The organism is Leisingera sp. UBA4491 (assembly GCF_002388965.1).
GTDB classification, from domain to species: Bacteria; Pseudomonadota; Alphaproteobacteria; order Rhodobacterales; family Rhodobacteraceae; genus Leisingera; species Leisingera aquaemixtae.
Genome location: NZ_DGNN01000031.1, coordinates 1 through 55,501, shown reverse-complemented (window position 1 = coordinate 55,501; position 55,501 = coordinate 1). Strand labels below are relative to the sequence as shown.

The 55,501-nt window shown below is 63.7% G+C and carries 52 protein-coding genes and 1 tRNA gene (1 of these 53 cut by a window edge); 28 read left to right on the top strand and 25 right to left on the bottom strand.

The genetic code is table 11. From position 1 onward, the window contains the following. Together pnp and B2P87_RS19325 are read left to right on the top strand one after the other, a co-directional pair. Positions 1 to 1,141, top strand: partial view of a polyribonucleotide nucleotidyltransferase gene (gene pnp / locus B2P87_RS19330; protein ID WP_141891549.1) — the 3' portion only. 995 nt of this gene lie to the left of the window's left edge; the window shows 1,141 of its 2,136 coding nt (coding positions 996-2,136); the start codon falls outside the window, past its left edge; its stop codon occupies positions 1,139 to 1,141. A 198-nt stretch (positions 1,142 to 1,339) separates the two neighbouring features. Continuing rightward, positions 1,340 to 2,635, top strand: a complete 1,296-nt coding sequence (locus tag B2P87_RS19325; RefSeq protein ID WP_141891548.1) for a glycosyltransferase family 4 protein — start codon at positions 1,340 to 1,342, stop codon at positions 2,633 to 2,635. Here B2P87_RS19325 and B2P87_RS19320 read toward each other — a convergent pair. Continuing rightward, positions 2,611 to 4,038 carry a mannose-1-phosphate guanylyltransferase/mannose-6-phosphate isomerase gene (locus tag B2P87_RS19320; RefSeq protein WP_141891547.1) on the bottom strand — a complete coding sequence of 476 codons (1,428 nt, stop codon included), beginning with the start codon at positions 4,036 to 4,038 and terminating at the stop codon, positions 2,611 to 2,613. The genes B2P87_RS19325 and B2P87_RS19320 overlap by 25 nt on opposite strands. Positions 4,039 to 4,155: 117 nt before the next feature. Further along, positions 4,156 to 4,806 carry a peroxiredoxin gene (locus B2P87_RS19315; RefSeq protein WP_008556383.1) on the bottom strand — a complete coding sequence of 217 codons (651 nt, stop codon included), beginning with the start codon at positions 4,804 to 4,806 and terminating at the stop codon, positions 4,156 to 4,158. A 316-nt stretch (positions 4,807 to 5,122) separates the two neighbouring features. On the opposite strand from B2P87_RS19315, the gene B2P87_RS19310 reads away from it, so the two are divergent. After that, entirely contained in the window at positions 5,123 to 6,562 is a 1,440-nt protein-coding gene (locus B2P87_RS19310) for an aldehyde dehydrogenase family protein (protein WP_141891546.1), read from the top strand. A gap of 120 nt (positions 6,563 to 6,682) precedes the next feature. On the opposite strand, the gene B2P87_RS19305 is transcribed toward B2P87_RS19310, so the two are convergent. Both B2P87_RS19305 and B2P87_RS19300 read right to left on the bottom strand, forming a co-directional pair. Beyond that, complete coding sequence (locus tag B2P87_RS19305; RefSeq protein WP_141891545.1) at positions 6,683 to 6,976, bottom strand: AzlD family protein; 294 nt, start codon at positions 6,974 to 6,976, stop codon at positions 6,683 to 6,685. Then, on the bottom strand, positions 6,969 to 7,682 hold the full coding sequence (locus B2P87_RS19300; protein ID WP_141891544.1) for an AzlC family ABC transporter permease: 714 nt from the start codon (positions 7,680 to 7,682) through the stop codon (positions 6,969 to 6,971). Before B2P87_RS19300 ends, B2P87_RS19305 begins: the two co-directional genes overlap by 8 nt. A gap of 111 nt (positions 7,683 to 7,793) precedes the next feature. On the opposite strand from B2P87_RS19300, the gene B2P87_RS19295 reads away from it, so the two are divergent. Further along, positions 7,794 to 8,342 carry a helix-turn-helix domain-containing protein gene (locus B2P87_RS19295; protein WP_141891543.1) on the top strand — a complete coding sequence of 183 codons (549 nt, stop codon included), beginning with the start codon at positions 7,794 to 7,796 and terminating at the stop codon, positions 8,340 to 8,342. Between the two features lie 12 nt (positions 8,343 to 8,354). Here B2P87_RS19295 and B2P87_RS19290 read toward each other — a convergent pair whose 3' ends face one another. After that, the gene (locus B2P87_RS19290) at positions 8,355 to 9,008 is read right to left on the bottom strand and encodes an RluA family pseudouridine synthase (RefSeq protein WP_141891542.1); all 654 of its coding nucleotides are present in this window, start codon (positions 9,006 to 9,008) and stop codon (positions 8,355 to 8,357) included. Between the two features lie 150 nt (positions 9,009 to 9,158). On the opposite strand from B2P87_RS19290, the gene truB reads away from it, so the two are divergent. The 4 genes from truB to rpsO all read left to right on the top strand — a co-directional run bounded on the left by truB (position 9,159) and on the right by rpsO (position 12,449). Beyond that, positions 9,159 to 10,070 carry a tRNA pseudouridine(55) synthase TruB gene (gene truB, locus B2P87_RS19285; RefSeq protein WP_141891541.1) on the top strand — a complete coding sequence of 304 codons (912 nt, stop codon included), beginning with the start codon at positions 9,159 to 9,161 and terminating at the stop codon, positions 10,068 to 10,070. 356 nt (positions 10,071 to 10,426) lie between these two features. Continuing rightward, on the top strand, positions 10,427 to 10,939 hold the full coding sequence (locus B2P87_RS19280) for a DUF1643 domain-containing protein (protein WP_141891540.1): 513 nt from the start codon (positions 10,427 to 10,429) through the stop codon (positions 10,937 to 10,939). Between the two features lie 125 nt (positions 10,940 to 11,064). Beyond that, on the top strand, positions 11,065 to 12,021 hold the full coding sequence (locus B2P87_RS19275; RefSeq protein WP_244940744.1) for a calcium-binding protein: 957 nt from the start codon (positions 11,065 to 11,067) through the stop codon (positions 12,019 to 12,021). Between the two features lie 158 nt (positions 12,022 to 12,179). Beyond that, positions 12,180 to 12,449, top strand: a complete 270-nt coding sequence (gene rpsO, locus B2P87_RS19270; RefSeq protein WP_008555454.1) for a 30S ribosomal protein S15 — start codon at positions 12,180 to 12,182, stop codon at positions 12,447 to 12,449. Between the two features lie 266 nt (positions 12,450 to 12,715). On the opposite strand, the gene B2P87_RS19265 is transcribed toward rpsO, so the two are convergent. Both B2P87_RS19265 and deoC read right to left on the bottom strand, forming a co-directional pair. Beyond that, entirely contained in the window at positions 12,716 to 15,052 is a 2,337-nt protein-coding gene (locus B2P87_RS19265) for an aldehyde dehydrogenase family protein (protein WP_141891538.1), read from the bottom strand. Between the two features lie 74 nt (positions 15,053 to 15,126). Further along, entirely contained in the window at positions 15,127 to 16,116 is a 990-nt protein-coding gene (gene deoC / locus B2P87_RS19260) for a deoxyribose-phosphate aldolase (RefSeq protein WP_141891537.1), read from the bottom strand. 246 nt (positions 16,117 to 16,362) lie between these two features. Here deoC and mutL point away from each other — a divergent pair, with 246 nt between their 5' ends. The 4 genes from mutL (at position 16,363) to B2P87_RS19240 (ending at position 21,436) form a co-directional block, all read left to right on the top strand. Continuing rightward, positions 16,363 to 18,306, top strand: coding sequence for a DNA mismatch repair endonuclease MutL (gene mutL / locus B2P87_RS19255; protein ID WP_141891536.1), 1,944 nt, complete (start codon positions 16,363 to 16,365; stop codon positions 18,304 to 18,306). 31 nt (positions 18,307 to 18,337) lie between these two features. After that, on the top strand, positions 18,338 to 19,720 hold the full coding sequence (rmuC, locus tag B2P87_RS19250) for a DNA recombination protein RmuC (protein WP_141891535.1): 1,383 nt from the start codon (positions 18,338 to 18,340) through the stop codon (positions 19,718 to 19,720). Then, a complete protein-coding gene (locus B2P87_RS19245; protein WP_141891534.1) occupies positions 19,721 to 21,025 on the top strand; it encodes an adenylate/guanylate cyclase domain-containing protein in 1,305 nt (434 codons plus the stop codon). An 87-nt stretch (positions 21,026 to 21,112) separates the two neighbouring features. After that, positions 21,113 to 21,436, top strand: coding sequence for a DUF3775 domain-containing protein (locus tag B2P87_RS19240; RefSeq protein WP_058287569.1), 324 nt, complete (start codon positions 21,113 to 21,115; stop codon positions 21,434 to 21,436). A 185-nt stretch (positions 21,437 to 21,621) separates the two neighbouring features. On the opposite strand, the gene B2P87_RS19235 is transcribed toward B2P87_RS19240, so the two are convergent. Genes B2P87_RS19235 through B2P87_RS19215 form a run of 5 tightly spaced genes read right to left on the bottom strand, consistent with a single transcriptional unit; the run spans position 21,622 to position 25,375 of the window. Then, positions 21,622 to 22,764 (bottom strand): saccharopine dehydrogenase family protein, encoded by a 1,143-nt coding sequence (locus B2P87_RS19235; protein WP_141891533.1) that lies wholly within the window; start codon positions 22,762 to 22,764, stop codon positions 21,622 to 21,624. 12 nt (positions 22,765 to 22,776) lie between these two features. Beyond that, positions 22,777 to 23,028: a SemiSWEET family sugar transporter gene (locus tag B2P87_RS19230; RefSeq protein WP_141891532.1), complete on the bottom strand. Its 252-nt coding sequence runs from the start codon at positions 23,026 to 23,028 to the stop codon at positions 22,777 to 22,779. Then, entirely contained in the window at positions 23,025 to 24,077 is a 1,053-nt protein-coding gene (locus tag B2P87_RS19225) for a saccharopine dehydrogenase (RefSeq protein ID WP_141891531.1), read from the bottom strand. Before B2P87_RS19225 ends, B2P87_RS19230 begins: the two co-directional genes overlap by 4 nt. Before the next feature lie 11 nt (positions 24,078 to 24,088). Beyond that, on the bottom strand, positions 24,089 to 24,703 hold the full coding sequence (locus tag B2P87_RS19220; protein ID WP_141891530.1) for a glutathione S-transferase family protein: 615 nt from the start codon (positions 24,701 to 24,703) through the stop codon (positions 24,089 to 24,091). 21 nt (positions 24,704 to 24,724) lie between these two features. Then, entirely contained in the window at positions 24,725 to 25,375 is a 651-nt protein-coding gene (locus B2P87_RS19215) for a histidine phosphatase family protein (protein WP_141891529.1), read from the bottom strand. Positions 25,376 to 25,520: 145 nt separating this feature from the next. On the opposite strand from B2P87_RS19215, the gene B2P87_RS19210 reads away from it, so the two are divergent. Continuing rightward, positions 25,521 to 26,726, top strand: coding sequence for a hydantoinase/carbamoylase family amidase (locus B2P87_RS19210; RefSeq protein WP_141891528.1), 1,206 nt, complete (start codon positions 25,521 to 25,523; stop codon positions 26,724 to 26,726). 95 nt (positions 26,727 to 26,821) lie between these two features. Here the strand turns inward: B2P87_RS19210 and B2P87_RS19205 are convergent, their stop codons facing one another. From B2P87_RS19205 to B2P87_RS19195, 3 genes are all read right to left on the bottom strand, one after another. After that, positions 26,822 to 27,049: a WGR domain-containing protein gene (locus tag B2P87_RS19205; protein WP_058287574.1), complete on the bottom strand. Its 228-nt coding sequence runs from the start codon at positions 27,047 to 27,049 to the stop codon at positions 26,822 to 26,824. A gap of 122 nt (positions 27,050 to 27,171) precedes the next feature. Then, positions 27,172 to 27,876, bottom strand: coding sequence for a response regulator transcription factor (locus tag B2P87_RS19200; RefSeq protein ID WP_141891527.1), 705 nt, complete (start codon positions 27,874 to 27,876; stop codon positions 27,172 to 27,174). Continuing rightward, positions 27,873 to 29,774 carry a hybrid sensor histidine kinase/response regulator gene (locus B2P87_RS19195; protein ID WP_058287576.1) on the bottom strand — a complete coding sequence of 634 codons (1,902 nt, stop codon included), beginning with the start codon at positions 29,772 to 29,774 and terminating at the stop codon, positions 27,873 to 27,875. Before B2P87_RS19195 ends, B2P87_RS19200 begins: the two co-directional genes overlap by 4 nt. Before the next feature lie 446 nt (positions 29,775 to 30,220). On the opposite strand from B2P87_RS19195, the gene B2P87_RS19190 reads away from it, so the two are divergent. Then, positions 30,221 to 32,185, top strand: coding sequence for an AMP-binding protein (locus B2P87_RS19190; protein WP_141892121.1), 1,965 nt, complete (start codon positions 30,221 to 30,223; stop codon positions 32,183 to 32,185). Positions 32,186 to 32,238: 53 nt separating this feature from the next. On the opposite strand, the gene B2P87_RS19185 is transcribed toward B2P87_RS19190, so the two are convergent. After that, positions 32,239 to 32,466, bottom strand: coding sequence for a hypothetical protein (locus B2P87_RS19185; protein ID WP_245595097.1), 228 nt, complete (start codon positions 32,464 to 32,466; stop codon positions 32,239 to 32,241). Between the two features lie 46 nt (positions 32,467 to 32,512). Between B2P87_RS19185 and B2P87_RS19180 the strand changes: the two genes are divergently transcribed. Together B2P87_RS19180 and B2P87_RS19175 are read left to right on the top strand one after the other, a co-directional pair. Beyond that, entirely contained in the window at positions 32,513 to 33,331 is an 819-nt protein-coding gene (locus B2P87_RS19180) for an ABC transporter ATP-binding protein (RefSeq protein WP_058287612.1), read from the top strand. Positions 33,332 to 33,433: 102 nt separating this feature from the next. Beyond that, positions 33,434 to 34,420, top strand: a complete 987-nt coding sequence (locus B2P87_RS19175) for a branched-chain amino acid ABC transporter permease (RefSeq protein ID WP_141891526.1) — start codon at positions 33,434 to 33,436, stop codon at positions 34,418 to 34,420. 27 nt (positions 34,421 to 34,447) lie between these two features. On the opposite strand, the gene B2P87_RS19170 is transcribed toward B2P87_RS19175, so the two are convergent. Next, a complete protein-coding gene (locus B2P87_RS19170) occupies positions 34,448 to 34,780 on the bottom strand; it encodes a hypothetical protein (protein WP_058287579.1) in 333 nt (110 codons plus the stop codon). A gap of 102 nt (positions 34,781 to 34,882) precedes the next feature. Between B2P87_RS19170 and B2P87_RS19165 the strand changes: the two genes are divergently transcribed. The 6 genes from B2P87_RS19165 (at position 34,883) to B2P87_RS19140 (ending at position 41,702) form a co-directional block, all read left to right on the top strand. Then, complete coding sequence (locus tag B2P87_RS19165) at positions 34,883 to 35,146, top strand: hypothetical protein (RefSeq protein WP_141891525.1); 264 nt, start codon at positions 34,883 to 34,885, stop codon at positions 35,144 to 35,146. Between the two features lie 74 nt (positions 35,147 to 35,220). Then, positions 35,221 to 36,297: a branched-chain amino acid ABC transporter permease gene (locus B2P87_RS19160; protein WP_141891524.1), complete on the top strand. Its 1,077-nt coding sequence runs from the start codon at positions 35,221 to 35,223 to the stop codon at positions 36,295 to 36,297. A 92-nt stretch (positions 36,298 to 36,389) separates the two neighbouring features. After that, a complete protein-coding gene (locus B2P87_RS19155; protein ID WP_058287582.1) occupies positions 36,390 to 37,673 on the top strand; it encodes an ABC transporter substrate-binding protein in 1,284 nt (427 codons plus the stop codon). 118 nt (positions 37,674 to 37,791) lie between these two features. Beyond that, a complete protein-coding gene (locus tag B2P87_RS19150) occupies positions 37,792 to 38,628 on the top strand; it encodes an ABC transporter ATP-binding protein (protein ID WP_058287583.1) in 837 nt (278 codons plus the stop codon). Positions 38,629 to 38,645: 17 nt separating this feature from the next. Beyond that, the gene (locus B2P87_RS19145) at positions 38,646 to 39,863 is read left to right on the top strand and encodes a phenylacetate--CoA ligase family protein (RefSeq protein WP_141891523.1); all 1,218 of its coding nucleotides are present in this window, start codon (positions 38,646 to 38,648) and stop codon (positions 39,861 to 39,863) included. Between the two features lie 159 nt (positions 39,864 to 40,022). Then, entirely contained in the window at positions 40,023 to 41,702 is a 1,680-nt protein-coding gene (locus tag B2P87_RS19140; protein ID WP_058287584.1) for an ABC transporter permease, read from the top strand. Positions 41,703 to 41,754: 52 nt separating this feature from the next. Here B2P87_RS19140 and B2P87_RS19135 read toward each other — a convergent pair whose 3' ends face one another. The 4 genes from B2P87_RS19135 to B2P87_RS19120 all read right to left on the bottom strand — a co-directional run bounded on the left by B2P87_RS19135 (position 41,755) and on the right by B2P87_RS19120 (position 44,555). Beyond that, positions 41,755 to 42,615, bottom strand: a complete 861-nt coding sequence (locus B2P87_RS19135; protein ID WP_141891522.1) for a CobW family GTP-binding protein — start codon at positions 42,613 to 42,615, stop codon at positions 41,755 to 41,757. A gap of 222 nt (positions 42,616 to 42,837) precedes the next feature. After that, the gene (locus B2P87_RS19130) at positions 42,838 to 43,854 is read right to left on the bottom strand and encodes a Fe(3+) ABC transporter substrate-binding protein (protein WP_141891521.1); all 1,017 of its coding nucleotides are present in this window, start codon (positions 43,852 to 43,854) and stop codon (positions 42,838 to 42,840) included. Positions 43,855 to 44,275: 421 nt separating this feature from the next. Next, on the bottom strand, positions 44,276 to 44,401 hold the full coding sequence (gene ykgO / locus B2P87_RS19125; protein ID WP_005648635.1) for a type B 50S ribosomal protein L36: 126 nt from the start codon (positions 44,399 to 44,401) through the stop codon (positions 44,276 to 44,278). 79 nt (positions 44,402 to 44,480) lie between these two features. Next, positions 44,481 to 44,555: transfer RNA gene (locus B2P87_RS19120), tRNA-Val, on the bottom strand. Positions 44,556 to 44,718: 163 nt separating this feature from the next. Here B2P87_RS19120 and B2P87_RS19115 point away from each other — a divergent pair. Next, positions 44,719 to 45,579, top strand: coding sequence for an N-formylglutamate amidohydrolase (locus tag B2P87_RS19115; RefSeq protein WP_141891520.1), 861 nt, complete (start codon positions 44,719 to 44,721; stop codon positions 45,577 to 45,579). A gap of 18 nt (positions 45,580 to 45,597) precedes the next feature. Here the strand turns inward: B2P87_RS19115 and B2P87_RS19110 are convergent, their stop codons facing one another. Continuing rightward, a complete protein-coding gene (locus B2P87_RS19110; RefSeq protein WP_141891519.1) occupies positions 45,598 to 46,851 on the bottom strand; it encodes a DNA polymerase IV in 1,254 nt (417 codons plus the stop codon). Between the two features lie 90 nt (positions 46,852 to 46,941). Between B2P87_RS19110 and B2P87_RS19105 the strand changes: the two genes are divergently transcribed. Beyond that, complete coding sequence (locus B2P87_RS19105) at positions 46,942 to 47,364, top strand: NUDIX hydrolase (RefSeq protein ID WP_058287589.1); 423 nt, start codon at positions 46,942 to 46,944, stop codon at positions 47,362 to 47,364. A gap of 392 nt (positions 47,365 to 47,756) precedes the next feature. On the opposite strand, the gene pyrF is transcribed toward B2P87_RS19105, so the two are convergent. Continuing rightward, positions 47,757 to 48,473: an orotidine-5'-phosphate decarboxylase gene (pyrF, locus tag B2P87_RS19100; RefSeq protein ID WP_141891518.1), complete on the bottom strand. Its 717-nt coding sequence runs from the start codon at positions 48,471 to 48,473 to the stop codon at positions 47,757 to 47,759. Between the two features lie 351 nt (positions 48,474 to 48,824). On the opposite strand from pyrF, the gene clpB reads away from it, so the two are divergent. Together clpB and B2P87_RS19090 are read left to right on the top strand one after the other, a co-directional pair. Then, positions 48,825 to 51,443, top strand: a complete 2,619-nt coding sequence (clpB, locus tag B2P87_RS19095) for an ATP-dependent chaperone ClpB (RefSeq protein WP_141891517.1) — start codon at positions 48,825 to 48,827, stop codon at positions 51,441 to 51,443. Between the two features lie 128 nt (positions 51,444 to 51,571). Further along, on the top strand, positions 51,572 to 52,213 hold the full coding sequence (locus tag B2P87_RS19090; RefSeq protein ID WP_141891516.1) for a TVP38/TMEM64 family protein: 642 nt from the start codon (positions 51,572 to 51,574) through the stop codon (positions 52,211 to 52,213). 31 nt (positions 52,214 to 52,244) lie between these two features. Here the strand turns inward: B2P87_RS19090 and B2P87_RS19085 are convergent, their stop codons facing one another. Further along, complete coding sequence (locus B2P87_RS19085) at positions 52,245 to 52,814, bottom strand: hypothetical protein (protein ID WP_141891515.1); 570 nt, start codon at positions 52,812 to 52,814, stop codon at positions 52,245 to 52,247. A 90-nt stretch (positions 52,815 to 52,904) separates the two neighbouring features. Next, the gene (locus tag B2P87_RS19080) at positions 52,905 to 53,342 is read right to left on the bottom strand and encodes a DUF302 domain-containing protein (RefSeq protein WP_141891514.1); all 438 of its coding nucleotides are present in this window, start codon (positions 53,340 to 53,342) and stop codon (positions 52,905 to 52,907) included. Between the two features lie 259 nt (positions 53,343 to 53,601). On the opposite strand from B2P87_RS19080, the gene msrP reads away from it, so the two are divergent. Beyond that, positions 53,602 to 54,537: a protein-methionine-sulfoxide reductase catalytic subunit MsrP gene (msrP, locus tag B2P87_RS19075; RefSeq protein WP_141891513.1), complete on the top strand. Its 936-nt coding sequence runs from the start codon at positions 53,602 to 53,604 to the stop codon at positions 54,535 to 54,537. 11 nt (positions 54,538 to 54,548) lie between these two features. After that, the gene (msrQ, locus tag B2P87_RS19070; protein WP_141891512.1) at positions 54,549 to 55,160 is read left to right on the top strand and encodes a protein-methionine-sulfoxide reductase heme-binding subunit MsrQ; all 612 of its coding nucleotides are present in this window, start codon (positions 54,549 to 54,551) and stop codon (positions 55,158 to 55,160) included. Positions 55,161 to 55,501: the final 341 nt, after the last annotated feature.

Sequence of the window (55,501 nt, the reverse complement as noted above, 5' to 3'; positions counted from 1 at the left end):
TGAAACCGGCCTTCTGCCGCGCACCCATGGCTCCGCCCTGTTCACCCGCGGCGAGACCCAGGGCCTGGTCGTGACCACGCTGGGCACCGGCGACGATGAGCAGTTCATCGACGCGCTGCACGGCAACTTCAAATCCAACTTCCTGCTGCACTACAACTTCCCGCCGTACTCGGTTGGCGAAGTGGGCCGTGTCGGCTCCCCGGGCCGCCGCGAAATCGGCCACGGCAAGCTGGCCTGGCGCGCGCTGCAGGCGGTTCTGCCGGCGCCGACCGACTTCCCCTATACCATTCGCGTGGTGTCGGAGATCACCGAATCGAACGGCTCCTCCTCGATGGCTTCCGTCTGCGGCGGCTCGCTGTCGATGATGGACGCAGGCGTGCCGCTGAAGGCACCGGTTGCCGGTGTTGCGATGGGCCTGATCCTGGAAGACGACGGCTCCTATGCGGTGCTGACCGACATCCTGGGTGACGAAGACCACCTGGGCGACATGGACTTCAAGGTGGCGGGTACCGAAAACGGCATCACCTCGCTGCAGATGGACATCAAGGTTGCCGGCATCACCCCGGAAATCATGGAGAAAGCCCTGGCCCAGGCCAAGGATGGCCGTCTGCACATCCTGAACGAGATGGGCAAGGCGCTGTCCGAGACCAACGAGTTCTCGGTCCACGCCCCGCGCATTGAGACCATGCAGATCCCGACCGACAAGATCCGCGAAGTGATCGGTTCCGGCGGCAAGGTGATCCGCGAGATCGTCGAAGTGTCCGGCGCAAAGGTCGACATCAACGACGACGGCGTGATCAAGATCGCCAGCCCGAACGGCGACGCCATCCAGAAGGCCTATGACATGATCTATTCGATCGTGGCAGAGCCGGAAGAAGGCCAGGTGTATACCGGCAAGGTCGTGAAGATCGTGGACTTCGGCGCCTTCGTGAACTTCTTCGGCAAGCGCGACGGTCTGGTGCATGTCTCCCAGATCGAAAACCGCCGCCTGAACCATCCTTCGGACGTTCTGAAGGAAGGCCAGGAAGTGAAGGTCAAGCTGCTGGGCTTTGACGACCGCGGCAAGGTTCGCCTGTCGATGAAAGTTGTCGACCAGGAAACCGGCGAAGAAATCAAGAAAGAGGAAGCTGCTGAAGGCTAAGGCCTGAAAGAGCTTCCGGACGGGTCCCGGCTGCGAGGCCGGAACCCGTTTCCTCTGTCCGCTGCCGCTGCTCCCTCCGGGCAGGTGCCCGGACCCGGCGCACAAGGCACTGCGCTTTCCGGTTCTTACGCTGCTCCGCTTGCGCTGAAGCCACACAGGAGCGATGGCCGGTCTACTCAAAACTCAGCTGGAGATCCCATGCGTCCGCTCTTTTACGATTTGACCGAGCTGCTGTATCTGTCTCACGGGTTTAAAACGTACTACGGTATCGCCAAGGTCGTCGCAGAAGGCGCCAAGGAGGCCTTCCGGGCTGATAACGGCACCCGGTTTGTTGCTTATTCTCAAGGGCATGACGCGTTTTTTGAGGTTTTCCCGAAATATGACGATACCGCTGAGGGCGGGATTGACCTGAATGTGCCGAATTCCGGCAAGCCGTACTTCATGCGCCGGATTCACAACCGCAAGAAAAAGAAGGCTCTGCACTACATTGCCCCCTTCGTGTTCGGTGTTGTCGACCTGATTGAGCGCTCCCGCTGGGCGCTCAGCGGCGCCGACAACCCCATTGTGTCCCTGGATGGCGGTGCCTGGGTCAGCTGCGGGCGGCCCAAGCTGATCATTCACCCGATCAAGCATCTGCAAAAGCTGGACGTGGAAATCCACGTGCTGATTCACGATATGATCCCGTTGCATGACTTCAAACGCGGTGGTGCGCCGGACTTTTCCAGCTCTTTCCTGGGCGACAACCAGTGGCTGCTGGAAAACGCGGACCATGTCATCGGTAATTCGCAATTCACTATCGACGATGCCAAGGACTTTGCCAGCCAAGGCATTCTTCCGGAGCTTAAGCGCACCTCAGTTGCGCCGCTGGTGCATGAACTGCGCGCCGGGGATGAAGAGCAGTCGGTGGAACTCCCCGAACGCCCCTATTTCCTGATGGTCGGCACGATGCTGGGCCGCAAGAACCTGGATGTGGTTCTGAATGCGATGAACCTGATCGCCAAGCGGGGCGAGACGCCGCCGCTGCTTGTGCTGGCCGGCAAGCGGCGCCACCGCACGATGGACTACCTCGACAAGGAGGAAATGGCGCTGGTCAAACCGCATGTCCTGCAGCTCGACACACCGAATCAAAGCGATCTGGTACGGCTGTACGAAGCCTCGCAGGGGGTGATCCTGCCGTCCCGCATCGAAGGCTGGGGGCTTCCTGCCGGCGAAGCGCTGTGGGCCGGTGTTCCGGCAGTTTGCGCGGACATTCCGGTGATGCACGAGGTTTGCGGCGATCTGGGTCTGTATTTCGGTGTGGATGATCCGGAAACCCTTGCGGGCCATATGCAGCGTCTGACGCAGGATCCGGCATTTGCTGCAGAGTGGCGGGCGAAGATCGCGGCGAACCGCGACCGGCTGCGCACCTGGCGGGACTTCGGCCAGGACCTGCTGGCCAATGTCGCCGCCAATTCCGAGCCCGCCCGCCCTCAGTCGGTTTCGTTGCGGGCGTAAACATCCTCATACCGGACGATGTCATCTTCGCCGAGGTAGGATCCGGTCTGGACCTCGATCAGCACCATGTCCAGCTTGCCGGGGTTCTCCATCCGGTGAACGGCCCCTAGCGGGATATAGACAGACTGGTTTTCGGCGACCAGCTTCTGGGTGCCGTCTACGGTCACGCGCGCGGTGCCCTGCACCACAATCCAGTGCTCCGACCGGTGGAAATGGCTCTGCAGTGACAGCGCGGCGCCCGGTTTCACAACGATCCGTTTGACCTGGAACCGGCGTCCTGTCGCCAGGCTGTCGAAGTAGCCCCATGGGCGGTGATCGCGCGGGAACTGCACTGCCTGCGGCGCCTGCTGAGATTTCAGAAGCTCAACGGCCTTCTTAACGTCCTGGGTGCGTGACTTGTCAGCAACAAGCACAGCATCAGGCATGGCAATGGCCACAATCCCGTCCAGCCCCAAGCCGACAATCTGCTGGCCCGCGGATTCGGACCGCAGAAGCACATCCTTGCAGTCAATCGCCGCAGCGTTGCCATTTGTGGCGACACCGTCCGCATCCGGGTTGCTCTCTGCCCAGACTGCGTTCCAATCTCCAAGGTCAGACCATTTGCCCTCGAAAGGCACCGAGCAGATATTCTTGGCCTTCTCCATGATCGCATAGTCGATCGAGATGTCCTCTGCCGCAGACCAGGAGGCCGGGTCCAGGCGCAGAAAGCCCAGATCCGCCTTGGCGTTTTCAACGGACTTGCGGACGGGATCGACCAATTGTGCAGCGTGCTGTTCAAAGGCGGTAATGACCGCGCGGGCGGTGAACAGGAAGATACCTGCGTTCCAAAGGTAGTTGCCGGCGGCCAGCATTTTTGCCGCAGAGGCGGCGTCAGGCTTTTCGACAAACCGGCTCAGCGGCGCCGGCTTTCCAGGCTCGGCTTCCCCGTCCAGCTGGAGATAGCCATAGCCGGTTTCCGGGTGCGTCGGAACGATACCGAAGGTCACGAGATCGCCTGCCAGTGCCCGCTCTGTTCCCGCCTGAATTGCGGCGCGGAAGGCGTCCGCATCGGGGATCACATGGTCCGAAGGGGCCACGATCAGCAGTGCATCGGGATCCTCGGCAAAAGCGTGCAAGGCGGCGGCCAGAACCGCGGGCGCGGTATTGCGCCGGTCCGGTTCGATCAGAATGGCGCCCGGGTCGATGCCTGCTCCCAGCAATTGTTCGGTCACGATGAAGCGGAAATCCGAATTGGTCACCACGATGGGCGGCGCGAACCCTTCGCCTGACAACCGCCCGACGCTCTCCTGAAACAGGGTCTTGCCGCCTTTCAGGGACGTGAACTGCTTGGGATAAGATTCCCGCGACAACGGCCAAAGCCGTGTTCCCGAGCCGCCGCACATCAGGACTGGAGTGATCTGCATTCGGACCTCCTTTAGTTTGCATGCGCTATAGGCGAATGCACTTCAGAAGACAAACGGTCAGCCCGGCCCGGCGGGCAGGGAACGGCACAGCCGGATGCAATGCCGCTCCCGCTGACTTTACTCCGGCGCTTTGGTCTTGCGCAGGTAGGGGAAGATGGTCTCGTACTCACCGAATTTTGCGGTGGCTTCCTCGTCCGAGACGCTCGGCGGGATGATCACATCCTCGCCCGGCACCCAGTTGGCCGGCGTGGCGACGCCTTTTCCGGACATCTGCAGGCCATCCAGGGCGCGCAGGATTTCTGCAAAATTGCGGCCAACGGTCATCGGGTAGGTCATCGACAGCTTCAGCTGCTTGTCCGGGCCGATAATGAACACGGAGCGCACGGTAGCACTGTCCGCCGGGGTGCGGCCGTCGGGCAGATAAGCTTCGGCGGGCAGCATGTCGAACGCCTTGGACACCGCCAGACCGTCATCGGCGATAATCGGGAAGCCGGGATTGGCTTTGCCGTATTCCTCGATGTCTTTCTTCCACTTGCGGTGATCCTCGGCGCTGTCGACGGAAACGCCGATCACCTTGGTGTTCCGCTTGGCCCATTCGTCATTCAGCTGCGCGACAGCGGAAAACTCCGTTGTGCAGACCGGGGTGAAGTCCTTGGGGTGGGAAAACAGGATCGCCCAGCTGTCGCCGATCCAGTCATGGAAGTTGATCGTGCCCTGGTCGGTTTCAGCGGTAAAATCCGGGACCACGTCGTTAATGCGCAAACCCATTGCATTGTCCTCCTTGTCAGGGTGTCGTGTCTGATTGTTGCGTCCGGCTGCGGCCGGGCAGCCCGAGTCGCCTCAGGTGCAACCTGCGGGCTCTGCCGCTACGTTACAGTTCCTGGCGCGGGATGCCACAGGAATTCTCCAACAGCCTTATCCGGCAAAGACTTGCGGGCACCGCGTCAGGGGCGTTGACAGCGCCACCCATAATTTGATCAAATTGCGCAGCCAAAGCCCCTTGCCCCCCTGCTGGCCGAGTGACACAGTGGCCGCCAAACCGGCCAGACGGTTGGGAGAAAACGTCTGAATTGGGAGATCCCGCATGATCGAGAAACGCGACTTTTACATCAATGGCCAGTGGGTATCTCCCGCTGAGCCGAACGACTTCGAGGTGATCAACCCCTCGACGGAGGAACCCTGCGCTGTGATTTCGCTGGGCTCCGAGGCTGACACCAACGCTGCGGTTGCGGCGGCCAAGGCGGCCTTCCCGGGCTGGATGGCCACCCCGGTGGAACAGCGCATTGCGCTGGTGGAAAAGCTGATCGAAATCTATGAAGCCCGGGCTGAAGATCTGGCTCAGGCGATGTCGCTGGAAATGGGCGCGCCGCTTGACTTGTCGCGCACGTCGCAAGTCGGTGCCGGCAGCTGGCACCTGCGCAACTTCATCGCTGCGGCCAAAGAGTTCAAGTTCGACGCGCCGCTGAACGAGAACAGCCCGAACGACCGTATCATCCATGAGCCGGTTGGCGTGTGCGCGTTGATCACACCATGGAACTGGCCGATGAACCAGGTCACGCTCAAGGTGGGTGCGGCGGCAATCGCTGGCTGCACGATGGTCCTGAAGCCCTCCGAGCAAAGCCCGCTGAACGCGATGGTTTTTGCCGAGATGATGGACGAGGCCGGCTTCCCCGCAGGTGTTTTCAACCTGGTGAACGGCGATGGGACCGGTGTTGGCGCGCAGCTGACCGGGCACCCGGATGTGGACATGGTGTCCTTCACCGGCTCTACCCGTGCAGGCATCGCGATTTCGCAGAATGCGGCTCAGACATTGAAGAAAGTGCATCTGGAGCTGGGCGGCAAAGGCGCCAACGTGATCTTTGAAGACGCCGACGAAAAGGCAGTGAAGCGCGGCGTGCTGCACATGATGCAGAACACCGGCCAGAGCTGCAACGCGCCCAGCCGGATGCTGGTGCAGAACAGCATCTATGACCGCGTGGTGTCCGAGGCTGCAGAAGTGGCTGCCAAGGTCGAAGTCGGTCCTGCTGATCGGGAAGGCCGCCACATCGGCCCGGTGGTGAATGAGCTGCAGTGGAACAAGATCCAGGATCTGATCCAGAAAGGCATCGACGAAGGCGCCCGGCTGGTCGCAGGGGGCACCGGGCGTCCGGACGGGCTCAACAAGGGCTATTATGTGAAGCCGACGGTTTTTGCCGATGTGAACAACCAGATGACCATCGCGCGCGAAGAAATCTTCGGGCCGGTTCTGTCGATCATTCCCTTTGAGACTGAAGAAGAGGCGATCGAGATTGCCAACGACACGCCTTATGGCTTGACCAACTATGTGCAGACGCAGGACGGCGCCCGCGCTAACCGCATGGCCCGCGCCCTGCGCTCCGGCATGGTGGAGATGAACGGCAAGTCGCGCTCGGCAGGTTCGCCCTTTGGCGGTATGAAACAGTCTGGCAAGGGCCGCGAAGGCGGCAAGTGGGGGATTGAGGATTTCCTAGAGGTCAAAGCTGTCGGAGGCTGGGCTGCTGAGTAAGCCTGCCGGATGAGAACGGATGGAGAGCCGCCCTTATGGGCGGCTTTCTTTTTTGCGCCCCAGGGTGCCGGGGGTGGCCCGTGCTGCGCACGGGCGGGCAGGCCCAAGCTGCTATGCACCTCAGAAATAGGCTCTGTTCAGGCAGATCGCGGCGATTCCTGCGGCCATCGTCAGCGGCAGGCTGCGGGTAAGCAGTGCCACCGTCAGTGCGGCTGCCCCGGCCGCCCATTCCTGCGGCCCGCCTTGCATTAGCAGATAGGTGACCAAGGATAGTATCAGGCAGCCCGGCAACGCCTTCAGGCCGCGCGCCCAGGGCCCGTGGTCCGGAAGCCGCCTTCCCAGCAAGCAGCCGGACAGCCGCACGGCAAAAGTGGCGGCAGCCAGGCCAAGGATCAGGGTCCAGGTCTCAGTCATTGCCCATCACTCCGGCTATCGCCGCACCGCCGAGGCCGCCCAGGATGAGGGTCCAGGTCGGATCCAGAGGGGTGAACCGGTCTGCCAGCAGTACGATCAAAATGGATCCGGCCCAGGGCAGAAGCATTGCGTTGCCGCTCCACAAAGACCGCAGGATCGCGATGAAGGCGGCGGTGAAGGCAAAGTCCATACCAAGAGATTTGGGCTCCGGTACCACCGCGGCAAAGGTCGCCCCTGCCACCGTCGACAGCACCCAGACGGCCACCAGCCCCAGGCCGCCGCCCACCAGGTACCAGTATCCGGCGCAGCCGCCGCGGGCGCGCATCGCGTGCATCAGCGCCCAGTTTTCATCCGTTGCCAGATGCACGCCAAGCAGCACCTGCCACCAAGGGCGCCCGGCGAACTCATCCCGCAGCGATGCCGTGATCAGCAGCAGCCGAAGGTTCAGCGCCAGCCCGGCCAGCAGCGCGGCCCCTGCGCCTGCGCCAGCCACCAGCCGCTCCACCGCGATAATTTGCGAAGATCCGGCGAACACGATGGTGCCCATGACCCCGGTCTGTAGCCCGCTCATCCGCGCCTGCGCGGCCAGCAGGCCAAATGCCAGCCCGTAGACGCCAACACCAACCGCCAGGGGCAGAATGTCTCGCAATCCCGCCGCCAGACGGCTGCGGACCGTGCTGCTTTGGGGAAGGTCTTGCAGGGTCATCAGTCGGTTCCTGTAGAAGCAGCGCAGTCATTGATCTATAATGAACGTATGTCTTTTATAATGAACGCCGTGGGCGTTCGTCAAGCCGAACAAAAGGTCGAAATACTGAACATGTCAGCGCCCCATCAGATGATCGCCGCGGCCATCCAGCGCGAGCGAAGCCGAGCAGGCAAATCGCTGTCGGCGCTTGCCGCGCAGGCGGGAATCGCAAAATCGACCCTGTCGCAGCTTGAGGCAGGCAATGGAAACCCCAGTGTAGAGACGCTTTGGGCGCTGGCAGCGGCGCTGGATGTCCCGCTGAGCCTGCTGTTTGAGACCGAAGCGCCCGCCACCACCTTGATCCGGGCGGGGCAGGGGGAGCCCCTGGAATCGGAGCAGTCGGATTTCACCGCGGTGCTGTTGTCGCGCTGTCCGCCGAATGTGCGCCGGGATATTTACCGGGTGGTGATGCAGCCGGAAGAAGTCCGCTGCGCCCAGCCGCATCCGCGCGGCACGGTGGAGCATATGCTGGTCTGCTTCGGGCAGATGCGGGCGGGACCGGACGGGCAGGAAGAGGTTCTGCAGCCCGGTGATTACTATACCTATCCCGGCGACCGCCCCCACAGCTATGAGGCGCTGCAGGCGGATACGCTTTTTCTGATGGTGATGGAGGCGCCGTGAGCTGCGGCGGGGTCAGAAGTCCGGTTTTACTCTGAACTTCAGCGACTCGCCGCTGTCGGGATGTTTGATCCGCAGCTCCTCGGAGTGCAGCATCAGCCGCGGGTGGTCCAGAGCCGTACCGCTGGCATAAAGCGGGTCGCCCAGGATCGGGTGGCCCAGCGACAGCATATGCACGCGCAGCTGGTGCGAGCGTCCGGTCTTAGGCGTCAGCCGCACCCGGGTGGCGCCGTCTTCGTATTTCATCACCCGCCAGTCGGTGACGGCGGGCTTGCCGGTCTCATGACAGACCATTTGTTTGGGCCGGTTCGGCCAGTCGACGATCAGCGGCAGGTCCACGGTGCCGCTGCGCGGCTCCAGCTGTCCTTCAACCCGTGCCACATAAGCCTTTCTCGCGGTGCGCTTTTCGAACTGCATCGACAAGTGCCGCTGCGCGTGGGGGGTGAGGCCGAACAACATCACGCCGGAGGTGTCGCGGTCCAGGCGGTGCACCAGCAGCGCCTCGGGAAACACCGCCTGAACGCGGGCGATCAGGCAGTCGGCCAGATGCTCGCCGCGGCCCGGCACCGACAAAAGGCCCGCAGGCTTGTTCACCGCCAAGAGCTGGGCGTCGTGGTGCAGGATGTCCAGCGGGTCCTGCGGCGGGGTGTATTCGCTTGAAACGGCCATGGCGCCTGCCTAGCGCCACCGGCGCGCGGGAGCAAGCACGGCCGGCACCCGCGCCCGTGAGGCTTTCCCTTGTGCCCCGCCATTTGCTAAATTGACACTGTCCCGGCGATCCGGTAACCGGCGCGCCTCACTGATAGACGGGGACGATGCATGGCACGCAAACGCAAAGGGCGCGATATTTCCGGCTGGCTGGTGGTGGATAAGCCTGCGGGGCTGACCTCGACAGCGGTTGTGAACAAGGTGCGCTGGGCGCTGGATGCCAAGAAGGCCGGCCATGCGGGCACCCTGGACCCCGAAGCAACCGGTGTTCTGGCCGTGGCGCTGGGCGAGGCGACCAAGACCGTCCCCTATATCACCGACGCGCTGAAGGCCTATACCTTCACGGTGCGGCTGGGCCAGGCGACCAACACCGATGACGCCGAGGGCGAAGTGATCGCGCAAAGCGATGCCCGCCCCACCGACGAGCAGATCAAGGAGGCGCTGCTGCCGTTCCTGGGCGAGATCATGCAGGTGCCGCCCAAGTTCTCCGCCGTGAAAATTGACGGCCAGCGCGCCTATAAGCTCGCCCGCGATGGCGAAGATGTGCAAATCGAGGCCCGGCCGCTGTGGGTGGAAGAACTGATCATGCTGGACCGCCCCGACGCGGACCACGTGGTGCTGGAAATGACCTGTGGCAAGGGCGGCTATGTGCGCTCGATCGCCCGCGACTTGGGGGCGGCTCTGGGCTGTTATGGCCACGTCAAGGAACTGCGTCGGATTTGGTCCGGCCCGTTTGATGCCGAAGACGGCATCTCGCTGGAGCGGATCGACGAACTGGCGAAATCGCCGGAACTCGACCAGTACCTGCGGCCCCTGGAGGAAGGCCTGGCCGATCTGCCGGAGCTGAAATGCACCCCGCAGGGAGCCGTGCGGCTGCGCAATGGCAACCCGGGCATGGTTATGGCCGCGGATGTGGAGTACGGCGACGAAGCCTGGGCCTCGCTGGACGGCAAGGCGGTGGCCGTGGGTATCTATAAATCGGGTGAGCTGCACCCCAGCCGGGTGTTTGTGGAGCCGGAGTGATCCGGGTTAGCCATAACTGGGGCCGTGCGGAAAACTGTCCTCGAAAGAAATCCCTCCACTGCTTAGGTCGCTGGAGAAACTGGCGCAGTTCCAGGTGGGTCGTGGCCGTGAAATAGAAGCTGGTCCGGTAATTGATCCGGGGGACCGCTTTGCCGCATCATGTTCGCCTTCCGGTCCGGGTGCCACTTTCAATACGGCCCAATGGCGCCAGTGGAGCCACCGAACCCGAAGAAAAGTTCGGTGTCACTTGCTATGGGGTTGCTCCCAACCATCTGTGGACCCGCAATGGCGTTATCCCCTGAAAGCTGCGCCGGACCTGCTTGGATCACAAACTGCGTCCGGATATTAAGGCCCGCATGATCACCCGCAGACACATCAAGGGCGATGCCCTCTCGACTGCCGTCTATTCGGACTGCGAAACCTACCGCTACAGCCTGACACGGGTTTGGGATCCGGCACGGCGGCGTGTGATGTTCGTGATGCTGAACCCCTCGACCGCAACCGAGGTGCAGAACGATCCCACCATCGAGCGCTGCGAGCGGCGCGCCCGTGCGCTGGGGTTCAGCGGTTTCAGAGCAACCAATATATTTGCCTGCCGGGTAACCGACCCGCGTGAGATGCGGCGGCTGGAGGCTCCGGAAGGCCCAGACAATTTGGCAGCGATTCTGGAAGGGATGGACTGGGCCGATACGGTGGTTTGCGCTTGGGGCACCCACGGCGCGCATCGCGGACAGGGCGCGCGGGTCGCAGCGCTGCTGAGATCCAGCGGCAAACAGTTGTATCACTTGGGGCTCAGCAAGGCAGGCCACCCCAAGCATCCGCTTTACATCGCCTACAGCCAGAAGCCGCAGCTGTGGCAGCAGGACTAAGATAACTTCAGCCTCTGTTAACCTGTGTTCTCGTTTTGTTTTGAACGCTTGTCTGCAATGTGGGATTGTGTTGACTGGTATATGTTTGTCCAGGGGTTGATCTGGCAATGTTGTGGTTGGCAAGTGTGCTGGGACTTGTAGCGGTTGGCAGTGCGGTTTTTGCAGAAACCGGGGCGGACGAAGATGACTCGGAAGCGCGGCGCGAGCCGGAGCCGGAGGGAGACGGTCTCGACGGCGGCTTTGTCGAGCCGGGTGGCGGATCCGTCACCGGTACGGAAAACGGTGATATTCTGTCGGGCAGCGAGGCGGCGGACAGCTTGTCCGGCGGTGCCGGGGATGACCAGATCGGCGGATACGGCGGCGGCGATTGGATTGACGGCGGCACCGGCAGTGACTCTCTTTACGGCCAAAATGGTGACGACAGCCTGTTTGGCGGAGACGGCCAGGACTTGCTGCATGGCGAGGACGGCGCCGACTGGCTGGAGGGCGGCGCCGGCGGTGACAGTCTTTACGGGCATTTCGGAAACGACAGCCTGCTGGGGGGCAGCGGGGCGGATCTCCTGCACGGCGGCCAGGGCCAGGATTGGATGGAAGGCGGTGCGGACGAGGATACGCTGCACGGCAACGACGGCGACGACAGCCTGACCGGCGGCGCCGGGGAGGACGCGTTGTTTGGCGGCTACGGCAATGATGTGGTGTCTGGTGCAGAGGACGGAGCGGAACAGGATTACGTAAACGGCGGAGACGGGGATGACACGCTGATTGCCGGTGCGGGCGATGTGCTGACCGGCGGCGCTGGTGCGGATCAGTTCATGGCTGGCAGCTGGACCGGCAGCACGGAGGCAGTTCAGCTGATGGACTACGACGCGGACGAGGATCAGCTGGTGGTCGTCTGGGAATTCGAAGACGGGGAGGAGCCCACGCTGGAGGTGCGGCAGAACCCGGATGATGCGGCGGAGCAGCTGATCCTGGTGAATGGCCAGACTGCCTTGCGGGTTTCCGGGGCCGAGGGGCTCACCGCCGGAGATTTGGTGCTGATCGACCCGGAATCGGTGGCGGGCACCGGGCTGCTGCCGCAATAGCCTTGGCATACGGCGCCTGCCAGTTAGCCTTTGCCTTTACAGCGTAAACATCATATATGCGCGCATCTGCCGTGATTCCGCGGCAGGTTTCTCCATGGGCCTGTGCTGGACGACATCCCGGCCTGAGCCATCCACTCTAACCTATGAAGGAGACCCCGATGTCGATCACTGCGGAAGAAAAAGCGCGCCTGATGAAAGAATTCGCAACCAAGGACGGCGACACCGGCTCGCCGGAAGTCCAGGTTGCCATCCTGACCTCGCGCATCAACACCCTGACTGAGCACTTCAAAACCCACAAGAAGGACAACCACGGCCGCCGTGGCCTCCTGAAAATGGTTGCTCAGCGCCGCAAGCTGCTGGACTACACCAAAGGCAAGGATGAGGCCCGTTACCAGGACCTGATCAAGCGCCTGGGCATCCGCCGCTAATCCGCGCTTATCCGGATTTTTTGACGCCCGTTCCGAAAGGAGCGGGCGTTTTCCGTCGCACCGGCATCCTTCGGCAACGGGCGGCTCCCGCGCCCGCAGGCTCCCCGGCTGCGCCTGTCAGCTTTTGAACTTGGGCATAGCCCGTGCTGCGCACGGGCGGTTGCCGCTTGAAGACGGTCGAGCCTTCGAAGGGCGAAGGCGGATCCGAAAGAGAAACGCCGCCCCAAATGGAGCGGCGTTTGGTCCGTTTCAGGGGCCGGCCGGTTTTACTCGCCGTAGGGCACCCAGATGTTCTTGACCTCCGTGGCCTCTTGCAGGAAGCACTTGGTCTGGTTCTGCATCCAGTCAGTTGCAGTTCCGTTGTTGACCCAGGTGCGCTTCAGATTGCCCGCGGATGCCGCTTCGATTGCCGCCGACAGATCGGAGGAGGAGAAGCTCCAAACTGCATCCACATTTAAATGCGAGGAAAGCGCTTTTGCCAGCTCTGCATGGCTGCCGGTCAGGATGTTGACCACGCCCGCAGGCACATCCGACGTGTCCAGAACCTGGTAGAAGTCGGTCGCGGCCAGCGGAAAGGCTTCGGAGGCTGCCAGCACCACCCGGTTCCCCATGGCAATGGCGGGCGCCATGGCAGAGACAAGGCCGAGAAGCGGTGCTTCATCGGCACAAAGGGCACCGATCACGCCAACCGGTTCCTTCATCGCCAGTGCGACGCCGCGGATCGGGACGCCATGCACTTGGCCGTCATACTTGTCGGCCCAGGCGGCAGCGGTGAACAGGCGCTGGATCGCGGCTTCGACCTCCTCCGTACCGGATTTCTTGCCGGTCATCGCGTCGATGCGGGCCGCAAATTCCGCGGCGCGGGCCGACAGGTTTTCACCGATGTAATAGAGGATCTGCGCGCGCAGATGCCCGCTGGTCTTGGACCAGCTTTGGGCACCTGCAGCGGCCTCTACTGCGTTACGCACATCCTTGCGGTTGGCAAGGCCCGCGTGGCCCAGCAGCGCGCCGGACTTGCCGTAAACGGCTTGGCTGTAGCCGCCGTCCGGGCGGGCCTGCTTGCCGCCAATATAGAGCTTTGCGGTCCGGTCCAGCGGATCCGCCGGGGCGCCGTTGCCCTCAAAAGGCTCCACCTTGGCCAGCGGTTTGGCCTTGGCCTTCGGGCGGGTGTAGGCCGCCAGGCCTTCCCAGCCGCCCTCGCGCCCGAAACCGCTTTCGCGCACGCCGCCAAAGCCTGCGGCAGCGTCGAACATATTGGTGCCGTTGACCCAGACCACACCGGCGGCCAGTTTCGGCGCCATGTCGAGCGCCAGGTTCACATTCTCGGTCCAGACGGTTGCCGCGAGGCCGTAGCGGGTGTTGTTGGCCAGCTCCACCGCCTCCGCCGGGGTGCGGAAGGTGCAGGAGACCAGGACCGGGCCGAAGATCTCCTCTTGCATCAGAGGATCGGCTGGCGACAGGCCCTCAATCAGCGTCGGCGGGTAGAAGCAGCCGCCTTCGGGCATCTCCACCTGTGCCTGGTGCATGGTGCCGGCAGTGTTGGCGGCGACCAAGCTGCTGATGGTCTCGAGCTGCACCGGGTCGACAACCGCGCCGACGTCGACGCATTTGTCGAGCGGGCTGCCGACGCGCAGCCCGTCCATGCGGGCCTTGAGTTTGCTGTAGAAGCGTTCTGCGATGCCTTCCTGCACCAAAAGGCGTGAACCGGCGCAGCAGACCTGGCCTTGGTTGAACCAGATCGCATCGACCAACCCTTCGATGGCGGAATCGAGATCGGCGTCGTCATAAACGATGTAGGGGGACTTGCCGCCCAGTTCCAGCGTCAGCGCCTTGCCGCTGCCTGCGGTGGCCTCGCGGATCTTGCGGCCCACCGATGTGGAACCGGTGAAGGCGATCTTGTCCACGGCTGCCGCGGTGATCATCTCCCCCACGGCACCATCGCCGGTGACGATATTGACAACACCCTTGGGCAGACCCGCCTGGCGGCAGATATCGGCAAACAGCAGCGCGGTCAGCGAGGTGTATTCCGCCGGTTTCAGCACCACCGTGTTGCCCATCGCAATGGCTGGGGCGATCTTCCAGGCCAGCATCAGCAGCGGGAAATTCCAGGGAATGATCTGCCCGCAAACGCCCAGGGCCTCGGCACCCGGCAGTTCGCTTTCCATCAGCTGGGCCATGCCAGCATGATAGTAGAAGTGGCGCTGGGCCAGGGGAATGTCGATGTCGCGGCTCTCGCGGATCGGTTTGCCGTTGTCCAGTGTCTCCAGCACAGCAAACAGGCGGGAATGCTTTTGCAGCAGCCGCGCGATGGCATAGAGGTACTTGGCCCGGCCCGCGCCGCCAAGCGCTTCCCATTTGCCCTGCGCCTTGCGGGCGGCCTCAACCGCAGCGTCCACGTCGGCCTGGGTGGCCTGGGTCAAGCTGGCCAATACTTCCCCGGTGGCCGGGTTCCTGCTGTCAAAGCCGTCACCGGCGGCGGTGTACTCACCGTTGATGAAATGGCCAAAGCGGCTGCCCTGATCAACCAGCCAGGCCTGCGCCTCCTCGGCGCTTTCGGGGGCGGGGCCATATTCCATGCTGTCGAAGATCTCTTTGATGGTCATGATACTGATCCTTTTCGCGGAACCGGTTTCCGGCACGGAAACCGGCCCGGAATTCGTGCCGAATTCCGGCGCCCTCACCCCATGGAGTGGCGGTAGCCGGCGGAGTATGCCCCGGTGACATGATGCTCCAGCTGGCGTTCGATATCGCCCAAGAGCGACGAGGCGCCGAAGCGGAACAGGTCGGGCTGCAGCCAGCGGTGGCCAAGCTCGTCCTTCATCAGCGCCAGGTACACCAGCGCGTCCTTGGCCTTGGAGATGCCGCCGGCAGGCTTGTAGCCGACGCGATAGCCGGTGCGGTCGTAATAGTCGCGGATCGCGCGGATCATCACCAGGCTGACGGGCAGGGTGGCGTTGACGCTTTCCTTGCCGGTGGACGTCTTGATGAAATCGGCGCCCGCCATCATGCACACCAGCGAGGCCCGGGCCACATTGCGCAGGGAGCCCAGTTCGCCGGTGGCCAGGATCGCCTTTACATGCGCCTCGCCGCAGGCCAGGCGGAAGGCTTTCATTTCGTCATAAAGCGCCTGCCAGTTGCCGGTCAGCACATGGCGGCGGGAGATCACGATGTCGATCTCCTCGGCACCGGCGCTGACGCTTTCGCCGATCTCGGCCAGCCGCAGGTGGAACGGCGAGAGTCCTGCCGGAAAACCGGTGGAAACTGCGGCCACCGGGATGCCGGTGCCCTCCAGCGCCTTGACGGCGGTCGGGACCATGTCGTGGTAGACACAGACCGCTCCGGTGGTGAGCCCCTCCATCCCCAGGCTGCGCAGAATGCCGGCATTCACTGGCTGGCGCGCCTTGGCGCACAGGCGGCGGACACGGCCTTCGGTGTCGTCGCCGGACAGGGTGGTGAGGTCGATAAGGCTGATGGCTTTCAGCAGCCAGGCCGCCTGATGGTCTTTCTTGACACTGCGGCGGCCCGGCAGGGTGGCGCAGCGGCGTTCGATGGCCGAGGTGTTGGCCTGCACGGCAGCGACCCAGTCCAGGTCCAGCTCCATGCCGGGATTGCGCGGCTCAGCCAGCTGCGGCAGCTGCGCGCTTCTTTCAGCGATATGGCTTTCCATTGGGGATCCTCAGAAGAGTTCCGTGCGAAAATCGCACGGGTGCGGCATATTGGCAAGCGAGCGCCCGGGGGCTGCCGTCAGGTTTTTTGACTAAATGGACAAATTTCAGGCCCGGGCGGCTGCCGCCGGCGAGTTCATGCCATTGTGGACAGGCCGCGGGGCGCAGAAATCGTGTTTTGCGATTCTGCGGCCGCCGCCGCGCGCATTCCGGTGGCAGAATCGGCCCCGCATGCTAAATTTAGCGGTATGAGCAGTGCAGAACCCTATATCAGCGAAAATCCGCGCCCGGAAACCCGGCCTGTGATCCGCCAGCTGGATGACAGCGCCATCAACCGGATTGCCGCCGGCGAGGTGGTGGAACGGCCCGCATCCGCCGTCAAGGAACTGGTGGAAAACGCCATCGATGCTGGCGCCACGCGGATCACCGTGGAGATTGCCGATGGCGGCAAGACGCTGATCCGGGTGACGGATGACGGCTGCGGCATGACGCCGGAGGATCTGCCGCTGGCGCTCAGCCGCCATGCAACTTCCAAGATCGACGGCTCTGACCTTTTGAATATCCACACCTTCGGCTTCCGCGGCGAGGCGCTGCCCTCGCTTGGCGCGGTGGGGCGGCTGACCATCACCAGCCGCGCGGCCGGGCATGAGGCGGCGCAGATCCGGGTGTCCGGCGGCAAGCTGGAGCCGGTGAAGCCGGCAGCGCTGCGGGCAGGCAGCGTTGTCGAACTGCGCGACCTGTTCTTTGCCACGCCGGCACGGCTCAAGTTCATGCGCACCGACCGGGCAGAAGCGCAGGCGATCTCCGACACGGTGAAACGGCTGGCGATGGCGGAGCCCTCGGTCGGCTTTACCCTGCGGGATGTCTCGGGCGGCGGCGACGGGCGGGTCACATTCCGTGCCGATCCGCTGTCGGGAGATCTGTTTGACGCGCTGCACGGGCGGCTGGCCTCGGTACTGGGGCGGGAGTTTGCGGAGAACGCGCTGAAGATCGACGCCAGCCGCGAAGGCATCCGGCTTTATGGCTATGCGGCGCTGCCGACATACTCGCGCGGGGCAGCGGTGGCGCAGTTTCTTTTCGTGAACACGCGGCCGGTTAAGGACAAGATGCTGACCGGTGCTTTGCGTGCGGCCTATTTCGATTTCCTGAGCCGCGACCGGCATCCGGCGGCGGCGCTTTTCATTGACTGCGACCCGCAGCTGGTGGACGTGAACGTGCATCCCGCCAAATCCGAGGTGCGCTTCCGCGATCCCGGCTTGGCCCGCGGGCTGATCGTCTCTTCCCTGCGCCATGCGCTGGCGGAGGCCGGGCACCGCGCCTCGACCACTGTGGCAGGCGCCACGCTGGGGGCGATGAGGGCGGAGCAGCCCACGGCAACCGGTGCGCCGCGGGTCTATCAGATGGACCGGCCTTCCTATGGCGCGCGCAGCCAGTCCTATGCGGCGCAATCCCCTGGCCAGCCGCACCCGGCGTCCTTTAATGCGCCGCCATCGCCGGGGTTTGCCGAACTGGCAGGCGCCTACAGCGGCCGGGTGACGGAAGCCGCAGAACCTCCAGCGGCCCCGGGTCAGCCGTCGGATACGCCCGAGCGTGCCGCGCCCGGGGCCGAAGCCCTGCCGCTGGGTGCGGCCCGCGGCCAGGTGCATGAGAACTACATCATCGCCCAGACCACAGACGGCATGGTGATTGTCGACCAGCACGCCGCGCATGAGCGGCTGGTTTACGAGAAGCTGAAACGCCAGATGGCCAATAACGGCGTCGCTGCCCAGGCTTTGCTGATCCCGGAGATTGTCGAGCTGAGCGACAACGATTGCGCCTGCCTTCTTGGGATGGCAGACGAACTGGCCAAGTTCGGCCTGGGCATCGAGGCGTTCGGCGGCAATGCCATCGCGGTGCGTGAAACCCCGGCGATCCTTGGCGAAGTTAACGCAGAGGCGATGATCAAGGACATCCTGGATGAGCTGTCGGACCAAGGCGAAAGCCAGCTGGTGCAGGCCAAGATCGAAGCAATCCTGAGCCGGGTCGCCTGCCACGGCTCAATCCGCTCCGGCCGCCGGATGCGGGGCGAGGAGATGGATGCGCTGCTCAGGGAGATGGAGGCGACGCCCCATTCCGGCCAGTGCAACCATGGCCGCCCCACCTATGTGGAACTGAAATTGGCGGATATCGAGCGCCTGTTCGGGCGCAGCTGAACAATAAACCTCGGTCAAGAGGAGAAGAGCAGTGACACTGGAAGAGGCCCAATGGGCCATCTACGCGCTGGCCGGGCTGGCGGTGCTTTTGGCCTTGGCCGGGCTGCGGCTGCGCGGCCACGCAAGGCGCATGGAGCAGCTCAACGCCGATTTGCGCACCCACAACGCGGGCTTGCAGGCGGAAGCGGCGCGGCTGCCGGACCTGGCGGATGAACTGGCCACCCTGCGCCGCACAAGTGAGAACGAGCGCGCCGCCCGCTACCAGGCCGAGGCCCAGGTGCAGGCGCTGAAGGCAGAGCACAAGGCGCGGCTGGAAGAGCTGCATCAGATGAACCAGCAGATGGAGCACAAGTTTGCCTCGCTGGCCAACGGCGTTTTGAAACAGAACTCCGAGAGTTTCCTGAGCCTGGTCAGCGAACGCTTTCAGGCGCACAGCAAGACAGCGGATGCTGATCTGGCCAAGCGCCATGCTGCGATTGAAAGCCTGGTGAAGCCGCTGGACCACAAGCTGGGTCAGTTCGGCGAGCGCATCAAGGAGATTGAGCAGGCCCGCAACGAGGCTTACGGCGCGATCCAGGTGCAGGTGAAACATCTGGCCGAAGGCCAGGCCATGCTGGGCGGCGAGACCCGCAAATTGGTGCAGGCCTTGCGCGCGCCCAAGACCCGCGGCCGCTGGGGCGAGATGCAGCTGCGGCAGGTGTTCGAGATGGCCGGCATGGCCGAACATGTCGACTACGAGCTGGAGAAAAGCGTGGGCACCGATGACGGCCTGCGCAGGCCCGACGCCGTGGTCCGTATTCCGGGTGGCAAGAGCATCGTGGTGGATGCCAAGACCCCGCTGGAGGCCTACCTGGATGCGCTGGAGGCAGAAACGCCCGAGCAGCAGCAGGCGGCGCTGGCCCGTCACGCAAACCATGTGAAGACACACGTCCGGCAGCTTGCCTCGAAATCCTATCAAAGCGCTCTGGCGGAAACGCCGGACTTTGTGGTGATGTTCATTCCTGGCGAAACCTTTGTGTCAGCCGCGGCCGAAGCGGATCCGGGGCTGATAGAATTTGCTTTTGAAAACAAAGTTTTGATTGCCACGCCAACCACTCTGATGGCTCTGGTCAAATCCATTGCCTATGGCTGGCAGCAGGAGAAGATGGCAGAGAACGCGGTCGAAGTGCAGAAGACCGCCAAGGAGCTTTATGACCGGCTGGCGACCTTCTCGAAAAACCTGGCCTCGGTCGGGCGGTCGCTGTCTTCCTCTGTGAACAACTACAACAAGGCGGTGGGCTCGCTCGAAGCCCGGGTGCTGCCCTCAGCCCGCCGGTTTGAGGCGATGGGCGTTGTGGCAAACGGGGCTGAGCTGGAAGATCCGGGCCAAGTGGAAGTCGAGCCGCGGCAGGTGGCGCTTTTGACGGAGGAGTAGATGCGGCTGCTGCAGGCGCATGCAACGGCAAGACCACAGGAGCCGGCGCTGCTGACTGCAGCTGAGGTGGAAGCCGAACGCATTGTTGCGCTTTTGCGCATTGCCGTGGCGCTGGGCCTGATGCTGGCAATGATGCTGGCCATAGATTCTGTGCGGGCAATTGAGGAGCCGCATCTGCGCCGCCAGATCGGGCTGGCGGCGGCCACGCTGCTCTCCTACCTGACGGTTGGGGGGCTGATCTATTGGGCGATCGGAAAAGGGCTGTTCAAGCCTTGGATGATCTGGCTGGCGGTCCTGGCAGACTGCGCCTTTCTGTTGCTCAACACCTTCCTGTCGCTGGTGAATACCGGGGTGCCCGGCGGTGCGCTTTTTGTGATGCCCGCCGTGTGGATGGCGCCGGTTGTGCTGGCCTTTGGCGTGCTGCGGTTCAACCCTTTGCGGCTTGCCGTGATGCTGGTGCTGATTGCTGCGGGGCTTGGCTGGATGATCCTGTGGCAGCCGCCGCAAACCACGCCGGATCTTGCCGGGCGGATCGCCCTGTCCCTGGCGCCGCCGCCCAACGTCATGCGACTGGTGATGCTGTGTCTGGCAGGTGCAGTTCTGGTGGTGGCTGCGGTGCGCATGCGGCACCTGCTGCACCGCTCGATTGAGGAAGCGCGGCAGAAGGCGAACCTGACCCGCTACCTTCCGGCCCAGCTGGCGGGCCGCCTGGCGGGCGGCGGTCTGGAAGCGCTTCAGGCGGGCCGCCAGCAGCCAATGGCAATTCTTTTCATCGACATCCGCGGCTTTACCAGCTGGTGCGAGGGGCGTGAGCCGAAGGAGGTCAGCGCTTTGATCACGGAATTCCGCGCCCGGGTGGAAGATGTCGCGGGCCGCACCAGCGGGCTGATCGACAAGTACATTGGTGACGCGGCAATGATCCTGTTTGAGGGGGAGCATGCGGCGGCGCGGGCGCTGGATTGTGCCGAAGGCCTGCTGGCGGACGTTACCGCATGGTGCCGGATGCGGGAACAGGCGGGCGGCGCCGGGCTGGCCGCCGGGATCGGGGTGCATTGGGGCGAGGTCTTCTCAGGCGTGACGGGCACTCCCGAGCGGCTGGAGTACTCCGTCTTCGGCGACACGGTGAACACCGCAGCGCGGCTTGAGCAGCTGACCAAGGTCCATGGTATGGCGCTGATTGCCTCTGAGGCGCTTTTGCGGGCAGCCGGGGCAGAGCCCGCGCGCAACGGCTGGACGGCGCTGCCCGCGGAGGTCTTGCGCGGGCGCAGCAAACAGCTCGCGCTCTTCGGCAAGGCGCAGGGCTGACCGCCGCCCCATTTGCCCCAGATCAAAGACTTAGGCGTTTGGCCCGCGGTTTGATATGCTGAGGCAGCGAACAGAAGGAGTGGAGCAATGCTGGAGATCTCAGTCCGCAAGGTGGCGCAGGTGGCGATGATGGCCCGGGAACTGGGCCGCGCGGAGGGTGAGCTGCGCGCCTTCATTGACCGGATGAGCGAGGACCAGCAGGCGGAACTGGTCGCAATTATGTGGGTCGGGCGCGGCAGCTTCGAGCCGGAAGAGCTTGGCGATGCGATCTATACTGCCCGGCAGGAAGCGACCACTCCAACCGCGGATTACCTGCTCGGCACCCCGCATCTGGCCGACAATCTGGAAGCCGGGCTGGAGGCGCTGGGCATCGACGTGAATGAAGTCGAGGAAGACGTGATCGGCCGTTGAAGCCAAGCCGCCGCGCATTCTGCGGGCGCTAAGGCCCTCGGCAGGCAGGGCGGCGCAGTCATCGCGCCATTTGTCTTTGCCGCAGCAGCCGGGGCGCTGCCCCGGACCCCGGGATATTTGAGGCCAGAAGAATAGAGGATATTGGCGCGTGCCCGCTGGTTTCCGCCAGCGGGCACGCTGGGCTGTCAGCTCTTGCTGTCAACAACCTCAAGGTGCTGCGCCAGCTTGCCGATTTCCTCCATCCATTTCGCCACCAGGACCGGATCGCTGGGCGCGGCGTGGACACCGGCGGCGATCTTGCCGTTCATGGCGGCTTCGATGGCGAAGGACACCGGGTAGGACACCAGGCGCGCCATCGCAGTGCCGCGCGCATCGCCCCAGGCATCCATCACATAGGTTTTGTGCCAGACCTCGGTGCCGTCTTTTTCGGCCTTCAGGCCCACGCAGAGGACAACCCGGTCCGGCTCGCCTTCGTCGTAGGCGTTTTCGGCCCAGAACTGGTCCGACATTTCCTTGAGGCGGGCATCGCCCTCGGGACCCGAAAGCGTCTCGACCTCCTTGAACACACCCGCCCAGGCGTCTGCCCAGCCGTTGAGGCGCAGGGTGCCGCGGACGAACTCTTTCACTTTCCAGTCTTTGCCGAACTCATACTGGGCAATGAAGGGGATCGAGTCACGGTTGGGGTAAACCTCGAAGCTTTCGGGCGCGGGCAGCGGCGCCTCGTAGGAGGAGATCGCGTCCCAGGGGCGGGCAACATCCAGCTCCTTGAAATCGCGGATCGACTTGGAGGGGGAGCGCAGCGCCTTCAGCACCCCCAGCGGCGACCAGCTGAATTTGTAGCGGAACGGGTTCGGCGTTTTGGGGATGCCGCCGCAATAGGAGATGAAGCTGATCTCGTTACCGGCGTCATAGGCATCAGAGGCCTTATAGTCCGCGACCAGCGCGTGGGCCATCAGGTGATCGATGCCCGGATCCAGCCCGACCTCGTTGATCAGGCAGACGCCGGCATCCTTGGCCTTCTGGTCCAGGGCGCGCATTTCCGGCGCGATATAGGAGGAAGACACGAAATGCGCGCCGTGCTCGATCGCCAGTTCGGCCAGCGCCACGTGCCAGTCGCCCGGCAGCATTGAGACAATGATGTCCTTGGGGCTGAGCATCTGGCCCAGGTTGGCGATGCTGAAGGCGTGGATGTTGGTGGTCAGGTCGCCTACGGCTTCGCGCGCCTTGTCGGTGGTCCGGTTCCACACCGCCACATCGTGGCCCGCTTCCAGCAGGCGGCGCAGGCCGGGGATTGCCGACAGGCCGGTGCCGCACCAGTGAATAGTCATGAGAGTACTCCCTTATCCGAATTTCAGTTTGGCCGCGACGATCACCAGCACGGCAGTCACGGCGCAGATATTTGCCAGGATCAATGGCCAGTCGCCCACCATCACCCCATAGGCCAGCCACAGAGAGACCGTGGCCAGGAACATCAGGTTCGACGGCAGCGACAAGCCGGAGGTGTCTCGGGACGCCCAGGCCTTCCAGGCCTGGGGGATCCAGCAGACGGTTCCAAGAAAGGCCGCCAGATAACCGACGTAAGGCGCGATCATTCGGGCAGGTGCTCCAGGAAGGTCGCCTTGGCCCGGCCCCAGACTCCGCTCTCCAGATCGGTCAGAGCCTGCAGCGAGGGCAGCAGCTGGGCAGCATAATCCTCAGAGCTCTCCACCGGCAGCATCGACGGCAGGTTGTCGATGGCCATGACGTCAAGCACCGGAGTTTCGGCAACGCGCAGCACGGGGGCATTCCAGGTGGTGGCGCGGTCATAGACCGGCACCGGGTTGTAATCGCTGTCCGGATCGCAGGCGACATCGCCGATGGCGGTCAGCTTGCGCTCTGCGATCAGTGCTTCACGGGAAACAAAGACCGGAGTGCCGGGACGGGCAAAGATACAGTTCAGGAACAGATCATGATCCAGAATCTGCGGGAAGGGGCCGCCGTCGGCCGTTTCTGCCATGTCCCACTTGGTGACCTGCACGCCCATCGCCTCGCAAAGGTCAGCCGCGCCGGTGCCGACACGGCCGAGCGCGCCGATCACGATGGCGGTGGGGCGGCCCTTGTTCAGGGCATCAAGCTCGCCGCCAAGTTCGGCCAGCAGCGCATCCTTTCCACCATAGACGCCAACCGGCCCGCAGATCTCGCCGCGCTGCTGGGCGGCCCAGGCCTTGAGCGTCACGGCAGCGCCAGCATAGCCAGCCCAATAGCCAAAGGCGGCAACCCGGCGGCCGGTCTCATCGACCAGGTATTCAAGATCATAAAGCGTGCCGCCGCCAGCCTTGAACCGCTCCAGCAGCGCCTTGCCGGAGTGCTGGCCCTTGAAGGCATGACCGAACATGATGTGGCGGTGCGGCAGCGGGGTGCCGTCCTCCGGCAGCTCCTTTAGGCCGAAGATGATTGCGTCCGCAGGCGCCTGGGGCCAGGAGTTTTCCGGCGCAATATCGCAGCCCGCATCGATGTAGCCCTGCAACGGGATCGCCCGCACCGAGCTTTCCTCCACCGTGACCTTGATGCCCGCGGCCAGCAGCGCCTTGGCGCCTTCGGGGGTCAGGCCGACCCGCTCTTCGTTGGGGCGCTGTTCGGCCCGTACCCACAGATGCGTCATTGTCATGTCCTTCAAAGCATTCCCTTGGCATAAACCGCGCGGACGGATCCGCGCTGTTCCATTGCCGTCATGAAGTTCTGGATTTTCGGGAAGTCCGCCACGTTGACTCCGTCGCCTTCCAGCCAGGTGCAGACCACATAGAGGTAGCAGTCGGCGAGGCTGATTTCGTCACCCAGCACAAACGGGCCGCGCAGCCCGAACTGGCTGATGTACTCGCAGGAAGCCGCCATGGTCTGGGGTACCATCTTTTGCATGTCCTTCCAGCTGGCGCGCTCCTTGGCCCAGCGGGTGCCGCGCAGCTTGTGGGCGTGGTTCACATGCATGGTGGAGGCGAGGTAGAACATCACCTCGCGCATCCGGGCCAGCCGCACCGGGTCCTGCGGGCGCAAACCAGCCTCGGGCGACACATCGGCGATGTATTCCAGCAGCGCGCCGGTCTCGGTCAGGATGCCGCCCTCCACCGCCAACGCAGGCACCCGGCCCTTGGGGTTGATCTGGCCATAGGCCGCGCCGGTCTGCTCCTTGGCGGCAAAGTCGATCTCTACTGTCTCGTACTCGATCCCGGCTTCCTCCAGCGCGATGGCCACGGCCACCGAAATGGTGTTGGGGGCGTAATACAGCTGCATGGTCTTCCTCCCGTTCGGACGTCACAGATGTGTCTGGGCAAAATGCCGGTCCGGCGCTTCCAGATGCGGCACTGCGTTGAACAAAACCGGGCTCCAGTGGCCGCCGATGGGAAACAGCCGGTGGATCGAGGTATTCATGACTGCCAGTGCAATCCGCGCCATGCCGGCAGTGTCCAGCCCCATCGCCTGCCGCAGCGCCATCGAGATCAGGCCGCCCGACGTCACCACCAGGGCGGGGCCGTCGCCTGCGGCGATCTCCTCCAGCGCCAGCCGGGTGCGGGCCTCGAAGTCTTCCCAGCTTTCATAGGGCCGGGAGATTTGCCCGTCCGCCCAGGCGGCAAAGACCTTTGGCAGGTGCTCGACAAAGCCCTCGCGTTCTTCCGGGATCGGCAGCCCGTGCTGATCGCGCATCGCCTCGGCAAGGGTGAAATACTGCATCTCGTTCAGCCGCGGATCCTGAATCGCGCCGGCATAGCCCATTGAGGCCGCAGTCTCGATATGCCGGGTCAGCGTGCCGCAATAGACGCGCGGATGATGATTGCCGCTGCTGCGCAGATGCTCGCCCAGCCAGGCCGCCTGCTGGTGGCCCAGATCGCTCAGCCGGTCATAGCTCGCCTCATCCCGGGCGCTGGTGTTGGCCTGGCCGTGGCGGATCAGGGTGATGTGGGACATGCAGGGCAGCTCCGTTGTTACCGGTGGAAGTCTTAGGGAAGGTTCCGGGCAGAGGGAAGAGAGGGTTTGGGCACTGGTCCCATCAATTCCATTGAGGGCGGCAACGTCTTGGAGCACTGTGGGCCGGTCAGTACGGAGCCCCATCATGACCCTCGACCCTCAGCGATTTCTCGATGATCTGCATGTCTTGCGCAGTTTCGGCGCGTCTGGTGTGGGGAAGGGGGTGGTACGCCAGGCATATTCAGACGCCGACATTGCAGCGCGCAGATGGCTGGCCGGGCGGATCGAAGAGGCTGGATTGGAGCCGCATTTTGACCCTCTGGGCAACCTGTTCGGGCTGGCCGGAGAGAACAGCCTGCTGGTGGGCTCGCACAGTGACAGCCAGCCCGAGGGCGGCTGGCTGGACGGGGCGCTGGGTGTGGTGGCCGGGCTGGAGATTGCCCGCGCGGCCAAAGAAGCCGGAGGGCCACCTGTCTCCTGCGTCAGCTTTCAGGATGAGGAGGGGCGGTTCGGGGTGCTGACCGGCTCGGATGTCTGGACCGGCAAGCTGGCGCTGGAGGATGCGGACGGCCTCACCGACACCGCCGGCAGCACGCTTGCGGACATGCGGGCGCGGATGGCGGATCTGGCCGGGGATTTCCTGCCGCACCGCCGGTTCACCGGGTTTCTGGAGATGCATATCGAACAGGGGCCCTATCTGGAGGAGACCGGACTTGGGCTTGGCGTCGTGACGGACATCGTCGGCATCCGCGACATGCGGATCACGTTCGAAGGGCGGCAGAACCATGCGGGCACCACGCCGATGCACCTGCGCCGGGATGCGTTCCAGGCGCTATCGGCCTTTAATACAGAGCTGAACAGCCGGTTTGCCGGTGTGGTCACGGCTGCCACGGTCTGGACCATCGGCCATGTGGCGCTGCATCCCAATGCGTCCTCAGTTGTGCCCGGGCGCGTGGAGTTTTCGATGCAGTGGCGCGATGCGGATGCCGGCCGGCTGGCACGGATGGAAACGCTCATCAAGGAAACGGCGCAGGACATCTCTGAGGAGCACGGCGTCACGGCCCTGCTTGGTCCGGTGATGGGGATCGAACCGGCGGCGATAGACGCGCGGTTTCAGGCCGGGCTGGCTGCCGCAGCGGAGGAGCTTGCGCCCGGCAAGTGGCAGAAGATGCCCTCTGGCGCCCTGCATGATGCGGCCAACCTGGCCACGGTGATGCCTGCGGGGATGCTGTTTGTGCCTTCGATCGGCGGCATCAGCCATGCTTTTGACGAGGACACTGACGAGGCGGATCTGGTGCTGGGTTTGCAAGTGCTAGACCGTGCCGCCCGGTCGCTGGCGGTCTTAACCTGAGGGCGTGCAACAGGAGCAGGGCGCTCCCGCCTGTTCCCGGTCATCCTGCCGGATGACCCTCACAGTTGGGCCGGGCGCCGCGGGCGCGGCGCGGGTCAGGTCCGGCCGTAGCCGCGCTTCAGCATCCGCTTGCGGTGCTTGTCGGCGGCCAGAGACGCCTCGCGCAGGTTGCCGTAGATGTTGATAACGCTGCGCCCGTTGCCGCCGGCCACACCCCATTCGCGCAGCACGGAAACCTCGGAAAACAAGTTCATCGCCAGCTCGATGCGGTAGAACCGCGACGGGCGCGAGGGGGCTTGGCGGTAGAGCAGACAGGTGGCCATGAAGCGATTCTACGCGCAGCGATTCGCCCGGGCAAGAGGCCAGTGGCCGCGTTATTCCGCGGCCCTCCATCTGACTGGAGTAAGCGCAGGGTTTTCAGGCAGCTTTTCTGCTTTGGCTTGGGTCAGGCCCAGTCCACATCGCCCAGAAAAATATAGCCCGCGCCATAGATCGTTTTGATCAGCCGCGGGTTCTTGGGGTCCTCGCGCAGCTTGGTGCGCAGGCGCGAAATCCGAACATCCATCGCCCGGTCGAAACTTTCACCGGCAGCACCGCCAAGCGCCTCCTGCATCTGGGCGCGGGAGATCAGCCGCTTGGGGCTGTCCAGAAACAGCCGCAAGACCTCGCCTTCGGCGTGGGAGAAGGGGGTCTCGGTGCCGGTGGCATCTTCCAGCATGTAGCGGTCAAAATGGGCGGTCCAGCCGGAAAACCGGGCGGTTTCGCTGGCGGGCGCCGCTGTGCGGGGGCCGCTGCGCAGGCGGGCGCGGACCCGGGCCACGACCTCGGCCGGATCGAACGGTTTGGTGATATAGTCATCCGCCCCAAGCTCCAGCCCTGTTACCCGGTCCTGCACCTGGGCGCGGCCGGAGATGATGATGACCGCCGCCCCTTGTTCCAGCGCCAGCCTGTGCACCAGCGCCAGCCCGTCCGTGTCGGGCAGCGACAGATCCACCAGGCAGACGTCCGGTGTCACCCGGTTCAGCGCCGCCTCGAACTCGCGCGCGCGTGCGAAGCTTTGGGTCCGGAAACCCGCATCCTCCAGCGTTTCGGTCAGGATCCGGCGGATTTCCGGCTCGTCATCCAGGATGGTGACCAGGGGGGATGTCATGCGGCGGGCTCCGGTGCGATCAATTCGGACAACTGGTGGGTGGTGAAAGGTTTGCGCAAAACCGGCCCGCATTTCAATGCCTTGCGGAACAAAGGGTCGCTGACCGGCAATGAAGTCATCAGAATGCAGGGCAGGCCGGAGCCGTCGAGCCTGGAGGCCAGGTCGATGCCGGTCGCGGAGCCTTCCAGCTTGATGTCCGACAGCACCAGCGCGATGTCCGGCAGGTCGGCGGTCAGTGCGCTGGCCTCATCAACGCTGGCGGCTTCTATCACCGAATAGCCAAGGTCGATCAGCATGTCGCGGAAGGCGGTGCGCAGTTCCTCGCTGTCCTCAACCAAAAGCGCCATGCCGCCTTTGGCGTCGGGGGCCTGGCGGTAGGGCAGCCGCAGGGTGACTGAAGCGCCGGTCAGAGTGTTGCCCAGCCGCATATCGCCGCCCGCAAGCTTGGCCATGTCGTAAACCATCGGCAGGCCCAGGCCGGAGCCTTCGCTGCCCTTGGTGGTGAAGAACGGGTTCAGGGCCTTCTCCAGTGCCTCAGAAGAGAAACCGGGGCCGGTATCGGTGACGGTGATTTCCACCCAAGTGTGCCCTACCGCGTGGGCGCTGACGGTGATCTGGCCGGAGGTGCCGCAGGCATCGCGGGCATTCAGGATCAGATTCAGCAGCGCATCCTGCAACTTGCCGCTGTCCAGCAGCAGCACCTGATCCGGCATATTGTCGAGAATGCTGAGCCCCACGCCTTGCGGAAGCGACGGGGAGGCGAGGATTTTCAGCTCCCCCAGCAGCTCATGCATATTGGTGGCCTGCGGGCGCAGGGCGCGCTGGCCGGTCATCTCGGCAATCCGGTTCAGCAGCCGTCCGCCGCGCCGCGCAGCAGACAGCGTGCCTTGGACCATTTCCGCGGCTTCCCCGTCCAGGCCGATTTTTTCCAGCTTGCCCTGCATGCCCAGAATGATGGTCAGGAGGTTGGAGAAATCATGCGCCAGGCCGCTGGTCATCTGCGCCGCCATCTCGCGGCGGCGGGCCTGCTGCAGGGCAACACGGGCCTGGGTTTCCTCGGTCACGTCCATCGACAGGATGTAGACGCCGCCCTGCTGATCCGGTGTGAAGGCTACCCGGATGCGGCGGCTGCTGTGGCTTTCGGTGAATTCGAACACCGGGCTGCCGCCTTTGTAGGCGGCCAGCAGATGCGGCTCGATCCGTTCAAAGGCGTCAGGCCCAAGCGCGTCCGAGATGTGCATGCCCAGAATATCCGAGGGGCGGCTGGGAAAGACTGAACTGAGGCGGCGGTTGGTGTAAGTGTAATAGCCGTCCGCATCCACATGGGCGATATGGGCGGGCATCATCTCGGTGGTCAGCCGGGTGCGGCCCTCGATCTCGGTCAGCTGCCGCTTGGCCTCTTCCAGCGCGGTGTTGGCAGCCTCCAGCTGGCGGTTGGCCGCAGACAGCTCCTCGGTATAGGCGATCAGCTTTTCGGACAGCTCCTCCGACCGGGCGCGCAGCAGCTGCTCTGCCCGTTTGGTGCGGGTGATGTCAGTATAGACGGTGACCCATCCGCCCTGCGGCAGAGGCGAGCCTTCGATTGAAATCATTTGCCCGTTGGGGCGCTCACGCTCCAAGTAGTGAGCCACGAAGTTCAGCGCCTGCTCGACCCGGGTCCGCACGATCTCTTCGATATCTGTTTCCGGGGCATACTCGCCGTTTTCCGCCAGAAAGCGGATGGTGTCGGCAAAGGACGCCCCGGGCTGCGTCAGGTGGTCCGGCAGATTGAACATTTCCTGAAAGCGGCGGTTGCACACGGCCAGCCGCAAATCATTGTCATAAATCGACAGCGCCTGGGCGATCAGGTTCAGCCCGGCGGTGGTCATGGCGGCGTGCTGCTTATTTGTACGGTTCATGGCTCTCCCCGGCCCATGGCTAACACCGCTGTCGAACAGGGGCAAATTGCCATTCAGCCGCGGCGGATAAACTGTGCCGCCCCCGGCAGGCCAAACCCGCCTTCTGATTGCCGGATGCAAGCTGCGGCTGCCATTCCCGCGGAACCGCATTTCAGAAAGAATCACCGGGAAATCGATTCGGCCTGTCCCCGGTCTGTGCGCATCCCGCGCAGTTTCCGCCGCGGCAGCCGCATGGCGGAAAGGGTTCCCCGCGATACGCGCCGGGATGCCTTGCGTAACAAGCTGTAAAACAAGAGGAAGACGCCTGTTACAATTCGTAAGATTTAGGAAAACTTCAGGAAAAAGTTGACGGGCTAACCTGTGGCTGTCCCTAATCGGGGCCAGAACCGCGGACGGCGGTCAGTCCGGCAGCAACGCCGGAAAGGGAGGAAAAAAAGTTGGCTCAGATGCAGATGGGCGCCGAGGGGAAGCAATCCCTGCCGGCGCTGCTTCAACGCAATGCGGCGCAATTCGCAAACGCGCCGGCCTACCGGGAAAAGGAATTCGGCATTTGGCAATGCTGGACCTGGGCCGAGACGGCAAAGGAAATTGAGGCGCTGGCGCTGGGGTTGATCAACCTTGGCGTTAACGAGGGTGATTTTGTCGCCATTATCGGCCGCAACCGCCCCTATCTCTACTGGTCGATGGTCGCCGCGCAGGCGGTGGGCGCTGTGCCGGTGCCGCTCTATCAGGATGCGGTGGCCGAGGAGATGGCCTATGTGCTGGGCCATTGCGGCGCACGTTTCGTGATCGTGGGCGATCAGGAACAGGCCGACAAGGTGATCGAGATCCAGGATCAGCTGCATCAGTTTGAGCACATGATTTACCTCGATCCGCGCGGGATGCGGAAATACGACCACACCCAGCTGCACCAGTTCAGCCATATTCAGGATCAGGGCCGGGCGGCCCGCGACGAACTGACCGGCGAACTGGCCGCGCGCCAGAACAAGCTGAACTACGACAGCACCTGCGTGATGCTTTACACCTCAGGCACCACCGGCAAGCCCAAGGGCGTGGTGCTGTCGAACCGCAATGTGATCGAAAGCGCCAAGAACTCCGCCGAGTTCGATAAGCTGACCCAAAACGAGAACATTCTTTCCTACCTACCGATGGCCTGGGTGGGCGATTTCATCTTCTCGGTCGGGCAGGCCTACTGGTGCGGTTTCTGCGTGAACTGCCCCGAAAGCGCCGACACTATGATGACCGACCTGCGCGAGATCGGCCCGACGTATTTCTTTGCGCCGCCGCGGGTCTTTGAGGGCCAGCTGACCAACGTCATGATCCGGATGGAGGACGCAAGCACCCTGAAGCGCAAAATGTTCCACCATTTCCTGGCCCACGCGAAGGAAGTCGGCGGCAAGATTCTGGACGGCAAGCCCGTCGGCATGATGGACCGCCTGAAATACGCGCTGGGCAATGCCCTGGTCTATGGACCGCTCAAGGACACGCTGGGTTATGGCCGCATTCGCGTAGGCTACACCGCGGGGGAGGCGATCGGGCCGGAGATTTTCGATTTCTACCGCTCTCTGGGCATCAACCTGAAGCAGCTGTACGGCCAGACTGAAGCCACCGTTTTCATCACCGTGCAGCCGGATGGCGAAGTGCGTGCTGACACCGTCGGCGTTCCGGCGCCGGAGGTGGAGATCAAGATCGGCGACAACGGGGAGATCTATTACCGTTCGCCGGGCACCTTCGTGGAGTATTTCAACAACCCGGAATCCACGGCCTCAACCAAGGATGCCGAAGGCTGGGTGGCCACCGGTGATGCCGGCTTCTTCGAGGAAGGCTCTGGCCACCTGCGGATCATCGACCGCGCCAAAGATGTGGGCAAGATGGCCGACGGCAGCATGTTTGCGCCCAAGTATGTGGAAAACAAGCTGAAGTTCTACCCGGACATCCTGGAAGCGGTGCTGTTCGGCAATGGCCGCGACCGGTGTGTCGCCTTTATCAACATCGACCTGACGGCCGTGGGCAACTGGGCCGAGCGCAACAATATCGCCTACGCCTCCTACCAGGAGCTGGCGGGCCATCCGAAGGTTCTGGAAACCATCCGTTCGCATGTGACGCAGGTGAACAATTCTGTTGCGGAAGACCCGATGCTGTCGGGCTGCCAGATCCACCGCTTTGTGGTGCTGCACAAGGAACTGGATGCCGATGACGGCGAGATGACCCGCACCCGCAAGGTGCGCCGCCGCATCGTGGAAGAGAAATTCGATGATATCATCACCGCGCTTTACGACGGTTCGGAAAAGGTCTCGACCGTCACGGAAGTGACCTATGAGGATGGCCGCAAGGGATCCATCAAGGCGACGCTGACCATCGTCGATGCCGAAGTGAAACCGGCAGCGGTTCACAAGGTGGCCGCGGAATGACGCACGTATCTCCGGAAATGACACCGCCCCGTGCCGGGCAGGCCGGAACGGTCTCAGATCAGGTCGGGGTTAAGCTCAGGGTGGAAGGCCGTGTTGACCACCTGCTGAATCTTGAAGGGGGAACTGAACCCGTGTGTCTGCTCAATGATGGAGGCCAGGCTTTCGGATTGGCTGAGGCCCATCTGCTTGCATTCAAGTGCCATCTTCAGAAGGCAGGAATGCTCAAGTTCGCCGAACATAACTTCGATCTCCTTGCTGCTCGTTTCCCACAAGTATCGCATGGAAATCTTAAAATTTCTATGTGGCAAAAAAATGGAGGCCGTTGTTATGCTTGATAATTCCGAGAGCTACGTCACGGAAGACGGCCGCACCATCGGCGGCGTCGTGATGGAGATGAAAAACATCACCCTGCGGTTCGGCGGCGTGGTGGCGATCAAGGACATTTCCTTTGACATCCGCGAGGGCGAAATCCGCGCGATCATCGGCCCGAACGGCGCCGGCAAGTCCTCGATGCTGAACGTGATCTCCGGTTTCTATGTGCCGCAGGAAGGCGAAGTCTGGTTCCGCGGCTCCAGGCGGCCGCAGATGAGACCTTACGAGGTGGCCCGCCAGGGCATCGCCCGGACCTTCCAGAACATCGCGCTGTTTGATGGCATGAGCGTTCTGGACAACGTCATGACCGGGCGGCTCAACTACATGAAAACAGGCCTTTTTTCGCAGGCCTTGTGGAAGGGTAAGGCGGAGAAGGAAGAGACCGAGAACCGCGAGATCGTGGAGCGGGTCATCGACTTTCTGGAGATCCAGCACATCCGCAAGACACCGGTGGCGCGGCTGCCCTACGGCCTGAAAAAGCGGGTTGAGCTGGCGCGCGCGCTGGCAGCGGAGCCGAAGCTGTTGCTGCTGGACGAGCCGATGGCCGGCATGAACGTCGAGGAGAAGGAGGACATGTCCCGCTTCATCCTGGATGTGAACGATGAATTCGGCACCACCATTGCCCTGATCGAGCACGACATGGGCGTGGTGATGGACCTCAGCGACCGGGTCGTGGTGATGGATTACGGCAAAAAGATCGGTGACGGCACGCCGGATGAGGTGCGCAATAACCAAGATGTGATCGACGCCTATCTGGGGGTCAGCCATGACTGAGCCGCAGCGCAGCAAGACCCGGCCCTGGCAGGGTGACAGCCGTACACCCCCTGTGCACCCCCTGTGCACCGCCGCAGCGCAGAATTCCGAGGAGAGCCTCTAATGCCCGAACAACTTGTCTTTGCGATGGAAGTCACGCTGAACGGCCTGATGGCGGGCGTTCTCTATGCGCTGGTCGCGCTGGGGTTTGTCCTGATCTACAAGGCCTCCGGCATCTTCAACTATGCCCAGGGCGTGATGGCGCTGTTTGCGGCGATGACCCTTGTGGGGATCATGCAGGGGCAGGTGCCCTTCTCGCATGTGATCAACGCGGTCTTTGGCGGCCATGTCACCCATTTCGGCTGGAATGTGCCCGGGGTGCTGGCGATTGCCCTCACGGTGGCGGTGATGGTGCTGCTGGCTTGGCTGGTGCAGGTGCTGGTAATGAAGCATCTGGTCGGGCAGGAGCCGATTATCCTGTTCATGGCCACCATTGGCCTGGCCTACTTCCTGGAAGGCGTGGCCGACCTGATGTGGGGCTCCGAGATCAAGACACTGGACGTAGGTCTGCCGCAGGGCATCAACCTGTGGATCGACGAGACCACCTTCAACATGTTCGGCTACGGCTTCTTTATCGACAACTTGGATATCGTGGCGACCGTCATTGCGGCGCTGCTGGTGGCGGGCCTGGTGGCCTTCAGCCAGTACACCAAACAGGGCCGTGCGATGCGTGCTGTGGCGGATGACCACCAGGCGGCGCTGTCGGTGGGCATCTCGCTGAACTTCATTTGGGTGCTGGTGTGGTCGGTCGCAGGTTTTGTGGCGCTGGTTGCGGGCATCGTCTGGGGCACCAAGTCCGGCGTGCAGTTCTCGCTGTCGCTGATCGCGCTGAAAGCGCTGCCGGTGCTGATGCTGGGCGGCTTCACCTCGATCCCCGGCGCCATCGTGGGCGGCCTGATCATCGGTGTGGGCGAGAAACTGTTCGAGTTTGCCATCGGCCCGATGGTCGGCGGCGCCACTGAGAACTGGTTTGCCTATGTGCTGGCGCTGCTCTTCCTGGTGTTCCGTCCGCAGGGCCTGTTCGGGGAGAAGATCATTGAACGGGTCTGAGGCTCATATGATCTGCTCCCCGCGCGTTCAGCCCTCCAGCCGGCGGAAAGCGGCGATGACGATGGCGGCAAAGACGCTGGCCACCAGTGTGAAGGCGATGCTGAGATCGCCGATCACCTGCCCGGCAATGAATGTCAGCACGCCGGCGCCCAGCAGCCCGATCAGCATCAGCCCCCAGGGGCCGGGCGCGTCGCTGGACACCGCGCGCCGCTGCGGCGCGGCCTGGAACGGCGGCAGCACGGTAGCGTCCTCGACAGTTTCCAGCAGCCGGCCCTTGGCCACTGCATATTCGGATGCTGATATCCAACCCTTCTTCCGCGCGGCCTCCAGCCGCCGGATTTCCTCGAAAATCGCGGTCATTGGTCCCACTCACTTTACCCGCGCACAAGGTGGCAAAGAGATTTGGGCGAAATGTGGCGAAGCCGGGATTTCTGAAGAAGTGGTTAACGGCAGGGCGGCGGCATGAAAAAGATGATTGCCATCGTCAACGTGGTCGCCTGGGCCGGGTTCTGGGCCTTCGGCTATCTGGCGCTGACAGCGGAAAGCTACAGCGAATCCCAGGTGGTGACCGCGGCGCTTCTGGCCTCCGCCGGGCTGATCACCGGCATCATCGCCTATCTTCGGCTGGTGCGCGGCAGCGAGCGCAGCGGCTATGCCAAACCATCGGCGCGGATGACCCGCGAACAGCGTGACGCCGCGCAAGCCCAGTGGGGGCAGGTCGAATGAGTGCCGCCGCTGAAACATTCAAGACAGACACCCGGACCGGGTCCCGTTTGCAAGAGAAAGGGAGCATCTGAGACATGTTCTACCGTGAAGCCGGGGATTTCAAAGTCTCCTATGCAGATGACAGCCAGACCTTCCCGATCAAGTTCGACCGCTACCGGTACTATGTGGTGCTGGCGGTGGCCTTCGGGATCATTCCGTTCCTGATCAATGATTACTGGGCCAATGCGATCCTGCTGCCGTTCCTGATCTATTCGATTGCGGCGATCGGGCTTAATATCCTGGTCGGCTATTGCGGCCAGGTGTCCCTGGGCACCGGCGGGTTCATGGCGGTGGGGGCCTATGCCTGCTACAAGCTGATGACCGCCTTTCCGGAGGTCAGCATGTTCATCCACGTGCTGCTGGCGGGCGGCATCACCGCAGGGGTCTGCGTGCTGTTCGGCCTGCCGTCCCTTCGCATCAAGGGCTTCTACCTGGCGGTGGCGACGCTGGCGGCGCAGTTCTTTTTGGTGTGGCTGTTCAACCGGGTGCCGTGGTTCTACAACTACTCGGCCTCGGGCCAGATCAACGCGCCGGAGCGCGATACCTTCGGCATCATCATCACCGGCCCCAACGCGCCGGCCTGGGCCACCTACCTGTTCTGCCTTATCTTCCTGACCTTCTGCGCGCTGGTTGCCCGCAACCTGACCCGCGGCACCGTGGGCCGCAGCTGGATGGCGATCCGTGATATGGATATCGCGGCCGAGATCATCGGGGTGAACCCGCTGAAGGCCAAGCTGACGGCCTTTGCCGTCTCCGGCTTCTTCATCGGCATCTCCGGCGCGCTGTTCTTTGCGGTCTACCTGGGCGCGGTCGAGGTCGGCGAGGCCTTTGGCATCAACAAGTCGTTCCTGGTGCTGTTCATGGTGATCCTCGGCGGTTTGGGCTCGATCTTCGGCTCCTTTGCCGGTGCCGCCTTCCTGGTGCTGCTGCCGGTGGTGCTGAAGGTGGTGGGCGTGGACCTGCTGGGCTGGCCCACCGACATCGTGGCGCATTTCCAGCTGGTGATCGTCGGCGCGCTGATCATCGTCTTCCTGATCGCGGAGCCGCACGGGATGGCGCAGCTGTGGCGGGTTGCCAAGGAAAAACTGAGACTCTGGCCCTTCCCGCACTAAGGCGGGGCGGCACACACGCTGGCGGGGAGAAAACCAAGACCACCCCCGCCGAATGAAACCATCGGATAAGACCAAAGGGAGGATTTAAGCCGATGAAAAAGACACTGACCACACTGGCGCTTGGCGCCGCGATGGCAGCCGGTCCGGCAATGGCCGATCTGGTGTTCCCGGACCTCAGCTACCGGACCGGGCCTTATGCGGCTGGCGGCATTCCGTTCTCGGACGGCTACAACGACTATTTCACCCTGCTGAACGAGCGCGATGGCGGCATCGGCGGCGTCAAGGCCAAGGTGGTGGAATGCGAGACCGGCTATAACACCGAGAAGGGTGTGGAATGCTACGAGTCCACCAAGGGCCAGGGCGCGCTGATTTATCAGCCGCTGTCCACCGGCATCACCTATCAGCTGATCCCCAAAGTGACCGCGGACAACATCCCGCTGCACACCATGGGCTATGGCCGCACCTCGGCCGCGAACGGCCAGGTGTTCAGCCACGTGTTCAACTACCCGGCCAACTACTGGAACGGCGCATCGGGTGTGATCAACTACCTGCTGGAAGAGAACGGCGGCGATCTGAACGGCAAGAAGATTGCGCTGGTCTACCACAACTCCGCCTATGGCAAGGAGCCGATCCGCACCCTGGAGGAGCTGTCCAAGAAGCATGGCTTTGAGCTGGTTGCGCTGCCGGTCGACCATCCCGGCCAGGAGCAGAAATCGCAGTGGCTGCAGATCCGCCGCGACCGTCCCGACTATGTCGTGATGTGGGGCTGGGGCGTGATGAACCAGGTGGCGATCCAGGAAGCCGCCAACATCCGCTTCCCGATGGAGAACTTCATCGGCGTGTGGTGGTCCGGTGCCGAGCATGACGTGCTGCCCGCGGGCGACAAGGCTGATGGCTATAAGGCGGTGACCTTCCACAACGTGGGCCGCGACTTCCCGGTGTTTGACGACATCCAGAAATATGTCGTGGATGCGGGCAAAGCGGCAGGTGCCGGCGATCAGGTCGGCAACGTGCTGTACAACCGCGGCATGTATGCGGCAATGCTGGCCGCCGAAGCTGCCAAGACGGCACAGGAGATCCACGGCACCAAGGACATCACCCCTGCGATGATGCGCGACGGCATGGAAGCGCTGGTGATCGACGAGGCGAAGATGGAAGCGCTGGGAATGCCGAACTTCGGCCCGACCTTCAGCGTCTCCTGCGAAAACCACGGCGGTCCGGGTCTGGTTGGTGTGACCCAGTGGGATGCGGAGAGCAAGACCTGGTCGCTGATCTCTGACTTCAAACCGTCGGATACCGAAGTGATCGGCAAGCTGGTCGAGGAAGATTCGGCTGCTTACGCGGCAGAAAACAACATCGAACCTAACTGCAAATAACGGGCTCATGCCGGCCCCCGTCCCAGGGGGCCGGAACGAAACCGGCGCGGCGGCACGCTGCCGCGCCACTCAACGGGATCCCGGATCTGGTCCGGGACAGGCATGAGGACACGCTTTGATGCTGGATGCAGCGAACACCGCCGACGTGCAGGCCGAGACCCTGCTGGAGGTCAACAATATCGAGGTGATCTACAATCACGTGATCCTCGTCCTGAAGGGCGTGAGCCTGAATGTGCCCAAAGGCGGCATCACCGCGCTGCTGGGCGGCAACGGCGCCGGCAAGACCACAACGCTGAAGGCGGTGTCGAACCTGCTGCATTCGGAGCGCGGCGAGGTCACCAAGGGCTCTATCAAATACCGCGGCGAGGCCGTGCATGAGCAGGATCCGGCGGAGCTGGTGAAGAAGGGCGTCATCCAGGTGATGGAAGGCCGCCACTGCTTTGAGCACCTGACGGTGGAAGAGAACCTGCTCACCGGCGCTTATACACGCTCGGATGGCGGCGCGAATATCCAGAGAGACCTGGAAATGGTCTACAGCTACTTCCCGCGCCTGAAGGAGCGGCGGAAGAGCCAGGCCGGCTATACCTCGGGCGGCGAGCAGCAGATGGTGGCGATGGGCCGCGCGCTGATGTCGCGGCCGGAGACCATCTTGCTGGACGAGCCGTCGATGGGTCTGGCGCCGCAGCTGGTGGAGCAGATCTTCGAGATCGTGAAGTCGATCAATGAAAACGAGGGCGTGACCTTCCTCTTGGCGGAGCAGAACACCAACGTCGCCCTGCGCTATGCCCACTACGGCTATATCCTGGAATCGGGCCGGGTGGTGATGGACGGGCCCGCGGCGGAGCTGCGGGAGAACCCGGATGTGAAGGAATTCTACCTCGGGATGTCGGATGAAGGACGCAAGAGCTTCCGCGACGTGCGGTCCTACCGCCGCCGTAAAAGGTGGCTGAGCTGATGCGGGGAGATGACGTGATGAGCTTTTTTGACACGCTTGAAACCCGCAGCGCAGACGAACGCGCCGCAGATCTGGCCCGGGCGCTGCCGGAGCAGATCGCCCGCGCGAAAACCGCATCCGGGTATGCCGCGCTGCTGGACGGGGTGGACCCGGCCGCGGTGACCTCGGCTGAGGCCTTGGCCAAGCTGCCGGTGCTGCGCAAATCGGAGCTGAGCCGGGCGCAGGCTGAGAACCCGCCCTTTGGCGGCTTTACCGTGAAGCCCGCGCATGGCTTTGCCCATATCTTCCAAAGCCCCGGGCCGATTTACGAGCCGGGCGGGGTGGGCGGCGACTGGTGGCGGATGGGGCGGTTCCTGAACGCCGCCGGCATCGGCCAGGGCGATGTGGTGCAGAACTGCTTTGGCTACCATCTCACGCCTGCCGGCATGATCTTTGAAAACGGCGCGCGGGCGGTTGGCGCGGCGGTGCTGCCGGCCGGGACCGGCCAGACCGAACTGCAGGTGACGGCCGCACGCGACGTGGGCGCCACCGCCTATGCCGGCACGCCGGATTACCTGAAGGTGATCCTGGACAAGGCCGATGCGATGGGCGTGGAGCTGGCGTTTTCCAAGGCGGCGGTGGGCGGCGGTGCGCTGTTCCCCAGCTTGCGCCAGGAATACGCCGACCGCGGGATTACCTGCCTGCAATGCTATGCCACCGCCGATCTGGGCAATATCGCCTATGAAAGCGCGGCGATGGAGGGGATGATTGTTGACGAGCATGTGATCGTCGAAATCGTCACCCCCGGCACCGGCAATCCGGTGGCGCCGGGCGAGGTGGGCGAGGTTGTGGTCACCACGCTGAACCCCGATTACCCGCTGATCCGCTTTGCAACCGGCGATCTGTCGGCTGTCATGCCGGGTGTTTCGCCCTGCGGCCGCACCAACATGCGGATCAAGGGCTGGATGGGCCGCGCTGATCAGACCACCAAGATCAAGGGCATGTTCGTGCGCCCCGAGCAGGTGGCGGCGCTGGTTGAAAAGCATGACGAAATCGTCAAGGCCCGGGTGATTGCCAGCCGTGACGGCGAAATGGACGCGATGACCGTGCAGATCGAATCCGCTGGCGGCGACGAGGCGGCCTATGCCCGTTCGGTGATCGAAGTCCTGAAGCTTAAGGGCAAGGTCGAGGTTGTCGCGCCCGGCGCGCTGCCCAAGGACGGTCTGGTGATCGAGGACCAGCGCAGTTACGACTGACCCGGGCTGACCAGCTGAGGGAAACGGGCGCCGGATGCAGGCGCCCGTTTTCTGTTGCGCCGCCCGCCTGGGCCGCGCCGTGCTTTCCCGCTGGAATTTCTGACTGGAATAGTCGAAATAGGGCGGTGAGACCCATCATCCGGACCCTGACTGCCACAAATGACTGCTGCCAATGATCCCATAGAATACGCCCCGCACGGGCGCCGCCGCGGCGGCAAGGGCGGTGGCGGTCTGTTTGCAGTGATGGCTTGGATCGTGGCGCTGTCCTGCCTGCTGCCGATGGTGGCGGTGGCGCTGGCCGCGGCGTTTGGGGGAACGGAGACGATCCGTCATCTGGCTGAAACCGTGCTGCCGGGCTATACGCTGACGACGCTGGCGCTGGTGGCGATGGTCGGGCTTGGCACCTTTGCCATCGGCACCGGGGCTGCCTGGCTGGTGACGATGACGCGGTTCCCCGGCGCGCGCCTCCTTGAGGTTGCGCTGGTTCTGCCGCTGGCCTTCCCGGCCTATGTTCTGGCCTATGCCTATACCCACATCCTGGACCACCCCGGCATTGTGCAGGCCACCCTGCGCGAGGTGACGGGCTGGGGCCCGCGGGATTACTGGTTCCCCGAAATCCGCTCCACCGGCGGCGCGGCCGCGATGCTGGTGCTGGTGCTGTATCCCTATGTTTACCTGCTGGCGCGGGCGGCCTTCATGCAGCAGAGCGCCGGCGCCTTCCTGGCTGCCCGGGCATTGGGCAAGAATTCCTGGCAGGCGTTCTGGATGGTCAGCCTGCCGATGGCGCGGCCGGCCATTGCCTCGGGCGTGCTGCTGGCGGTGATGGAAACCATCGCGGATTTCGGCACGGTGTCCTATTTCGGAGTGCAGACCTTTGCCACCGGGATCTACACCAGCTGGTTCTCGCTCGGCGACCGGGGCGGCGCGGCGCAGCTGGCGCTGTGCCTCTTGGGCTTTGCCTTGACGCTGGCGGTGGTGGAACGCTCGACGCGCGGGCGGGCAAAGTACCACCATGCCGGCAAGCATCACACCCAGATGCCGCCGGCAGAGCTGGGCGGCATCAAGGCCGCTATGGCGGTGTTTTTTTGCGCGGTGCCGGTTGTGCTGGGCTTTCTGCTGCCGGCGGCCGTGCTCTCCCTGATGAGCCTGGAGTCTGAGCAGAACCTGCTCAGCCGCCGCTATATCGGGTTCACCAGCAATTCCATCATCCTGGCCTCGGCGGCGGCCCTGCTGACGGTGGCGGCCGCGGTCTGCCTGGGCTTCTATCAGCGCCTGAGGCCCGGCAGGCTGTCCTCCGCGGCGGCCTATTTTGCCCGGCTGGGATATGCGGTGCCGGGCGGGGTGATCGCGGTGGGGCTGATTGTGCCGTTTGCGGCGTTTGACAACGCGCTGGATGCCTGGATGCGGGAGGCCTTCGGGATCCGTACCGGGCTTTTGGTGACCGGCTCGATCTGGCTGCTGGTTGCGGCTTATGGCGTGCGTTTCATGGCGGCGGCGCTGGGGGCGTATGAGGGCGGACAGGCCACAATGCACACAAACATGGACGCAGCGGCGCGCTCACTTGGGCAGGGGCCGATGGGGATGCTGCGCCGGGTGCATCTGCCGATCCTGACGCCCAGCCTGCTGACCGCACTGCTGATCGTCTTTGTCGATGTGATGAAGGAGCTGCCCGCGACGCTGATCATGCGGCCCTTCAATTTTGACACGCTGGCGGTGCAGGCGCACCGGCTGGCAGCGGATGAACGGCTGGAGGGCGCCGCTGTGCCCTCTCTGGTGATCATGGCGGTTGGCTTGCTGCCGGTGATCCTGATCTGCCGCCAGGTGGGACGGCGGCGCTAGACGCAAGGATTCGGGAAATTCCCTGGCCCGGATCGCGGCCGGGGGGGACGGCTTATGCCGCCCACCAGGCTTCGATCTCGTCACGGGAAACCCGGTCTGCCGGACCCAGGCCCACAAGTACGGTTTCCTCCGCCTCGCAGCGCTTGGCCTCGACATGGCGGCCCACCACATGCAGCTCATAAGCGCCGCCGGTGGTCAGCACGAAGCCTTTCATCCGGTAGAGGCCTGCGGGCCGCTCTGCCAGCTTGTCCCCCAGCGCACGCCGGTCCAGCACGGTGCGGCTGCGGTGCTGCCAGGTGGCATAGGCGGGGTGGGCGGCAACCGCGCGGCCCTTGGGCAGCGGCACAATGTCAAACAGCAGCTCCGCCACGGGAGAGCCGTTCAGCACCGTCGGAGTGCGGGCGCCGGCCGATTTCAGCGCGGCGCCGAGCGAATCGGAAATCTCATCGCATTTGGTGGCGATCACCAAATCGGCGGCGCGGATTTGCTGCTCAGCCTGCGGCGCAACCAGCGGGTCGTTCAGCAGCGTTTGCGCATGTTCCGCATCCACCAGGGTGACGATCCCGCCATAGCTGAGGCCGGTTTCATTGAGAACGGAATTGACGATGGCAACCGGGTCGGAAATGCCGCTGGCTTCGATCACCACATGGTCCGGGTGTTCGGGGCGGTTCAGCACCTCCCGCAGCGCCGCTGCCAGGTCGTCGCCCATAGTGCAGCAGACGCAGCCATTGGTGAGAGCGATCTTTCCGCCGTCCGTGTCCTGGATCAGCGCGTCGTCGATATTTACCGCGCCGAAGTCATTCACGATCACGGCCAGCTTTTGCCCGTGATCCTCGGCCAGCAGCCTGTTGATCAGGGTGGTCTTGCCCGCACCCAGATACCCGCTGATAATCGTTACTGGCAACCGGTTCATAAGCTCTGGTCCCCCAGAGCGCGGCGTGCTCCTGACGGCATGTTTCCCCCCGAATTTTAAGATGCGCGAACGTATAGGCGTCAGGCGTAAACGGGTCTAGGAAAAGCTGGCGGGGCTTTGAACTTTTGCCGCCAAACAGCAGCTGGGCCACACGGGCCCCGGGCAAAGGTAAAAAAGCGCGGCTGGGGGGCCGCGCTTTCCCGGTTTTTGTGCGGGCTGGTGTTACTTCCAGCCTACGTCATTAAAGATCTTCTGTGCCTCGGGCAGGTTCCTGGCGACCTCCGACAGGTTCACGTCGTCCGGCTTGAAATGGCCAAGCGCTGCAATGGACGGGGCCAGGCCAACGCCCGGAACCGCCGGGTATTCGTCATTGCCGGCCGAGAAATACGCTTGGGCGGAATCGCTGGCGAGGTATTCCAGGAACTTGATGGCGTTGTCCTTGTTCGGGGCGTGCACGGCGACCCCGCCGCCGGACAGGTTCATATGCGCGCCTTCGGTGTTCTGCGACGGGAACAGCCAGCCGATCTGGTCGCGGTTTTCCGACACGCCCTTGACGTCTTTGCGGATCGAGCGGGCGAAGTAATAGCTGTTCGCCACGGCGATATCGCATTCGCCGGAAACCAGGCCGCGAATCTGGTCGGTGTCGCCGCCTTGCGGGTCGCGGGCCATGTTGGCGACGACGCCTTCGGCCCAGCTGCGTGCGGTGTCGGCGCCGTGATGGGTCACGATCGAGGCCAGCAGGGTCTGGTTGTAAGTGTTCTTGGAGGAGCGGATGCAGACCTTGCCCTTATAGGCGGGGTCGGCCAGGTCCAGGTAGGTCAGCGGCGGATTGGCGACCTCGTCCTTGTCGTAGAAGATGATCCGCGAGCGCTGGCTGAAGCCGAACCACTGGTTGTCCTCGTCCTGCAGATAGCCGGGCACGCGGGCCTCCAGCACATCGCTTTCGATGCTTTGCAGCACGCCTGCATCCTTGGCCCGGGTCAGGCGGGAGGTGTCGACAGTGATCAGAATGTCGGCGGGAGAGTTTTCGCCTTCAGCTGTCATCCGGGCAATCAGCTCATCCGCGTTGCCTTCAATGCGGTTGATGGTGATGCCGGTGGCCTCTTCGAACTCCGAGTAGAGCTGCTCGTCGGTGTCGTAATGACGCGAGGAGTAGATGTTCAGCTCGCCCTCGGCGGCGGCAGCGGTGGCAACGGCAGCGGTCAGTGCGCCGGCCAGTACGGTGGTAGCTTTCAGCATGTGATGTCCCGTTTGTTAATGGCTCTTTTCCGACTGAAATAGTCAATTAAAGAAATCTTCGCCGGATGCAATGAATTTCCGACAAAAGAAATCGGATAACTTGCCGCAGCACTGCTTGGGCTGGCGGTTGGGGCTTTTACAGGTCCGGGGCTGCTGTTGCTGGTTTACGCGCGGTAGGGCGGCCCGCAGGCCAGAGGCCTCTCCCGCCCGTCGCTGGACTTTTGGCAAAGTCCGCTCCCGTTGGGCGTGGCACCGCGCAAGGCGCGGTGCCACGCCCAAGGCCGCCAAGTAGTGCCCAGCGGCAGCCGGGGGGATCTGCGGGCGCGGGAGGGCTCTCTTGGCTGATTTGTAAAACACAGCCTCAAAACGCAAAAAAACCGCATCGGATGATGCGGTTTTCTGTAAGTCGCTGTGTCGGATCTTAACCCTGGCGCGCTTTGAACTTGCGCTGGGTCTTGTTGATCACGTAAACGCGGCCTTTGCGGCGCACAACCCGGCAATCGCGGTGCCGGTTCTTCAGCGAACGGAGCGAGTTCTTGACCTTCATGGTCTCTCTCCTTGTCTGCGGCGCGAACCAGCGCCTGGGTTAGCGGGTGCCGTGGCCGTGGCCAGGGCAGTGAATGGAATGGTGGGCGATACAAGGATCGAACTTGTGACCCCTTCGATGTCAACGAAGTGCTCTACCGCTGAGCTAATCGCCCACTCTGGCCTGCGCGCCATTCCTGCCCCTTAGAAGTGAAAGGGGCGCGGGGTGCCGCGCCGGTGAGGGGGTCTATAAATAGAGTCGCGCAGAGGTGCAAGAGCTTTTGACCGCAGAAATTTCCGCGATATGCTGTTTCTTGCACAAGAAGCACCGGAGCAAGGATGCCTGATACAGCGTTTTTCGTGATTTCCCCGCAGAAACTGGCCTCTGCGGTGGTTTTTGCCTCTCCCCACAGCGGTACCGATTACAGCGATTCCTTTCTGGCACAGTCGATTCTGGGGCGGAAAACCATCCGAAGCTCGGAGGACGCTTTTGTCGACCAGCTGTTCCAGGCGGCGCCGGAGTTCGGCGCGCCGCTGCTGACCGCGGTCAAGCCGCGGGCCTTTCTGGACCTGAACCGCTCGCCCGATGAGCTGGATCCGGCGGTGATCGACGGGGTGCAGCGGCGTGGGCAGAATCCGCGGGTGGCGTCAGGCCTTGGAGTGATTCCCCGGGTGGTGGCCAACGGGCGCGCGATTTACCGGGGCAAGCTGACCCTGGCCGAGGCGGAGCAGCGGATCAGTTGTTACTGGCACCCTTATCACCAAGCGCTGAAAGGGCTTCTGGAGCAGGCGCACCGGCGTTTCGGGCAGGCGATTTTGGTCGACTGCCACTCGATGCCGCATGAGGCGATCGACACCATGGCGCCAACCGGCACCGGCAAGCCGGAAGTGGTGCTGGGCGACCGGTTCGGCGCTGCGGCGGACAGCAGCGTGGTGGACCGGATCGAGGCGGCCTTTTCCGCGGCGGGGCTGAAAGTGGCCCGCAATACGCCGTTTGCCGGGGCCTATATCGCCCAGACCTACGGCCGACCGTCGCGGCGCCAGCACGCGGTCCAGATCGAGATCGACCGGGCGCTTTACATGGATGAGGCGAACATCCTTCCCAATGCAAATTTCGCGCCGCTGCAGAAGCTGCTGCGCCAGGTGACCGCTGAGATTGCGGCGATCGGGCAGAAGGAGATGCCGCTGGCGGCGGAGTGACCGGATGCGGTGCGAGGCCTACCGCAGGGCGCGGCCTTTCAGAATCGCACCCTCGCCGAACCGTTTCCGGATCGCATCCGTGGCGCGTTCCGCCTCTGCCCGTTGGCCGGCCTGCGGATCGAGCAGATCCCCGCTCTCATCGGCCTGCGATTCGGGCACCAGGTCCGAAATCCCGCAGCCCAGCAGCCGGTAGGGGCCTTCGTCGCCCACCTGGTCCAGCAGGCCGCGGGCGGTGCGGTAGATGCGGTCGGCGATCTGGGTGGGGCTGCGCAGCGTGACCCGCCGGGTCAGCGCCGAATGATTGGCGCGCTTCAGTTTGAGGGTGACAACCCGGCCCGCCAGATCTCGTGCCTTGGCCCGGTCCGAGACCTTTTCGGCCAGCCGCCACAAATGGCCGTCGAGCACCTCCAGGCTGGCGGTGTCCTCAAAGAAAGTGGTTTCATTGGAGATCGACTTGATCGGCGCATTGGCTGAAACCCGGCGCCGGTCCTGACCGCGGGCCAGGTGCCAGAGCCGGTCGCCCATGGAACCGAAACGGCTGTGCAGCGCCTCGCGGTCCCAGCGCAACAGGTCGGAGAAGGTGCGGATGCCTGCTTTGTCCAGGCTGGCCTGGGCCGCCGGGCCGATGCCCCATATCAGGCGCACCGGTTTGCCGCGCAGGAAATCGTCTGTCTCTGCCTTGCCGATCACCGAAAACCCGCGCGGCTTGTCGAGGTCGGAGGCGACCTTTGCCAGGAACTTGTTGTGGCTGAGTCCGATGGAGCCGGTGACGCCCAGTTCGTCTTTCATCCGCTTGACCAGCCGCGCCAGCATCACCGCAGGCGGCGCACCGTGCAGTTTTTCGGTGCCAGTGAGGTCCATGAAGGCCTCGTCCAGCGACAGCGGTTCCACATCCGGGGTCAGCTCATTCATCATCTTGCGGATCTCGCGGCTGACCTCGACGTAGGCGCTCATCCGCGGCTTGATCACCACCGCATCGGGGCAAAGCTTCAGCGCCTGAAACATCGGCATGGCAGAGCGCACGCCGCGGATGCGGGCGACATAGCAGGCAGTGGAAACCACCCCGCGCTTGCCGCCGCCAATGATCACCGGCTTGGTGGCCAGTTCCGGATTGTCGCGTTTCTCGACGCTGGCGTAGAAGGCGTCGCAGTCCATATGGGCGATGGTGAGGGAGAACAGCTCCTCATGCGCCTTGATCCGCGGGCTGCTGCAATGGGGGCAGCGCCGGGCGGGGAGGATCTGGCTCAGGCAGTCTCGGCAGAGGGCTTGCATGGTTTGTGGCGTGCTGTGGTTGTGGTGGGAAAAGTTTAGCTTGCGGCGGAGGGCTTGTCTTTAGCGCGGCGGATCGCCAAGTGACAGACCATGACATCAGCAGGCGAAGATTTTGCCGGTGCCAAACTGGCGGTGTTTCTAGGGCAGAACCTGCTGGTCATCCAGCGGGATGACAGGCCTGATATTCCCTATCCGGGCCATTGGGACCTGCCGGGCGGCGGCCGTGAAGCGGGCGAAACCCCGATAGCCTGCGCGCTGCGGGAAACACGGGAAGAGGTCGGGCTGGTGCTGCCGCCGGAGCTGCTGATCTGGTCCCGGGTGTACCAGCGGCCGCACGGGCGGGTTTGGTTCTTTGCAGCACATCTGCCTGCGGCGGCGGCTGGCGATGTCCGGTTCGGGGATGAAGGGCAGGGCTGGGCGCTGATGGCGCCGGAGGCCTATTGCGCGCACCCGTTGGCAGTGCCGCATTTCGCCGTGCAGCTGCGCCGGTATCTGGAGGCATGCGCCGGATAGCAGGGCCTGAAAGAAAGATCCCCCGCTGGAATGCGGGGGAAGGTGACGGGCCTCAGGAAGAAGAGCCCGTCTGGGGAGTGTCTCATCCGCAGAATCGCGCAGCCGCTGCCGTTTCGCAAAGTTTGCGGTCCCGGGCGGCGGCAGCGGCTTTTTCCGGTGTGCCTTCCGGGTCACAGGACGATTTGGCGCAGAAGATGGTGCCGCGGCAGGTTTCGCCAGTGAAAAGAGCGTGTTGACGCTGGGTGAACTGAAGGGTGGGCGGCAGGGCGCGCGGAATAGATGTGTCCGCCGCACATTATTATTTCTGCCTGTTTTTTTGGCAAAGGCCTGGTTGTGCCGTCTGCGGCGCAGGCGCATTTGTGCTGCCGGCCGCCTTGGCCGCGCAGTTGCGGTCAGACCTGCGTGCCAGCCAGTTCGGCCAGGATGGCCTCAGCCGCGGCGCGGGGGCTTTCTGCTGTCCAGATCGGGCGGCCCACGACGATATGGTCTGCGCCGTCTGCGATGGCGGACGCCGGGGTGGCGACGCGTTTCTGGTCGCCCAAGGCGGCTCCGGCGGGGCGGACGCCCGGGGTGACGATCAGCTTGCCCTCCGCCTCTGGCAGAGCGCGGATCAGCGCGGCTTCCTGCGGGCTGGCGATGACGCCGTCGGCGCCGGCGGCGAAGGCGTTGCCTGCGCGTTCCAGGACCAGGTCCTGCACCGTGCCCTGCTTGATCAGCGCCCCGTCCAGATCCTGGCGGTCGAGCGAGGTGAGGATGGTGACGGCGAGGATCTTGAGGTCCTTGCCAGCCGCGCCTTCCTTGGCGGCGCGCACCACGTACGGGTCGCCATGCACGGTGAGGAAGTCGATGTCGAACTGCGCGAGGCCCCGCACCGCGTTTTCCACGGTGGCGCCGATGTCGAACAGTTTCATGTCAAGGAAAATGCGCTTGCCGTGCTCCTGCTTCAGCTCATTGGCCAGGGCCAGGCCGCCGCCGGTCAGCATACCAAGGCCGATCTTGTAAAAGGAGACCGCATCGCCCAGCTGTTCGGCGAGCTTCAGCCCTGCCAGGGCGTTGGGGACGTCCATGGCAACAATCAGGCGGTCGTCGGCGCGCGGGGCTTGGGTCATGGGATCGTCCTTTGTGGCAGCTGTGGCGTGAAACTGGCGTTTCATACGCAAGGGGCGGGCATTCGGCAAGGTGGCGCCGCGGCAGGCGGGCGCTCCCGCATCTGAACAGGCCCCGTCCGGGGCCTATTGCAGATTTTGGGCCCGGCGCCGCGCTGCCGCGCGGCGCAGTTGCGTCCGGGGCTGCGGGCAGGGGGCAAAGTTGACGCAGGTCAGGGATTTCCTCACCTTTTGCGGGCATGATGATCTTGAAGCGGCGGCAACGCTTCCCACATCTAATGCCGAGGCCCGGACCGGGGCGTGCCGCAAAGCGGGCGCTGCCAGCAACGCGGGCGCTTGAAAAAGGAGAGCAAGATGGACTTGAACAAGTTCACGGAGCGTGCACGGGGGTTCGTGCAGGCAGCGCAGACGATTGCGATGCGCGAGGGGCACCAGCGGCTGGTGCCAGAGCATATTCTGAAAGCATTGATGGACGACGATCAGGGACTGGCAAGCAACCTGATCTCCCGCGCGGGCGGTGTGCCTGCACGCGTCGCAGAGGCCGTTGATGCGGCTGTTGCCAAGCAGCCCAAGGTGAGCGGCGATGCCGCGCAGATCTATCTGGACGGCCAGACTGCCAAGGTGCTGGATGAGGCCGCCAGGATTGCCGAAAAGGCGGGCGACAGCTTTGTGCCGGTGGAACGGCTGCTGATGGCGCTGTGCATGGTGAAATCCAAGGCCAAGGAGGCGCTGGAGGCGGGTGAAGTGTCCGCCCAAAAGCTCAACGAGGCGATCAATGATATCCGCAAGGGGCGCACAGCCGACTCGGCAACCGCCGAGGAAGGCTATGACGCGCTGAAGAAATACGCCCGCGACCTGACCGAAGCGGCGCGCGAGGGCAAGATCGACCCGATCATCGGGCGGGACGAGGAAATCCGCCGCTCAATGCAGGTGCTGTCGCGCCGGACCAAGAACAATCCGGTGCTGATCGGTGAGCCGGGCGTGGGTAAGACCGCGATTGCCGAGGGCATGGCACTGCGCATCATCAACGGCGATGTGCCGGAATCCCTGCGCGACAAGAAGCTCTTGGCGCTCGACATGGGGGCGCTGATCGCCGGTGCGAAATACCGTGGCGAGTTCGAGGAGCGGCTGAAGGCGGTGCTGACCGAAGTCACCGAGGCTGCGGGTGAGATCATCCTGTTCATCGACGAGATGCACACGCTGGTCGGCGCGGGCAAATCGGATGGCGCCATGGATGCGGCCAACCTGATCAAGCCGGCGCTGGCGCGCGGCGAGCTGCATTGCATCGGGGCCACCACGCTGGATGAATACCGCAAGTACGTTGAGAAGGATGCAGCCCTGGCCCGCCGGTTCCAGCCGGTGATGGTGACGGAGCCGACGGTGGAGGACACCGTGTCGATCCTGCGCGGCATCAAGGAGAAGTATGAGCTGCACCACGGGGTGCGCATTGCCGATGCGGCACTGGTTGCGGCGGCGACGCTGTCGAACCGCTATATCACCGACCGCTTCCTGCCGGACAAGGCGATCGATCTGATGGACGAGGCCGCCTCCCGCCTGCGGATGCAGGTGGATTCGAAGCCGGAAGAGCTGGATGCGCTGGACCGTCAGATCCTGCAGTTGCAGATCGAGGAAGAGGCGCTGAAGCTGGAGGAGGATGCCGCCTCCAAGGACCGGCTGGAAAAGCTGCAAAAGGAACTCTCGGACCTGCAGGAGCAGTCCGCGGAGATGACCGCGCAGTGGCAGTCGGAGCGCGACAAGCTGGCCTCGGCCCGCGACCTGAAGGAGCAGCTGGACCGCGCCCGCGCGGAGCTCGACATTGCCAAGCGGGAGGGCAACCTGGCCAAGGCCGGTGAGCTGTCCTACGGCGTGATCCCGGGGCTGGAGAAGCAGCTGGCCGGTGCCGAGCAGAAGGAAGAGCAGGGGCTGATGGTCGAGGAGGCCGTGCGCCCCGAGCAGATCGCCGCTGTGGTCGAGCGCTGGACCGGTATTCCGACCTCCAAGATGCTGGAGGGCGAGCGCGACAAGCTGTTGCGCATGGAAGATGAGCTGCACCGCCGGGTGATCGGCCAGAATACGGCTGTCACCGCGGTCGCCAACTCGGTGCGCCGGGCGCGGGCGGGTCTGAATGACGAGAACCGGCCGCTGGGCTCGTTCCTGTTCCTCGGTCCGACCGGCGTGGGTAAGACCGAGCTGACCAAAGCGGTTGCCGGCTTCCTGTTTGACGACGAGCACGCGATGGTGCGGATCGACATGTCGGAGTACATGGAGAAGCACTCGGTCGCCCGGCTGATCGGCGCGCCTCCGGGCTATGTCGGCTATGACGAGGGCGGGGCGCTGACCGAGGCCGTTCGCCGCCGTCCCTATCAGGTGGTGCTGTTCGACGAGGTCGAAAAGGCGCATCCCGACGTGTTCAACGTGCTGCTGCAGGTGCTGGACGACGGTATGCTGACCGATGGCCAGGGCCGCACCGTCGACTTCAAGCAGACGCTGATTGTGCTCACCTCGAACCTTGGCGCGCAAGCGCTGAGCCAGCTGCCGGACGGGGCCGATGCCTCGGAGGCCAAGCGCGACGTGATGGATGCGGTGCGTGCCCACTTCCGGCCCGAGTTCCTCAACCGTCTGGATGAGACCATCATCTTCGACCGCCTGAACCGCAAGGACATGGACGGCATCGTCGAGATCCAGCTAGCCCGGCTGCTCAAGCGGCTGGCGGGGCGCAAGATCACGCTGGAGGTGGACGAGGCGGCCAAGACCTGGCTGGCGGATGAGGGCTATGACCCGGTGTTCGGCGCCCGGCCGCTGAAGCGGGTGATCCAGCGCGCGCTGCAGAACCCGCTGGCCGAGGCCCTTCTGGGCGGCGAGATCAAGGATGGCGACACCGTCCCGGTCACGGCCGGCAGCGAGGGACTGATCATCGGCGAGCGGCTGGGGACCAGCGGCAGGCCGCGTCCCGACGATGCCGTTGTGCATTAACACCAGAACCTGAACCGGAAAGGCCCGCCCTGAGTGGCGGGCCTTTTCTTGTTTGCCGAACGGCGCGTTTTGCGGTCGTGGCGATAAGCGCTAGACTGGCAGCTGTTCCTAACGCAGGCGCCGGTTCCATGATGCATTCCGGGCGCAGAGCGGCCTTTGCCGTATTCCTCCTCGTGCTGCTGTGCGGCGCGCTGGCGGCCTTTGTGCTGGATGGGCAGGCGCGCCCGGTGGAGGAGATGGCGGCTTGGCTGCGCAGCACGGGCGCCTGGGCGCCGCTGGCAGTGATCGTTCTGATGGTGGTGCATTCCTTTGTGCCGTTTCCGGCGGAAATCCTGGCGTTGTGCGCGGGGGCACTCTTTGGCACGCTGCTGGGGGCGGTGCTGATCTGGGCCGGGGCAATGCTTGGCGCGCTGGTGGCCTTTGGGCTGGCGCGCCGTCTGGGGCAGGAGACGGTCCGGTCCTGGCTCAGCGAGGCGCAGACGCGGCAGCTGGATGCCTGGACCGAGGAGCGGGGCGCCCTGGCGCTGCTGGCCGCGCGTCTTATCCCGGTGATCGCCTTCAACCTGATCAATTACGCCGCAGGACTGACCCGGGTCCGCCTTTGGACCTTTGTGTGGACCACGGCGCTGGGCATTCTGCCGGTGACGCTGCTGTGCACGTGGTTCGGGGCGCAGATGCTGGACATGGACTGGCCGGTGCTGGCGGCGGTTTCAGCCGGGCTGCTGATTGTCCTGGTTGTCATGCACCGGCTGGCGCGGCCTTGGATCTGAAACCAGGCCGGGCAATGCGGAATATCGGGGATTAACTGCCCGCCGCCGCTTCCTTCACCATCCGCCGCTCATACTTCCGGCGCAGGACCTCCAGGCGCGGCTCCCAGTCGTAACGGGGGTCCTCAGTGGTAGCTGACCAGTAGAGCTTGCCGCCATAGCGCCAGGGATCAAGCACGATGCCGTCATATATGCCATCGCCGTTGGCGGCGATCACCGCGGTGCTGTGATCGATACGGAAATCGCTTTTCGGCTCGGCAATGGCGCGCAGCATCGAAAGCGTTTGAAAGTTCTCCTGGTTGAGGCGCGCCTGCATGTCCTCGGCGTAGTGAACGCAGACGCCGCGCGCCTTGACGCCGCTGTTCACCAGTGTGTTGTGGATGATCGGCGAGGTGGTGACATCGTACTGCTTGGCCAGCTGGGCAGAGTAGCTGTAGGCGATTTCTGCTGCACGGCGCGCCTCGCCCGGGTCGACCCCGGTATCCAGCGACTGCAGAGCGAGAGACAGCTCTTCGACATCGTTCTTGGTTGCAGTGGGAGGCGTGCCGCAGCCAGCCAGCGTTGCCGCTGCCAGTATCATCAGGGAAGCGAGGTAGGATTTCATAAGTGCTCTGCCCGTGCCGGAAATTCTGTTTCCGGCCAGCATACTGAAATCATACGGGCAGTGCAGCGGGGAAAATTCCCGGCCGGCGGATTATTCCTCGATCGCGTCCTGGACGATACCGTCCAGCAGGTCCTGGATCACCTGCATCTCTCCCTCGGGGAAGGAGCGGAACCCGATGGTGACCTCCTGCGTGTCCGGCAGCTGGGCCACGAAGATGTTATAGGGGCAGAAGGAGATATTCATCGGATCCGCCTCCATCACCTCGCGCGACAGCTGGGCGGAGCAGAAGGAGAACACCTGCGCGTTCTGAAACAAAACCACGTCAGAGCCGACATCGGCGCGGGTGCGCTCCAGCATATCGCCCACGTGGCTGACATGGTCGACCACCAGCCCGCGGTTGGTGATGGCGCTTTCCAGGCCGAAGATCACATCGTCATAGGCCAGCTCTGTGGTGTAGAGCGCGGCCTCCTGCGCTGCGGCGGGTTGGGCGATGAGGGCGAGGGCTGCTGCGGCGATGCGCTTTTTCACGGTTCGTCTCCCTGGATGGCCGCCGGGCGGAAGCGCCGGCGCGGCCGGTTGCGTCAAACATATTTTGATGTTTGCATGGGATGGGCCGGCCCGTCACCGGGAAAATTGCCGCGGTGCCGTTTTCCTGCTTCCCGCGTTGACCGCCGGTAAAGCCGCGAGCGTTACGTTACAGATCTCTCGCGCAGTCGTGACAGGATATGTTTTGGGTTTTGCGCGGGGCGCCGCTACCTCAGATATGACAGAAAATCAGGAGAGCTGGATGGCCCGCCGCTGGACCAACAATTTGACCCTTGCAGATGCAACCCCGCAAGCTGCGTTCTGGAACCGCCGCCGGATCATGGCCGGGCTCGCGGGCAGCGGTCTGGCCGCGGCGCTGGGCAGCCAGGCAGAGGCGGAACTGGCACAGGCGGAACAGGCCGGGGCGGAACAGGCGCTGGAGCCCAACACCTGGGAGGAGGTGACCAGCTACTGCAATTTCTATGAGTTCGGCACCGGCAAGGGGGACCCCTCCGAATATGCCGGCCGGATGACCACCGACCCCTGGAGTGTTGCCATCGACGGGATGGTCGACAAGCCCGGTGAGTATTCCTTCGAGCAGATCCTGGATGAAATGACCCTGGAGGAGCGCATCTACCGGTTCCGCTGTGTTGAGGCGTGGTCGATGGTGGTGCCTTGGCAGGGGTTCGAACTGGCCGACCTGCTGACCCTGGCGGGCGTGCAGGAAGGTGCAAAATACGTGGCCTTCGAGACCTTGTACCGGCCGTCCGAAATGCCGGGCACCGCTTATAAGGTGCTTGACTGGCCCTACCGCGAAGGGCTGCGCCTGGACGAGGCGATGCATCCGCTGACGATCATGGCAACCGGCGTGTTCGGTCAGCCGCTGCCCAACCAGAACGGCGCGCCGCTGCGGCTGGTGGTGCCATGGAAATACGGCTTCAAGTCGATCAAGTCGGTTGTGCGGATCACCTTGACCGATCAAGAGCCGCCAACCAGCTGGAATATGGCCAACCCGCGCGAATACGGCTTCTATAGTAATGTGAACCCGGATGTCTCGCACCCGCGCTGGAGCCAGGCCAGCGAGCGCCGCATCGGCGGGGGGCTGTTTGCCCGCCGCCAGCCGACGCTGATGTTCAATGGATATGAGGCCGAGGTAGCCGCCCTTTATGAAGGCATGGACCTGAGCGAGTATTTCTGAGGAGGCCGCGGATGGCGTTTGCAAACCAGCTTATCCGGCGCCTGCCCGTCTGGGCGGTCTACCTTCTGGGCGCGCTGCCGGCGCCCTGGCTGTTTTATCTTGGCCTGACCGGCGGCCTTGGCGTGGAACCGGTCAAGGCGCTGGAGCATAAATACGGGGAACTGGCGCTGCAGCTCCTGATCCTGACGCTGGCCATCTCACCGCTGCGCCGCCTGCTGGGTCTCAACCTGCTGAAGTTCCGCCGGGCGGCCGGGCTGCTGTGCTTCTTTTACGTCCTGTGCCATCTGCTGGTCTGGCTGGTGCTGGATGTGCAGATCGTGAGCCAGATCCTTACCGATATTGCCAAGCGGCCCTATATCACCATCGGCATGGGCGCCTTTGTTCTGATGCTGCCGCTGGCCTTGACCTCCAGCAATCTTGCTGTCCGCAAGCTTGGCCGCGCCTGGTCCCGGCTGCACCGGCTGACCTATGCCGCTGCGGTGCTTGGGGCTGCGCACTATGTAATGCTGTCGAAAGGGTTCCAGATTGAGCCGCTGATCTACCTGGGGCTTGTGCTGTTCCTGCTGGCGCTGCGCCTGGCCGGCAGCCGCTGGCTGAGACAGGCCGCGGGCGTGGGCGTCTAAGGCCGGACCTGTATACGAGGCTTTTGGAAGACCCATGGGGGGCAGCCATTTGGCTGCCCTTTTTCTTTTCGGCTGTGCGCTGTTTGTCCTTTGGCCGGTTTGGCCCTGGCGATTCCGGGCGGGCGGAGGGGGTTTTGGGGGTGTTTGGTGCGATTCCGGGGTGGTGTGTCTGTGGATAAGGGGTGCCGAGTCTGTGGGTAAGTGGGCCGGGGGGCTTTCCCGGGGTGTTCGGGGTGGTTTGCGCTGCGGGGGTGGGGCGGAAAGAGGGTCAGGGGTGCTGACTTTGTTTTGGTGTAAGTTGTTGATTTTGTTGGGTACGTGATTTTTCTTTGCGGAATTCT

Excerpts from the sequence above, each read along its gene's own strand:
- B2P87_RS19290 (WP_141891542.1), bottom strand. The coding sequence starts at position 9,008 with ATGGCCGTTTCAAGCGAATACACCCCGCCGCAGGACCCGCTGGACATC.
- ykgO (WP_005648635.1), bottom strand. The coding sequence starts at position 44,401 with ATGAAGGTCAAGAACTCGCTCCGTTCGCTGAAGAACCGGCACCGCGAT.
- B2P87_RS19145 (WP_141891523.1), top strand. The coding sequence starts at position 38,646 with ATGAGCTTTTTTGACACGCTTGAAACCCGCAGCGCAGACGAACGCGCC.
- B2P87_RS19305 (WP_141891545.1), bottom strand. The coding sequence starts at position 6,976 with ATGACTGAGACCTGGACCCTGATCCTTGGCCTGGCTGCCGCCACTTTT.
- rpsO (WP_008555454.1), top strand. The coding sequence starts at position 12,180 with ATGTCGATCACTGCGGAAGAAAAAGCGCGCCTGATGAAAGAATTCGCA.
- B2P87_RS19215 (WP_141891529.1), bottom strand. The coding sequence starts at position 25,375 with ATGTCCCACATCACCCTGATCCGCCACGGCCAGGCCAACACCAGCGCC.
- B2P87_RS19245 (WP_141891534.1), top strand. The coding sequence starts at position 19,721 with ATGCGGCTGCTGCAGGCGCATGCAACGGCAAGACCACAGGAGCCGGCG.
- B2P87_RS19085 (WP_141891515.1), bottom strand. The coding sequence starts at position 52,814 with ATGAAATCCTACCTCGCTTCCCTGATGATACTGGCAGCGGCAACGCTG.
- B2P87_RS19155 (WP_058287582.1), top strand. The coding sequence starts at position 36,390 with ATGAAAAAGACACTGACCACACTGGCGCTTGGCGCCGCGATGGCAGCC.
- B2P87_RS19220 (WP_141891530.1), bottom strand. The coding sequence starts at position 24,703 with ATGCAGCTGTATTACGCCCCCAACACCATTTCGGTGGCCGTGGCCATC.
- B2P87_RS19210 (WP_141891528.1), top strand. The coding sequence starts at position 25,521 with ATGACCCTCGACCCTCAGCGATTTCTCGATGATCTGCATGTCTTGCGC.
- B2P87_RS19190 (WP_141892121.1), top strand. The coding sequence starts at position 30,221 with ATGCAGATGGGCGCCGAGGGGAAGCAATCCCTGCCGGCGCTGCTTCAA.
- B2P87_RS19160 (WP_141891524.1), top strand. The coding sequence starts at position 35,221 with ATGTTCTACCGTGAAGCCGGGGATTTCAAAGTCTCCTATGCAGATGAC.
- B2P87_RS19205 (WP_058287574.1), bottom strand. The coding sequence starts at position 27,049 with ATGGCCACCTGTCTGCTCTACCGCCAAGCCCCCTCGCGCCCGTCGCGG.
- B2P87_RS19295 (WP_141891543.1), top strand. The coding sequence starts at position 7,794 with ATGTCAGCGCCCCATCAGATGATCGCCGCGGCCATCCAGCGCGAGCGA.
- B2P87_RS19300 (WP_141891544.1), bottom strand. The coding sequence starts at position 7,682 with ATGACCCTGCAAGACCTTCCCCAAAGCAGCACGGTCCGCAGCCGTCTG.
- pyrF (WP_141891518.1), bottom strand. The coding sequence starts at position 48,473 with ATGACCCAAGCCCCGCGCGCCGACGACCGCCTGATTGTTGCCATGGAC.
- B2P87_RS19265 (WP_141891538.1), bottom strand. The coding sequence starts at position 15,052 with ATGACCATCAAAGAGATCTTCGACAGCATGGAATATGGCCCCGCCCCC.
- B2P87_RS19235 (WP_141891533.1), bottom strand. The coding sequence starts at position 22,764 with ATGACTATTCACTGGTGCGGCACCGGCCTGTCGGCAATCCCCGGCCTG.
- deoC (WP_141891537.1), bottom strand. The coding sequence starts at position 16,116 with ATGGAAAGCCATATCGCTGAAAGAAGCGCGCAGCTGCCGCAGCTGGCT.
- B2P87_RS19115 (WP_141891520.1), top strand. The coding sequence starts at position 44,719 with ATGCCTGATACAGCGTTTTTCGTGATTTCCCCGCAGAAACTGGCCTCT.
- B2P87_RS19135 (WP_141891522.1), bottom strand. The coding sequence starts at position 42,615 with ATGAACCGGTTGCCAGTAACGATTATCAGCGGGTATCTGGGTGCGGGC.
- B2P87_RS19200 (WP_141891527.1), bottom strand. The coding sequence starts at position 27,876 with ATGACATCCCCCCTGGTCACCATCCTGGATGACGAGCCGGAAATCCGC.
- B2P87_RS19185 (WP_245595097.1), bottom strand. The coding sequence starts at position 32,466 with ATGCGATACTTGTGGGAAACGAGCAGCAAGGAGATCGAAGTTATGTTC.
- B2P87_RS19310 (WP_141891546.1), top strand. The coding sequence starts at position 5,123 with ATGATCGAGAAACGCGACTTTTACATCAATGGCCAGTGGGTATCTCCC.
- B2P87_RS19225 (WP_141891531.1), bottom strand. The coding sequence starts at position 24,077 with ATGACGCATCTGTGGGTACGGGCCGAACAGCGCCCCAACGAAGAGCGG.
- B2P87_RS19175 (WP_141891526.1), top strand. The coding sequence starts at position 33,434 with ATGCCCGAACAACTTGTCTTTGCGATGGAAGTCACGCTGAACGGCCTG.
- mutL (WP_141891536.1), top strand. The coding sequence starts at position 16,363 with ATGAGCAGTGCAGAACCCTATATCAGCGAAAATCCGCGCCCGGAAACC.
- B2P87_RS19240 (WP_058287569.1), top strand. The coding sequence starts at position 21,113 with ATGCTGGAGATCTCAGTCCGCAAGGTGGCGCAGGTGGCGATGATGGCC.
- B2P87_RS19140 (WP_058287584.1), top strand. The coding sequence starts at position 40,023 with ATGACTGCTGCCAATGATCCCATAGAATACGCCCCGCACGGGCGCCGC.
- B2P87_RS19110 (WP_141891519.1), bottom strand. The coding sequence starts at position 46,851 with ATGCAAGCCCTCTGCCGAGACTGCCTGAGCCAGATCCTCCCCGCCCGG.
- B2P87_RS19320 (WP_141891547.1), bottom strand. The coding sequence starts at position 4,038 with ATGCAGATCACTCCAGTCCTGATGTGCGGCGGCTCGGGAACACGGCTT.
- B2P87_RS19325 (WP_141891548.1), top strand. The coding sequence starts at position 1,340 with ATGCGTCCGCTCTTTTACGATTTGACCGAGCTGCTGTATCTGTCTCAC.
- B2P87_RS19105 (WP_058287589.1), top strand. The coding sequence starts at position 46,942 with ATGACATCAGCAGGCGAAGATTTTGCCGGTGCCAAACTGGCGGTGTTT.
- B2P87_RS19230 (WP_141891532.1), bottom strand. The coding sequence starts at position 23,028 with ATGATCGCGCCTTACGTCGGTTATCTGGCGGCCTTTCTTGGAACCGTC.
- B2P87_RS19195 (WP_058287576.1), bottom strand. The coding sequence starts at position 29,774 with ATGAACCGTACAAATAAGCAGCACGCCGCCATGACCACCGCCGGGCTG.
- B2P87_RS19170 (WP_058287579.1), bottom strand. The coding sequence starts at position 34,780 with ATGACCGCGATTTTCGAGGAAATCCGGCGGCTGGAGGCCGCGCGGAAG.
- B2P87_RS19165 (WP_141891525.1), top strand. The coding sequence starts at position 34,883 with ATGAAAAAGATGATTGCCATCGTCAACGTGGTCGCCTGGGCCGGGTTC.
- msrQ (WP_141891512.1), top strand. The coding sequence starts at position 54,549 with ATGGCGTTTGCAAACCAGCTTATCCGGCGCCTGCCCGTCTGGGCGGTC.
- B2P87_RS19130 (WP_141891521.1), bottom strand. The coding sequence starts at position 43,854 with ATGCTGAAAGCTACCACCGTACTGGCCGGCGCACTGACCGCTGCCGTT.
- B2P87_RS19315 (WP_008556383.1), bottom strand. The coding sequence starts at position 4,806 with ATGGGTTTGCGCATTAACGACGTGGTCCCGGATTTTACCGCTGAAACC.
- B2P87_RS19150 (WP_058287583.1), top strand. The coding sequence starts at position 37,792 with ATGCTGGATGCAGCGAACACCGCCGACGTGCAGGCCGAGACCCTGCTG.
- clpB (WP_141891517.1), top strand. The coding sequence starts at position 48,825 with ATGGACTTGAACAAGTTCACGGAGCGTGCACGGGGGTTCGTGCAGGCA.
- B2P87_RS19180 (WP_058287612.1), top strand. The coding sequence starts at position 32,513 with ATGCTTGATAATTCCGAGAGCTACGTCACGGAAGACGGCCGCACCATC.
- truB (WP_141891541.1), top strand. The coding sequence starts at position 9,159 with ATGGCACGCAAACGCAAAGGGCGCGATATTTCCGGCTGGCTGGTGGTG.
- B2P87_RS19280 (WP_141891540.1), top strand. The coding sequence starts at position 10,427 with ATGATCACCCGCAGACACATCAAGGGCGATGCCCTCTCGACTGCCGTC.
- B2P87_RS19090 (WP_141891516.1), top strand. The coding sequence starts at position 51,572 with ATGATGCATTCCGGGCGCAGAGCGGCCTTTGCCGTATTCCTCCTCGTG.
- msrP (WP_141891513.1), top strand. The coding sequence starts at position 53,602 with ATGGCCCGCCGCTGGACCAACAATTTGACCCTTGCAGATGCAACCCCG.